Below are 57,671 nucleotides of genomic sequence, written 5' to 3' on the forward strand. Positions count from 1 at the left end.
ATCGATGCCGCCCTTTGAGAGGATCGGTGCGTGAACATCGACATGGGCCTGAGCTGGAAGAAGCTGATAGCGGTCGCTCGTCATTTTGTTCGACAGGCCGAGCAGGTGGTAATAACGGGCGTCGGAGCCGTAAAGCGCCTCAAGCATGAACCCGACCTGGAATTCGTATCTGGTCGGATCGATGGCCTTTGAGAGGGTGAGGCTGATCTGGTTCAGCTGCGCCTGGTTGGCATGGTCGCCGAGAAAATTGCCGAAATTGATGCCGTTATCGGGGCGGGCCGGATTGGCCATGATGCCGCCTTCGATAAGCCCTGACAGGTTGACGCCCTGTAACCAGGGGTTGGAAGCCGTCTTGAACAAGGCGATTTCAGCACGGGCCGGTTCCTGCATCGCGGCCGTGGCGAACAAAGCAGCTACCGCCGTTGCTATCGCTTTGCGGCGTTTTGATATGAGATGGCGCGTCAATGCTTTTACCCCTGTTCTGAAGGGGTGTTTTGGCTCGGAACACCATAGTGGAAAAAGAGGCTGTATTTCCCGGCTTTATAGGAATTTCATAGTGCCGGGATAAGGCCGCGATGTCGGTGGAGGGAGCGAGAGCGAGCCAGTCCCGTTCCCTCTGATGACGCTGCGGTTCAGGCGCTGATGGCATCGCAGGGTCAGTCGTGAAGTTTGAAGTTCACAGTCGTGCTTGAGCCGCCGAGATATTTGAATGTAAGAGGCACGGTGTCGCCAGCCTTTATCGTATCAGGGAAGTTGCGGCAGATCAGGTGGTAACCACCCTCGGGGAAGACCATGGTCATGTCACCGGGGATGGTGAAGTGCGAAAAGAGATTGGCCGTGTGGCTCGTCACTTCCTGCTCGCTGTGAAAAGCCTCGATGTCGCTGCAATCCGGTGAGGTCACGCCCGAGATCAGATGGGCCTCGTGACCCTTGTTGACGATTGTGAAATAAGCCGCTGCAAGAGTGGGATACCGGGGCGCACGCCGTATCCAGCCCTCAATGGAGATATCGCGATTGGCGTTTTTCTGCCCGGGCAGGTTATTATCGTCTGTCTGGGCGTGCGCTTCAGGCAGGGCCAGCGCCGCGCCTGTCATACAAACTGTCACGAGCGATGCCAGAATAGCTTGCACTCTTTTCACCGATACGCTCCTTTCTGCCCCCGGTCCGATCGGCCGTTCGTGCCATCATCTGCCCATCAGGGGAAAACTCTCATGAATTGTCCGTTCTGCGGCCATGAAGATACGCAGGTCAAGGATAGTCGTTCGACTGATGATGGTGCGGCAATACGTCGACGTCGCGTCTGTGCCGGATGCGCCCAGCGTTTCACGACGATAGAACGTGTTCAATTGCGCGAACTCGTGGTGACCAAGATGGATGGCCGCCGAGTGCCTTTCGACCGCGACAAGCTGGCGCGCTCGATCCGTATTGCACTGCGTAAGCGCCCGGTTGAAGAAGAACGGCAGGAGCGCATCGTGAACGGGCTGGTGCGCCAGCTCGAAGCCTCGGGCGAGGCAGAAATTTCTTCGTCTCGCATCGGCGAATTGGCGATGGATGCATTGCACAGCATCGACGGTGTCGCTTATGTGCGCTTTGCAAGTGTGTATCGCGATTTTCGCGAAGTAGAGGCTTTCTCGAAGCTCCTGACGGATATGCGTCCCGGTGAGGAGGGAGGGCTCCTGCCTGCTCCCGGTGAGCGCGAGAAAGACAAGGAAACAGGAAAATGACCGACCAAGCCCAGACCAAGAATCCGCCCAAGCGTTCGCGCACTGTTGCACGCGTTGCGGCTGTTCAGGCGCTGTTCCAGTGCGAGCAGGGCGGCGAAAATGCCGAGACGGTCATCAACCAGTTCCAGCGCCATCGTCTTGGATCGAGCCAGGAAGACGGTTTTGAAGAAGGCTATGTGCCCGATGCCGATTTCCGTCTTTTCGGCCTGATTGTGAAGGGCACGACGCTCGCTCAGGATTGTATCGACGAAGCGCTGGTCGGCGCACTTCCGGCAAACTGGCCGCTTTCCCGTCTCGATCCGGTTCTGCGCGCCCTGCTGCGCGCAGCGCTGTGGGAGTTGGGTGAGGATACGCCTGCACGTGTCGTGATCAACGAATATCTCGATGTCGCTCACGGGTTCTTCTCGGGCGATGAGGCACGCCTTGTGAATGGCGTGCTCGACGCATCAGCAGGAACCGTGGCGCTGCGAAAGAGGCCACCGGGCCGAACGAGCCCGACGCTGGCTGAGATGAGCGGCGGCGAGTTCGATTTCATCGAGCGCTTCTTCAAGCCGCTCGCGGGTGAAGGGGCGCTCGGGCTGAGTGATGACGCAGCCCTGTACGATGTGCCGTCGGACAGGCAGCTGATTCTCTCGACCGATACGCTGGTCGAGGCCGTACATTTTCTGCCTGACGACCCGGCCGAGACGGTCAGCCGCAAATTATTGCGCGTCAGTCTGTCCGATTGTGCGGCCATGGGCGCTGTGCCGAAGGCTTATCTGCTTAATATCAGCCGTCCTGCGTCGTTTGACGACCAGTGGTTCGCAAGTTTCAGCACCGGGCTTGCGCTCGATCAGGCCCAGTACGGTGTGCGTTTACTGGGAGGAGATACGACCGGCACACGCGGTCCGCTTGTGCTCGGTCTGACAATTCTCGGCGAAGTGGCACGAGGAAAGGCTGTTAGCCGGGCAGGGGCCAGGGCAGGCGACGATCTCTGGGTCACCGGCACGATCGGTGACTCGGCGCTGGGTCTGCAGGCTCTCCTTGGAGAGATAACCGACCCGGAGGGCTTCCTGGCCGGGCGCTATCGTCTGCCCCAGCCTCGCGTGGGTTTCCCGCTTCAGGATCTGGCGAGTGCGGGCATGGATGTGTCTGACGGGCTGGTGCAGGATGCCCGGCATCTGGCTCATGAAAGCGGCGTCGGCATCGAGATTGAAGCCGAGGCGGTTCCTCTGTCTGCGCAGGCACGCGCGGCTGGTCCGGCCTGGCTCGAAACCTGCCTGACGGGCGGCGATGACTACGAGCTTCTGTTTACGGCCCCTCAAATGCGCGCTGCACAAATCATCGCAGCCGGGAAAGCGATCGGGTTGCCCGTGACCCGTATCGGTCGTGTTACTGTCGGGCACGGCGTGGTTGTGCTCGACAGTGCGCGGCGTGAGGTCAAACTGTCACGTCAGGGATGGCAGCATTTCTGAGCCAGAGAAGGCCGGGCCTTCAGGGGGGCCTTCTCTCAGTTGCGAGACTGAATGGGCTTTCAGAGCCCTGTCTGATCGATCTCCTTCTCATAGATACGATGGATCTTGTTCGGTTCCGGTACCAGGCGCTTCACCAGATTGAGCATCGGGGTGTTTGTGTCGAGAATCCATCCCAGCTCGACCGATTTATAGGGAAGCGTCGCCCGGCGGCGGATCAGCTCGTCGATTGCCAGAGAGGGCATGAGCGCCCCGAGCAGGGTACCACGTACCTTGTGAGAGACGCCGAGCAGGATTACGCGCGCTGATTCGAAACGATGCGAGAGAAGGCGCGCGCCGAGCTTTGCCCAGCCAAGGGGAGACGGCGCACCATCGATGTCACGCACGATGTCGAAAATATTGGGCACCATGAGCGCCATGGCAGCAGGCTCGCCGGCATGGTCGATTTGCACGTAGTGCTCGGGACGGAGGACGAGCTTCAGCTGTTCGATCAACCCCGTCATCTCATAGGATTGAAGCGGCACGAAATTATAGGTGTCAGCCCAGGCGTCGTTATAGAGCGAACGCAGGACCTCGCCCTGAGCGGTAATCTGCTTTTTCGAAAGATGCGACACGGTCACTTCGCCCAGTTTGCCCTGGCCGGGCTTGAGGGCGCCTGGCACGATATGCCTGTCGTCGAGATCGTCGGTGAGGTCGAGCTTGAAGGTGAGTAGATCGCGACCTGTCTCGAAGCCGAGGGATTCGATCACACCATGCAGTTCAGGAGGATGCCAAGGCGTGCCGATCATCGGGGCTTCTGTCTGGCCTTCAATCATGAGGCCAGACTCCCCATGATAGCCTAGCGTCACGGGGCCGCGCATGCGGGCCATACCCTGATCGCGCAGCCAGAGTTCTGCCGTGTCGAGCAGCGCCTTGACGATAGGCTTCTCGGGCAGGGCATCAAGCGCGCCAAACCAGCCGATTTTCTCATCCCAGGCTTCGAGCGCCTTGCCGTCGACGACGGCAGAAATGCGCCCCACCGCCACGCCATCGCGCCAGGCCATGAAATAACGCACCGAGGCATGACGGAAAATACCGTTGCGCTTGGGATTGAGCAGATCATTCTGCTCCATGTCGAGCGGCGGCATGTAGCCTTCGAATCCCTTGTAAAGGACGCGGGGGAGCTGTGTGAAAAGCTTGAGTTCCTTGCGTGAGATGACCGGCCTGACGGTTATGACAGCCGCTGTCTCTGAGCGGTCGAAAGCAAGAAGGCTGCCTGAATCGTCGTTGTGCTGATCGGTCTGGCGTGGCTCGATGACGGAGCGGGGAGTGACCACTCGGTCAGCGACAAGCGCGTCGGTGACATTCTGGCGGGAATCTGCTGCGTCCGGCAAGGTGAACTCTCTATTGCAATAGGCCGGTCGGTCCTTATGGCTTAACCGGAACATACCTTAATTGACGAAAGCGCGGTGAATGTCACGTCCAGAACGGTTTGCAAAGGCACAGTATGTGCCCAATCATGCCCTTATCACCGGGGCATCCGGGGGGCTGGGCCGGGCACTGGCACTGCATTATGCCCGATCGGCACGCATCTCACGCTCTGGGGGCGCAACGAGCAGAGGCTGGAGGCTGTTGCGGTATCCTGCCGTCAGCAAGGCAGTACGGTGACATGCCATGTTCTTGCCCTGACCGATCTCGATGCCGGGATCGCCCTGTTCAGGGACGATGATTCGCAAAAACCCGTCGATCTGCTCGTGCTGAACGCCGGTGTTTCCGATATCCGTCCCGAGGGCGCGTTAACCGAGACAGTCGAGGCGGTGAAGGAGGCGGCTTTGGTCAATTATGCTGCCCCCGTCACGCTGGCGACCGAGGCAGCTTCTGTCATGGCGCCGAGAAGAAATGGACGCATCGTGCTGATCGGCTCTGTCGCGGCGCATCACGACCTGCCTTTCGCCTCGGCCTATAGCAGCTCCAAGGCCGGTCTCGGCCGCTTTGCCACATGTCTGCATGCGGCCATGGCACCTCACAAGGTGGGTGTGACCCTGATCGAGCCCGGTTACATCGATACCGCGATGAGCCGCAGACTGGACGGCGCGAGGCCCTTTCTCGTCTCTGCCGAGAAGGCGGCGGCGCTGATTGCCGAGGCGGCAGCTCGCAAACGGGCCGTGCTGATCTTCCCCCGGCTTTTCAGCCTGCTCAAGCTGGTCTCGATTTTGGTGCCTCGTCCGATCGCTCATCGCCTGTTGCGTCTGGCTCGGGTCAAGCAGAAGGCGCTCTAAGCGAGAATTATGGCCGTGGGTGTTGACGCAGGCCGGTTTGCCTGCGACTTCTTCCGCGAGAAACGTCTGATTTTCAGCCGAAGCTGAGCCCGGTTCGGGCATCTCCCCCGCGAAATGGAGCGCGTCATGCAGGATATTGTCACCGTCGATATTGGAGGCACGAACGCGCGTTTCGCGATCGCCAAGGTCGATCAGGGGCGTGTTGTCGAGCTGGGTGAAGCGACGACTCTTCGCACGGCAGATCATGCGAGCCTCGCTCTCGCCTGGGAGGCTTTCGGTCGCGCGATAGATCGCGAATTGCCGCGCTATGCCGGTATCGCCATCGCTTGCCCGATACAGGGCGAAACGCTCAAGATGACCAATAACCCCTGGATCATCCAGCCCGCCATGCTGGCGGAGCGTCTGCATCTCGAAGATTTCACCCTAGTCAATGATTTTGGCGCGGTCGGTCATGCCGTGGCCAGATCGACGATCAGTATCTCGAGCATCTCTGCGGTCCTGACCGCCCTCTGCCCACCGAGGGCACGACTACCATCGTGGGGCCAGGTACGGGCCTTGGGGCTGCCTGTCTGCTGCGACGCAAGGGCCAGTATTTCGTGATCGAGACGGAGGGCGGCCATATCGACTTCGCCCCGCTCGATGAATTCGAAGACAAGATCCTGCGTGCGCTGCGCCGCCGCTTTCGCCGCGTATCGGCCGAGCGGATCGTCTCCGGCCCCGGCCTGACCAATCTTTATGAAATTATTGCCGAGATGCAGGGCCTGCCCATCACCATGCGCGACAACAAGGCGCTTTGGGAAATGGCGATGGAAGGCCGTGATTCAATGGCGGCGGCCGCGCTCGAGCGTTTCTTCCTGTCGCTGGGTGCGGTTGCGGGCGATCTGGCGCTGGCTCATCGCGCGCAGGGCGTTGTTATTGCCGGCGGGTTGGGCCTGCGCGTGGCCGACAAGCTGCCGCATTCGGGCTTTGCCGAGCGTTTTGTCGCGAAGGGCCGCTTTGAAAGCATGATGGGCGACATGCCGGTAAAGATCATCACCCATCCGCAGCCCGGCCTGTTCGGTGCAGCCGCCGCTTTCGCCTCGGACCATCCACAGCTCTGAGACCGCAGCAGGGGCGCGAGCCCCTTTGCTGAAAAGACGTCGTCAAGCTGCGAGAGAGTGTTCTTGGGTTTTCAGCCATTATGGTCGAGTAACCTCACAGTCACACAAAAAAATACGAGCGGTTCCCCGTTGTAGAGCCCGGCATTTGGCCGGGCTTTCGTCGTTGTTGGGTCTTTCGAGAGAGCCGCCGTTACTTTTCCTCGAGGCGGCTTGCCTGCCGTCAAGAAAATGTGCTTTTGCGTAACGGCAATCTTTGCTTACACCAATAATAATTACAATAATGTAACCTAAGCGCAGCAATTCGGGCGTGATCGGACATAAAGGCCAGACATGAAAATCGTTCCGACCACAGAGGGGCAAGAGGCGCCGCGCGTAGATGCCAGACGTAAGCCCTTTTATACCCACACCTATTTTCAGGTTCTGTTCGCGATCGTCGTTGGGTCACTGATCGGCCATTTCGCCCCCCAGACGGGGCAGGCTCTACGCCCGTTCGGTGATGGCTTCATCCGACTGGTGAAGATGATCATCCCCCCCGTGATCTTCCTCACCATCGTGACCGGCATTGCAGGCATGCGCGATCTACGTGCGGTAGCACGCGTGGCGGGTAAGACCTTCGGGTATTTTCTGTTCTTCTCGACGCTTGCTCTTATCGTCGGGCTTGTTACCGCCAATGTCATCCGACCGGGTGCGGGCATTCATGCGAAGATTGGTGCACCGGGTGAGTACAGTGCCAGCGTCGCTGGGTATATTGGCAAGGCGCACGAGAGCAGCATTATCGAATTCGTGATGAATATCATTCCCGATACTTTCGTATCGGCGCTGACAACAGGCAATATCCTTCAGGCACTGTTCGTGGCTATTCTGACTGGCGTCGGCCTCGCCTGATGGGCGAACGCGGGACGCGCGTCTACGAGGTGCTCGAAGAAATCTCGGCGGTCGCGTTCCGTATTGTCGCTATTCTGATGAAAGCTGCGCCTATTGGAGCTTTTGGCGCCATGGCCTTCACGGTCGGGAAATATGGCGCGAGCAGCCTCGCCGACCTCGCCACACTGGTGGTGACCTTCTATCTGACCGCGATCGTTTTCGTTGTGGTCATTCTGGGCGTTGTCGGTCGCCTGGCGGGATTCTCCATTCTGCGCCTGATTGCCTATCTGCGCGCCGAGTTGCTGCTGGTCCTCGGTACGTCTTCTTCAGAGAGCGCCTTGCCCAGCCTGATGGCCAAGATGGAGCAGGCAGGCTGCCCCAAGAGCATAGTCGGGTTGGTTGTGCCGATGGGGTATTCGTTCAATCTCGATGGCACCAATATCTACATGACTCTTGCGGCGCTCTTCATCGCCCAGGCCTATGATATCCATCTGAGCTTCGGCCAGCAGATCCTGCTGCTCGGCATGGCAATGCTGTCGTCAAAGGGCGCAGCGGGGTGACTGGAGCCGGCTTCATCACCCTTGCGGCCACCTTGTCCATTTTGCCCACGATACCCGTTGCCGGTATTGCGCTCATTCTGGGCGTCGATCGCTTCATGAGTGAATGCCGCAGCCTGACCAATTTCATCGGCAATGCAGTTGCCACCATTGTCGTGGCACGATGGGAAGGCGTCCTCAATCGTGAACAGCTTGACCACGCTCTGGCTGGTCGCGGCGCAGGCCTCGCCGCTCCCCCTGTCATTCCCGAGTGAAAGACGGGATCTGAAACCATGGCATATCGCACTTTGCCCCACGCGCGTCTCCTGTCTCTTGGGACGGCAACGACCGCTCTTTGTCTGTGGGGCACGACACCGCAGGTGCTTGCCCAGCAGGGGCACAATCCGGCGCCCGACCCGGTTTCGCAAACCCGTGCGCCTGCCGAGCCTTCGGTCAGCACCTATCCGGCACCGGCTGCGGGAGACGGTCTGACGACGTCGGGTTATAACCTCTCACGCTGGGCTGAGGACTGGACGAAAATGCGCGATGCGAAAAATCGCCGTGATTTTCTCGACCGTCTCAAATTCATCCCGCTCAACCGATCGCAGAATGTGTACCTGACTTTCTCTGGTGAGATGCGGCTGCGTCTGAATCAGACAGGCAACCCCAATCTGAAGAAGGGTCCGGCCCAGCGTCAGGATATCATGCGTCTGGTTGGCGGGGCTGATCTGCATATCACGCGCTATTTCCGTGCGTTCGGCGAACTCGCGCATGGTGGTGTCTCCGGGCCGAATATCGGCGTTCCAGCCGCGAGCATGCGCAACAAGTTGCTGTTGCAGCAATATTTTGTTGAAGCCGACGCCCCACTGCCCAATCTCAATGCAGGTGTGCGTTACGGTCGTCAGGAATTCACCGACGGCGCCAATCTTATGACGTCGCAGCGAGACAACAATACGCTGCGTTTTGTGCTGAATGGCACGCGTTTCTGGCTGCGCGGCAAGAGGATCCGTGGCGATTTCTTTGATTTTCACTATACGCAGCTGGGCCGAGGCGGCGCACGTGACGACGTGATCGACCGGGGCATCCGGTTCTCGGGGGGGACGGCTGGCATCGTGATTCCGACCAGCTTTCTGGGTAAGTCGAAGCTGTTTCTTGACCCGTTCGTCTGGCGTTTACGCAACAGGCGTGCCGTCTGGGGCAGCGGTCCTGCGCGCGAGGACCGACTTTATTACGGGGCGCGGCTTTGGGGCGACGTTGATCGACTGACGGTCGATTGGGTCGCCAATTATCAGGGCGGTCACTACGATGATCGGCGTATCGAGGCGTTTCAGGTCTTTCTCGCCCAGACCTATCGGCTCGGCTCGTCACGCACGGCGCCACGCATCGGCTTTCATGGTGATTACGCGAGCGGTGGCGGCGCTTTCGGCAAGGGGACGTTGCGCAATGCATTCGCACCCTTTGGCAACAACATCTACTACAGCTACCAGCTCTTCTTGACGCCCACCAATCTGATTGCGCTGGCACCGAACGTCACTGTTTCGCCTATCGAAAGCCTGCGTCTGACATTCGAGCATCAGTTTGCCTGGCGCGCCAGCCTTACGGACGCTGTTTACCGTGCCAACGGCACAGCGTTTTCAGGCACGCAAAAAACGCATGCGCGGCGTGTGGCCCAATCGACCGTGTGCAGGGCGTCTGGACGTGGACGCCAAGGTTGGGCTTCACCGCGCGATACGAGCATCTGCAAGCAGGCCCTGCTTTGACGCGTGCAGGCTATAGCAGCTCGGATTTCGTGGCCGGCTGGGCGAATTACCGCTTCTGATCGCGTCGAACGCCACAGCGGCGGAGCGTAACGACGGTATCGGGAATTCAGCGCAGGCCGAGACGATTTTGATAGGTGACGGGAAACAGGGAGAGCGCGCGCAGCCACGGAGTGGTATCGGCATCGTCCTCCAGCAGAACGCAATCGACGCCGCATGTGCGCAGGAATTGCGCCTGATCGGGGATCAGATGGCCTTCGGCGCGTATTTCACCAGAAAAACCGTAATATTCGCGCAGGGCGCGGGCCTGGGTCAAGCCGCGCCCATCTCTGAAGATCGGGAAGGTGACGATAATCAGATCGAGATGATCGAGCGCGGTGCCGAGCGTTTCGACGTCGAATTCCGGTGTCAGACGAATGGCACGAGTCGTCTCGGTCATCTCGGCGACCGGCACGATTTCGAGACTCGCCGGGGCCGGATGCCGGGCCGGGGCGAGGTCAAACTGTTTCATAGGCTGCTTCCTTGAAGGGGGCGTCGCCAAGGCGCGTCAGGGTGTCGAGAAACTGCTCGCCTGTTTCGCGTATGCTCAGATAACGATCGACGATGCGGGCGATGGCATCGACCATGTCGTCTTCCGGCAAGGCCGCGCCGAGAATATCGCCGGTGCGGGAGAGCGCATCGTCGCGCCCACCCAGCGTGATCTGAAAGAATTCCTCGCCGCGCTTGTCGACACCCAGCAGGCCGATATGCCCGACATGGTGATGTCCGCAGGCATTGATGCAGCCCGAGATGTTGATGCGCAGCTTGCCGATCTCTTCCTGCAACGCATTATCGCCGAAACGGGCACTCAGCTTCTGCGCGATCGGAATTGAACGAGCATTGGCCAGCGCGCAGTAATCGAGGCCGGGGCATGCGACAATATCGCCAATCAACTCGTGATTGGCATCGCCAAGCCCGATATCGTTCAGGGCCTGCCAGAGCTCCAGCAGTCGGTCCTGAGCCACATGAGCCAGAACCACGTTCTGGAGATGGGTGATCCTCAACTCTCCGAACGAGAACTGGTCGGCCAGATCGGCAAGCCGGTCGAGCTGGTCCGATGTCGCGTCGCCCGGAATACCGCCTGCAGGTTTGATCGATACCGTTACGGCAATACGGCCGGGTGCAAAATGAGGATGGGTGTTGCTACGCACCCAGCGATCAAAGGCGATGTCGCTCTGTCGGTCGTTTTTCAGGCGCGCTTCGGCATCAGGGGCTGCCGTCAGATCGGGGGCGGCAAAACGCGCCTGGATGGCAGCAACCGTTTCGGGCGCAAGGCGGTAATGTGCGGGGTCCATCAGTGACAATTCGTGCTCGACCGCCTTGCGATAGCCGTCGATACCCAGCGCCTGAACCAGAATCTTGATGCGTGCCTTGTAGATATTGTCGCGTCTGCCGTAGGCGTTATAGACGCGCAAAGCGGCTTCGAGCGTCATCAGCAGATCGGCTTCCGGCACGGAATCGAACAGTTCGTGCCCGACCAGAGGCGTCCGCCCCAATCCACCACCGACGAAGATGCGAAAGAGTGGTCCGTTCTCGCCGGGGCGCGCCAGGATCCCAATATCATGGAAACGCGCCGCCACGCGGTCATGCGGACTGCCGGAAATGGCAATCTTGAATTTACGCGGCAGAAAAGTGAATTCCGGGTGCAGCGTGGACCATTGACGCAGGATCTCGGCATGAACGCGCGGATCCATCAGCTCGTCGGCAGCTGCACCGGCGAACTGGTCGCACGTCACGTTGCGAATGCAATTTCCGCTGGTCTGGATGGCATGCATATCGACATCGGCGAGCTGCCGCAGAATTTCCGGGGTCTCTTCCAGCTTGATCCAGTTGAACTGGATATTCTGTCGCGTGGTGAAGTGACCGTAGTCGCGGTCGTAGTGCCGGGCGATATGGGCTAGTTTGCGCATCTGGCGGGAGTCCAGAATGCCATAGGGAATGGCAACGCGCAGCATATAGGCGTGGAGCTGGAGATAGAGCCCGTTCATCAGACGCAAAGGCTTGAATTCATCTTCGGACAGCTCGCCGCTGAGACGGCGCTGAACCTGACCTTCGAATTCGGCAATGCGCGAGGCGAGAAACTCACGATCTGCCGTCTGATACTGGTAAAGTCCGACAGGCGCGTTCATGCATCCAACTCCGTGGCAAATTGCGGGTGCACCGTTGGGCCGAAGGCCCTGATCCGTTCCCTGACGCTCACCGGCGCTGCGACGGGGCCGGGGCGGACCACAACCTCGTAGACGCCGACCACACCATCATTCTGGGCCGATTTTGTGGCAGCTTCGAGCGCCGATTCGTAGTCTTCGGGCGAGAGAATGGCAGCGTGGGCGATGGAACGCTGCCAGATGCCTTTGGCATCGCGCCAGACGATAAGCCCGTCGAGCAATCTGTTGGCTGTCAGCACGAGTGCTTCGCCAGCGCCTATGCGTATCGCCCGTTTCATGGTCGCTCCCGCCTCGTTTGAGCTTTTCGCTACGTGGATTATAAACTATCCACGATGATCGTGTGTTTATATCTCAGGAAACCGTGGCGGGAGCAAGGCGGTAATCCACGCTCCCGTTCAGGAAATTGCGCTCTCGCCTCTTGCGGCGAAGGAGAATTATTGCATACCGGACCTGATAACCCAGCGTGGAGCCGAGAAGATGCCTGAACGCCCCCCCTTGTCGAAGGAAATTTTTCGCGATGCCATGGCGCGTCTGGCGAGTGCGGTGACGATCATCACCACGGACGGCGAGAACGGGCGACACGGCTTTACGGCTTCGGCGGTGTGCAGCGTGTCCGATGATCCGGCGACACTGCTGGTCTGCGTCAACCGCACGGCGTCATCTCACGCTCATCTCGTGCGTCACGGCCTGCTGGCGATCAATATTCTGGCCCATGAGCAGGAGCGCTCTCAACGCTATTCGGTAGCTCACGCTACGATATGGAAGCGCGTTTCGCGGCCGGGCAGTGGCGCACGGGTGAAATCGGTATGCCGTTGCTCGAGGGGGCTCTGGTGTCGCTCGAATGCCGTATCAGCTGACACAGGAGATCGGTACTCACAGCGTTTTCTTCGTCGAACCGCTTTGTGCCGAGTTTACCCGTGAGGAAGCCAAGGGGCTGGTCTGGTTCGACCGAGCCTATCGCCGGGCCTGACCCGGCGACGGACGGGGAAATCCGTCAGATCTGATCGAGCAGCGCGTCGATTGTGTCGATCTGAAAGGCCCTCTGAATAAGGGAGCGACCCGTCATCAAGGCGCGGCGGCGCGCCTCTATCTCGCTATCGCGGTCCTGACCGGCGTCATAGTCTGCGATCTGCGCAAAGCCGATCGTGCGTCTGATCATTTCCAGCCCGGCAAAACCCGCGCAATCATGCAGTATGTGCTGGAAAAACCTTGTGCGCTCGGTAGGGCAACTGGCGGGGTGGGCCAGTGAGCCCATATCCCCGCGCTGGGCGCCGGATTCCCATCGTTCCAGATAGGTGTGCCGGAAGCTTGACCAGAGCAGTGTGATTTCGTCGCGCATCCAGTCTTCATGCTCCGGCTGGGCATAGGCGTTCATGACCAGATTGGCGAGAAACATGCCGAGATCGAAGCCGATAGGACCATAAAGTGCGAATTCGCCGTCGATGACCCGCACATCGTCTCCCGAGATCATGATCGAACCGGTATGCAGATCGCCGTGAAGCAGGGCCTGGCTGCTGGACAGAAAACGCTCCTGCATGCGCTCTACGGCTGAATGAAGCGCGCTGTCGCCCTGAAGTCCGGCCACCAGATCGTCCAGCTCGGGGCTGATCCAGCGATTGCGGGGGCAGTCGCTGCGATAGGGATCTGTCAGAACGAGATCGACCGTGATGCGTGTCAGGGCCAGATTGCGCGAAAACAGGTCGCGCAGCGCGTAGACATCTTCGAAAGCGAGAGCGCGCCATGATGTCGCATGGCTCGCATGGCCGACGAACTCGCCGATACGCGCGGCAAACCCGGCAGGCGCCACGCCAGTGATCAGCGCATTGCGTAGCACATGATGGTTGGCGAGATTTTCCATCACGATCAGGAAAAGCCCTTCATCGAGATGATAAAGCTCCGGGATCTGATGACCCACAGCCGGGCTGAGCGCCTGCATCCAGCGCGCCTCGAAGAGCGTGCGCTCCAGAGGCATAGCCCAGGCCGGGTCGACGCGAACATAGGGCAAGGACTGCTTGCAGCACACGCTGTCGGCGGGGCCAGAGACGATGAAGACGGTATTCAGATTTCCGTCACTGACCTCGCGCGCCGTCCAGTCGGCAGCGTTGCCACCGAGCCGGGCTTTCAGCGGCGCAACGGTCGCGAGATGCTCGATCAGCGTTGACGCGGTAAGGGGGCGATAGCGCTCATGGGGCAAGACGCTCCAGCAGGGCGCGCGTCGTCGGGAGAACGCGCGATGTGAGTGGGGCGATCTCATGCCAGGGATGGCATTCGAGCGCGTCATATTCGTCATTGGCGTGCGCGCGCCAGGCTGCCTCTATGGCGGTAAAATCCTGCCCGGTATGAATGGCGAAGCCAAGATCGACAATATGGGTGGTGTCATGCTCGCAGGCGAGAAAAGGCCCGCTGATCGTCACCCCGTCGCTCAGGCCGATCTCTTCGTCGAGCTCTGCGAGAAGCTGGGCTTTCAGGTCAATCGTCTCGTCACCAACCCGCGCTTCGACGCTTCCCGCAGGGACACCCTGCCAATAGCCCGGAAGATAGAGCGAGTTGGGGTTGCGACGACCCAAAACGACCCCTTCAGGCAGATCAGCAGGGCGGTCACGGCCAGCGAACGCAGACGCAGGCGGGATGCAAGTTCGGGAGACCGCATCTGGGCCAGCACCCAGCGATATTCGCACCAGAAGCCCGAGAGTACGGTCTCCGACAAGCTCGAAAGGCAGAAGACGCGGCCATTATAGAGTTTCGGGTGTTTCTGGCGCGTCTCCTGCCAGATGGCTTCTATGCCCTGCTCGAGTGCCGTGTCGGTTACTTCCGGAGGCTCGTGACAGGTGATGACGACTTCCGGGGAGAGAGCAGTCAGTGTCCAGTTGTGTCTGGTCGTGTTCATGAATGGCCCTCATGCGCCGCTAGCACGGCGTTGAGTTCAGCATGGAGGTCGTCGGTCATGTTAAAGGCGCAGGAGCGCATATTGTCCCGCATCTGTACCTCAGAAGTAGCGCCGGCGATAACGCTCGCCACGGTTTGATGTCGCAGCAGCCAACCGAAAGCCAGATCTGTGAGGCTGCATTCATGCCTCTCTGCAAGCGAGGTGAGCGCGTCGATCAGTGCCCACACCGTCGGGCTTTGATAACGCTCCTGAAGATAGGTCCAGGCCGCGAGACGCGTTCCGGAAGGTGGCGGTGTGTCCCGCCGGTATTTGCCGGTGAGCATCCCGGAGGCAAGCGGGAAATAGGGTAGCAGGCCGAGGCCGAATTGATGGAGTGCGGGTAGAAGCCCGGTTTGCGTCTTGCGCTCGAGAAGGGAGAGTTCGTCCTGACAGGAGATGATCCCGTAAAGTCTGTCGCGCTTCGCGATGTGGCACGCATCGACTACCTGCCATGCGGGAAGATTCGATACGCCCGCATAGCGTATCTTGCCGGTGCGGGTGAGGTCATCGAGCGCATGGAGCGTCTCGTCCAGTGGCGTGCGTGGGTCCGGGCAATGCAGTTGATAGAGGTCGATCCAGTCGGTTTGAAGCCGCTTCAGACTCGCATCGACCGCCTGCATGATATAGCGCCGCGAGGCGCCTGAGGCACGGCCTTGCTCATCCGCCCCCGGGATCATGCTCATGCCGAATTTCGTGGCAATGACGGCGTCGTTGCGCTTGCCGACGAGCGCGGCACCGAGCGCTTTTTCAGAAGCTCCCGCGCGAGAGTCGCGGCGGCCGTAGACATCGGCCACATCGAATAGCGTCACGCCCAGATCCAGCGCGGAAGCGACCAGGCGACAGGACTGGGCGGTGTCGATGCGGCCACCCAGATTATTGCAGCCAAGGCCCAGTTCCGACACGATCAGGCCCGACAGCCCGAGAGAGCGATAGCGCAAATCAGCCTCCTCAATTTCAGGGGCAATTCTAGATCAGCCGCGGCTGCACGCAAAATTCTGCCGGGAAGGGGCTTTCGGAAATCCGGATCAGGCAACTCCAGCCTGACCGAGACGGGGCAGTGATCGGATAAGGTGAGGCCGGAATCTTCCGGTCGGTAGGTCATAACGCGCAGGCTGTCTTTAACGAGCCATTTTCCCGCCGCGCCGCCGAGCAGGATATGATCGATGAAGTAATTGCCGCCTTCGCATGGGCTGGCAAAGCCGCTTGTGACCAGAATCGGAGCAATGCCCTCGGTCATTTGCGTGAAATAGGAATCATGCAGGGTGAAGCGCCGGTTGAAATCACCCAGCACGGCATAAGTTTCGCCCTCATCGTCGCGCTCGGTCATCCAGTTGGCAACGAGCGCGACCTGCTCACGCAAGATCGGACAGGAATGCCCGCTTTCCTTCCACGCTCTGTCCCAGCAGCCTGATTTGAGATGCACGATAAGCAGGCGCAATGTCACTTTTCCGTCACTGACGGTCACATCGAGGCCGGGGCGCAGCGCATGGCCGCCGTGTACGGAAGAGCGATCGAGTGATGCCAGCTCCTCATGCGCGATAATGTGCCAGGGCCGACGCAACACGAGCCCGATATTCTGGGCTATCGGAGCCATGGTGAGGAGCCGGGTATCGTCGGGTGAGGGGAAAAGCCGCCTGAGTGCTGCGTCATCGCTGACTTCCTGAACAGCCAGAATATCGGCATTCAGGCGTCTGGCAATGTCTGCCAGTGCAGACCAGTCGCGCGCGTCACGATGTGGAATATTGGCTGGCAGGCTGGGGGCGGACGCAGGAAGGAGCGTCAGCCAGTCAAGATTCCATGTGGCAATCTTGACTGACGCGGCTTCTGCCGTTCGGGACAATGCCCAGACGACAAGAAGCAGGCAGAAGAGACGATCAGACCGTAATGCCGAGATCGCCGAGAACATCACGTACCGTGCGCTCCTTGCGCGACTGCTCGTCGATGACGACAACCTGCCCGGTGCCGATATCGTAGAACCATCCTGAAGCGCAATTTCGCCTGCGGCGAGTGCGCCGACGACGGCGGGATGGGTGCGCAGATGGGCGAGCTGAAGCAGCACATTCTGCTGCGCGAGTTCGCGCACCGTTTCGGGACCGGCATCCTCGGCCTTGAACGGGCCGAGAGCAGCACGGGCGGCTTCTGCGTTGCGCAGCCAGCGCTGAACAGTCGGCATGGTGTCGAATTTCGGATTGTTCAGGTCGCACAGAGCGCCCATCGCACCGCAATTCGAATGGCCGCACACAACGATGTGCTTCACCTTGAGCACAAGCACCGCGTATTCGATGGCCGATGAAACGGCCCCGAGCATCTCACCATGCGGGGGGACGATATTGCCGACATTGCGAACAATGAACAGGTCACCCGGTGCGGTCTGGGTGATCATGCTCGGGTTGATACGGCTGTCGGAGCAAGTGATGAACAGTGTGGAAGGCGACTGGCCTTCGGCAAGGCTCTCGAAGAGCTCACGATGCTCTTCATAAACCGTGTCGTCGAAATGCTGCACGCCCTTGAGAAGGGTGATCAAGCTGTTTTCGATTTCGCTTTTCATCGAGACCTCATCTGAAAAAAGGATATGGCTTGCTGTGAGTTTTCTGCCACATCTGGAACTCAGATGACTTCGATGCCGTGGATTTGATGGGGTGTCCATGCCGGATCGGCATGGTTCACCCTTTGTCATGAAGGCTCAGGCAGAAAGCGTCTTTCTGAGTGAATCGAATACGGCCTCGCTATTGGGGTTAGGGCCACCGGCCTGCGCCATGTCAGGGCGGCCACCTCCGCCCTTGCCACCCATTTCGGCCGAGGCGATACGCACGAGGTCGACCGCACTGAATCGATCATTCAGGTCCTTGGTAACGGCAACCACCACACTGCCTTTGCCCTCCGCCGTCGAGATAAGGGCGACAATGCCGCTGCCGATCTGTTTGGTGATGGCCTCGGCAACGTTCTTCAGTTCGCGCGGGCGACGTCACCCAGATCACGCGGCACGAAGGTGATGCCATTGACGGTTTCGCTGGCCGAGTCGGCCTGTCCGGTCGCCAGGCGTTTCTGCAGCTCGGATACCTGACGCTCAAGGCTGCGACGCTCTTCGACGAGGGCTGCCAGTCGGTCTGGCGCTTCGGCAACCGTGGCTTTCAGCAGATCGGCCATGCGGCGCAGACGGTCATCGGCCTCGATGGCAAGGCGGTCGGCCGCAACACCGCAAACCGCCTCGATACGACGCACACCCGCTGAAACACCGCTTTCCGACACGATGCGGAACGGGCCGATTTCGCCGGTACGGCCCACATGGGTGCCACCGCAAAGCTCTATCGAGTAGGCGCCGCGCGACTCGTCTCCCAAACCCATAGAGACGACACGCACCTCATCGCCGTATTTCTCACCGAACAGCGCCATGGCGCCTTCGGCAACGGCGGTTTCGGGCGTCATGATACGGGTCTCGACGGCGCTGTTCTCGCGAATGCGGGCATTTACCTCGCGTTCGACAAGAGCCAGTTCCTCGGCCGTGATCGGGCGGGGCTGCGACACATCGAAACGCAGGCGTTCCGGGGCATTCAGGCTGCCCTTCTGGGCAACATGGTCGCCAAGCTGACGGCGCAGGGCTTCGTGCAGCAAATGGGTGGCCGAGTGATGACCGCGCACCGACTGGCGGCGCGTATGATCGATTTCCGCCGTCACCGACAGGCCGGGGCGTAGCGTGCCTTCGACCACGCGGCCATAATGGACGAGCAGATCGCCATTGCGTTTCTGGGTGTCAGTAATCTCGACGCGCAGGTTCTCGCCTGCGAGCACCCCATGATCGCCAACCTGACCGCCGCTCTCTCCGTAAAACGGTGTCTGGTTCAGCAGGATGGCGACGTCGTCGCCGACGGTCGCGCTGTCGCTCTCCGCTCCGGCCTTGGCCACCAGGACGATTTCAGCATCGGCTTTTTCAGAATTATAGCCGAGGAATTCCGAGGCGCCGAAACGCTCACGGGCGTCGAACCAGATCGTCTCGGCGGCCGCATCGCCCGAACCGACCCAGGCGGCGCGGGCACGGGCACGCTGCTCTGCCATAGCGGCTTCGAACCCGGTTACATCGACGGTCCGACCCTGTTCGCGCAGTGCATCCTGCGTCAGATCGAGCGGGAAGCCGAACGTGTCATAGAGCTTGAAGGCCACGTCGCCCGGCAGGGCGCCGCCTTCAGCCACGCGGGCTGTCTCGTCTTCGAGCAGGGACATGCCGCGCTCCAGCAGGGCAGTGAAGCGCTCTTCCTCACCCTTCATGGTTTCGGCAATGAGCGATTGATGCTGCACCAGCTCGGGGTAAGCCGAGCCCATCTGACGGATCAGGGCGGGGAGCAGGCGATAGAAAACCGGCTCGGTCGCGCCCAGACGCTGAAGATGACGCATGGCGCGACGCATGATGCGACGCAGCACATAGCCGCGACCATCCTTGGAGGGCATGACCCCATCGGCAATCAGGAAGGCCGTCGAGCGCAGATGGTCGGCGACGACGCGATGGCTGGCCCGCAGCGACCCGTCGGGATCGGTGCTCAGCGCATTGGCGGTCGCCTCGACCAGGCTGCGCAGCACGTCGGTATCGTAGACGTCGCGCTTGCCCTGCATGACAGCAGCAAAACGCTCCAGGCCCATGCCTGTATCGATCGAAGGGCGCGGCAGTGGCGCACGCGTGCCGGGAGGCCCTTCGAGATACTGCATGAAAACGAGATTCCAGATCTCGACGAAGCGATCGCCATCTTCTTCGGGCGAACCCGGAGGACCACCCCAGACATCGTCCGTGATCGAAAAAGATTTCGGAGCAAGGTCCGCAGGGGCCGGTATCGCCCATGCGCCAGAAATTATCCGAGGTCGGAATGCGGATGATCTTTTCTTCGGGCAGACCCGCAATTTTGCGCCACAGGTCGGCGGCTTCTTCATCCTCGGCATAGACCGTCGCAAGCAGCTTTTCTTTGGGCAGGCCGTAGCCCTTGGTCAGAAGGTTCCAGGCAAATTCGATCGCATCGGCCTTGAAATAATCGCCGAAGGAGAAATTGCCGAGCATTTCGAAAAAGGTCAGATGGCGGGCGGTGTAGCCCACATTGTCCAGATCGTTATGCTTGCCGCCCGCGCGAACAACCTTCTGGGCTGTCGTGGCGCGGGTATAGGGACGGGTTTCCTGCCCGGTGAACACGTTCTTGAACGGTACCATGCCAGCATTGGTGAAGAGCAGGGTCGGATCGTTCTGCGGCACGAGCGGGGCCGAGGGAACGATCTTGTGGCCATGGTCTCCGAAATACTTCAGAAACGCGCTGCGCAGCTCATTTGTGGTGGTGTTATGGATCGAAGTGGTCATGGCGCGAGCAGAAAATCCCGATTGCGGCGTGAAGATGGCATCTCCACTAGAGCAAAGAGACCGCAAAGGAAATGTTTTGCGCGAGCGCCTTCAGGATTCCAGATCGTGATCGGGCGGATTGACGTTCAGATCGACGGTCATCTGAGCCAGTTCCATGGGTGTCTCCGGCACTTTTGCGCGGAAAACAAGCTTGCGTGACAGATTGAAATTGGCCAGCAGCCCCATGAGCGCGCCGGCGGCCAGCGGCACGGCAACATGCTGCAGACAGAACGGAATACTGAAGCAAAGTGCATAGACCGTGCCGCGATTGAGCAGGAACCCGAAGCTGTTGGCGGCAAGAAAGCGCAGCCATTGAAGGATGGGGTGGTCGCGATGGGCGACATTTCTGAACGTCCAGAGCTGGTTGAGCAGCCAGTTGAGGCTGGCGACTGCAAAATAAGAGATGAGCGTCGCTGCCGTCAGGCCGAGAGAGGGGCGCAGAAGGGTGACGAGCAGAATATCCCAGACCAGCCCCATGGCCCCGATAATACCGAAGCGCATGAACTGGCCGACGAGCTGTTTTGGCGCTCGCGGATAGAAGATCCGTTTCTTCTGCACTGTGAGCCCTGCCTTTCACGAGGTTCGGGAAAACTGGCGACAAGCTGGTAGGGCCATGATGGATGCGATGCAAGCCGTGTTTGTTTTCGGGAGGTGTTTCTCGTTCAGAGGGCTCGATGATGCGTGGCGTGGCTTTTCAATGAGGTCTTCCAGCTTGTCCAACCATACCACGCGATTGCAACGAGCCCGGCGTAAAGCCCTGCGCTCAGCCAGAGATCGCGTGCGATGAAAAGCCCGACATACGCAGTATCGATCAAAATCCAGAGCGGCCAGCAGGCGAGAAACCGCCGTGCCGTCCAGATTTGCCCGATAATGCTCAGGACGCTGAGCGTGGCGTCTGTCATCGGGGCAGCATCGATCGTCCAGAGCCGAAGGATCGTGCCCAGAGCAACACTGCATCCAGCCCCGATCAGCAGATCACGCGTCAACACGAGAGACTGTGCGGGCTGCACCGCTATTTCTGCGGTTTCCTGTCTTAAGCGATGCCAGTCGTACCATCCCCTCACAAGAAAGAGGCAGAAGACGATCTGCAGGGCGGAATCGGCGTAGAGCCGCGCTCTCGCGAAGACGAACAGGTATAGCAAGGAGGCAAGCAGCGAGCACGGCCAGCCGAGCACACGCCTGCGCGCCGTGAGCCAGATGCCCGTCATGGTGATGAAAACGGCCAGAGCTTCGAGAGGCGACATCATCCAGTGCTCTGCGTCTCTCTGGCAATCAACTCAAGCACGTCCTGCCCTTGAGCGGCTGAAAACCAAGCGGCATGGCCGAGAAGATAGGTGTCATACGTCGTTTTTGCGAGGTCGGGCGCGTCGAGCAAGCATTGGTAATACCAGATTTCCGAGCAGGCGAAGGTGACATGGGCGAGAGGAAGAAACGCGGCAATCTCGCCCCGATCGAGCTGGGAGAGAGGGCGCACACTCTCATATCCCGCAAGGAACGCGACGATCTGGTCGGGCTCGCTGGCAAATTCGGGAGGGCTGCCGTCTGAAGCGTGCTGCGGCTTCATCCAGTCGATCATGCTCCGTTCCAGAGCCACGGCGATATCGAAGCCGCGTGTCGTCCTGTCGGCCATGCTGAAATCGAAAACGGCATCGATTGTCTCGCTTCCCGGCGCGCCACGCCAGGTCAGGTTGGAACCGTGCCAGTCACCATGCCCCCATTGCAGGACGGGACGTTTCAGAAAAGGAGCGACGCGCAGGAAATGCGGTTGTAGCGTGTCGCATATGGTTTCGATCCCGCCCTGCGCTTCGATCGCACCCCGTAGAGCTGCATCGCGAGAGATCCATCCACGCAGACCGATTTCAGGGCCTTGCTCATCGAGCAATGGCGTCAGAGCTGACACAAGTGGCCGGTCCGATCTGGCCTGTCCCTCATGGCTTTGGGCAGCGTCATGAAAAACCGCGAGGGCGTGCCCCGCTTCAAATGCCTGGTGGCGCGACAGATATGGCTCCCAGGACAGGCGGTCACGATAGAGATCTCTTCCATGCAGGGCAGGAAAACACTCGTAACTCCAGCATTCGAGCGTGAGAACTGTCTCGCCGCTTTCTGTCACAAGAGGACGGGAGACGGTCAGTCCGTGCTCTGCGAGATGAGCGATCAGCCTGTGCTCCTCAACCAGAGCCGTGCTGTCACGCAGGGCGTGGTGATGGCGTTTGAGAAACCAGCTTCTGCCCCTATTGTCGCTTAGTCGAGAGACCGCCGAAAAGGGACGGGCGCTGTGCCACTCGATCGGTGTCACATCGCGAAGGGCGAACGCTCCCAGAACGTGAGCGGCTTCCTCCTGCGTTATCAGGGGCCAGTCGCGTTTGGCCTCCTTGCCCCAAAGACCGAACTGACCGGGTGAGGCACCTGCCGACATCAGAAACCGGCGGTGGCGGTAGCCAGAGCCGAAAAACCGCCGCCGATATAGTAATCGGGCGACGACCCGGCAATGGTGGTTCCATAACGGCCCGTCGCATCTCGCGCGTTCAGGGTGGGGTCTGCGATACCCGACAGATAGTGCTCGTTGGTGATGTTGATGAGATTGAGCCGCAAGGATGGCGCCTTGAAGCGGCTCATATCGCTGAAACGATAGCCGATGGCGATATCGCCCGTGGTGTGGTCGCTGATACGCTCATCATTGAGAAAAGTCGCATATTGCCTGCCGGTATAATGCGCCGAGGCGAAACCGAAGACACGCCCGTCATCATATGTCAGCCCCGCGGAGGCTTGGAGGCTTGGACTGCGAACGGCGGTCTTGCCCCTTGTCGGAAGCAGATCGCCATTGCTAGCGATGTCATTATCGATGGTGGCACGAAGATATTCGCCAGAGAGATACGGTGCGAAATGATGCCAGGGCTTCAGGCCAAGTTCGATATCGATACCACGAGAGGTCTGGCCACCGGCATTGATGGTGGAGGAGATCGGCGTGTTGTTGATCTGGATCTGGGTCTCGATCTGTCTGTTAGTGAAGTTGTAGTTGAAGAAGGTCAGACTGCCCGTCACGAGCGGGCCGGTATAGCGATAGCCCAGCTCTTCCGAAATCGAGTATTCGTTGCGCAGATTGCTTGCACCATTGGTGCTCGTTTCTCCGCTTGTCGGGTCGTAGAGTTGTAAAGCGCGGTGAAGGACGGCGCGCGGAAATTGGTCGTCGCGTTGAGAAAGATCTGGTGCTGTGGCGTGATCTGAAAGCGCATGCCGAGGCGTGGCAGCGGTACGGCGCTGTTGCTACCCACATGATATTGCGGCCCCGGCACGGCATTGGTGCCATTGCGGCTGACCATGACTTCCTTGAAACCGAGCTCGACCAGCAAGCGATCGGCAAGAAAACTCATCCGGTCGCCGACAAACAAGGCATTGGCCATGCTGATCGTGTGATTATCGCCTGCGAGATACATCCTGCCACTGGCGAGCCGGACGAAATTACCTGTGCCATTGCCCCAGATATTTGCCGATACCCCGTTTTCGCTGACCGATGAGAACGACTGCACCTCATGATCATCGCCGTAATCGAACCAGTAGCCGAAGACCAGTTCGTTCCAGCCCTGTTTCCACGCAAGCTCGGAGGTAAAGCCTGAGCGCGTGCTGCGTTGGGTGTAATTGGCGCGCACGAGGGCCTGACCGTCCTGTGAACTTGGCAGGACGAGCGTGTCATTCAGGGCTTGCGTGCCTGTATAGATGCCGCTCAAGGGCAGGGTGGAACCGCTTGGCACGTTGCCATAGGCTCCCTGGGCATAGGGTGTGGCGCGCAAGGTGAGGTGGTCGGTCAGAGCGAGGCTGACAGGGGCGCCCATGTAAAGCGTGCGTTCGGGTGCGCGCCACAGGCGCTGATAGAGCTGCGCCTCTTCCGGGTTCCGCGGGTCATAATGGCTCGAAAGGGCATTGCCGGCAGACACGCCAAATTGCCTGAAAAGGTCTTTCGAAACCTGCGGATAATAGCTTGTGACTGTGCTGTTGAAGCTGCCGACCAAAGAGGCGTGAGACTGTTCGCCGATATCGCGCACCAGCTTGTAATCGATATGGTGGCGCATGTCATGGCCTGGGCCACGCCAGTTTTCGGCGCTGGTATGCGAGTAGGACACAAAGCCGCGCAAGCCTGTCTGGCCGATCAGCCTGTATCGAGACGAATGAATTCACGGTTGCTGTTATACGAGCCGTAGGAAACTTCAGCCATCCCACCTGCTTTGCGAGCTGGGTCTCGAAAGCTCAAGCTCATGAGGCCGCCAGCCGCATTCAGAACCGGGCTGTCGAGATCGGCAGCGCCCTGGCTGAGGGCCACCTGACGATAGTTTTCGCCATCGGCGAACTGGCTGGGATAGCCCGAATAAAATGCCAGATCGTTGAGCGGCATCCCTTCAAGCACATAACCGATGGAATCCGTGTTCAGCCCTCGCACCGAGATCGTGGTCTGGGGTGAAAGCCCCATCGCGTCTGAGGCAGCAACATTTGCGCCGGGAAGCAGGGAGATGAGCTGATAGGCGGTTGAAATCGGCGCCTGTCGCGCGATGAAACTGCTATCGACACTGCTCACTGACCGGATCTCGTGCTGGGGCCTGATCAGCCGCCGCCGCGCTCGGCCTCGCGTTTTTCGGGTTCGGTTGCGCGTACGGTAATGTGCTCGCTTTTCTGCGGCTTGGCAGGAGCTTCTTCCGCACGCGCGGAAAGGCTCGGCGCGGCATACAGGGCCAAAACAGTGGAGAGGAGCCAGATCCGTTTGACCGACAGGCGCGGGTGAGTCAGAGCGTGTGCCAATGTCATGATCCAGCTGTAATGAGGCAGAAGGGCGTGACCCATCGTGAGAGCAGTTCTCATATTCAAGGTGGCAGAACAATAAGTTTCATGCGCGATTTTGTGATGTTTTCCCACCAGAACATCATGCGATAGCGCGATCTGCGTTTCACGACAGGCTGTATCGTCGCTGAAAAAGGCGAAGCTCGTGGCGGCAATCCGAGTGTATTGCGCCATTGTTCCTCAGCAATAGAGCTTTCCGCAAAGCGTTTTTCGGCTTTCGTCTACTTGTTGCAGTGCCCCGCACTCGGGCATAGAGGGAGCCGATGCTTTTGACGGTAGTCGCAAAGGCGGGAGAGTAATCACCCCGATCTGAAGGAGTATGCTGTGTCGTCTGATCTGACCGTCGCCAGCCATGTTGAGGGATGGGTGATCAAAACCCCGAGCGACCCGGCGCCCCGTCGGATCGCTGAGACCGACTGGCTGGAGATCGACAGGGTTTTGCGTAGTCTTTCAGGTAGAGACGCGGAGTCTGCGCTTACGGAACTCAGCGACGTGTTGGGCTGCTGGCTGGTACAGCGTGCCAAAGGGCAACGTCCTTCTCTCCTGGAAAAAGCGGATTACCTGTCTCTTCTGGCGCTCCTTCCGCCCTCCGACACGGCAGATTCTCCACTCTGCATCGTCGAGATGCCGGAGCTTGCCACGGTGTCTGATGAGCCATCCCCCGAGATTTCCGAAACGCCAAGACCTGCCGCAGCAATTGCGCAGGTTGCTCCTCGACCGGTGCCCCGGCCGGATTCTGCATCAGCAAACCTTGCCATGGCGCTTTTCCACCTGGATCATGGGGTCTGACAAAGAACGGTCTTTCGCAGACGCGCCTGGAGGCAGAAGAAACCGTTTCAGCCTGAGCCATCTGTTCTGAAGAATTGCGGTCGCGACGGCGCATGACGATCACAAGGCAGAGGCCTATCAGGCGCAGGCCATGCCCATCAGGAAAATCGATTCGTAGCCCAAATGGTCCGAGAGTGTGCCCGCGACCGGCCCGCTCACGGCATAGGAGAGGTCCTGAAAGGCAGCGAACCCGCCAAGCGCGGTCGCGCGGATCGATGCGGGAACGCGCTTGACGACCTCCACTCCCATTGAAGGGTAGATGAGCGAGCAACCTGCTCCGGTGAGTACAGCTCCCACCAGTGCTAGGATGGGTGAGGGAGCGAACGCAATGAAGCCTTGCCCCACCGCTTCGATGCTCAGCGATAGCATGGCGACTTTGACGCCGCCCAGACGCTCTGGAAGGTGCCCCCCAAACAGGCGTCCTGCGACGAAAGCCAGGCCGAAACAGGTCAGGCCTAGACTGCCGAAGCGCCAGTGTTCGGCCAGAAAATAGACTGAGAGAAACGCGCCCAGCACCGCAAACCCGACGCCTTGTAGTGCAACGACCATTCCATAGGGGCGAATGATGCCCAGAACGGGCCAGAATGAGTCGCGCTCGCCCGCAAGGATCGGCGCGGCAGGGACGCCTTGAACGATCGCGAGGCCGATAAGCGGTAAAACGATGCACACGCCCATGAGCGTTGAGAACCCGGCAAGATGATATAATTCGAGCCCGAGCGGCCCTCCGAAAGCAAAGGCTCCATACATTGCGGCGCCTGTCCAGGTGAGTACCTTGCCAGCGCCCTTTGGACCGGTCAGGCCGATGCCCCAGCCATGCATTCCCACCAGCGTGTAGCTTTCACCGACGCCCAGAAGCAGACGCCCGACGATCAGCAACCCTAGCGAGGCGCCTCTGGCGAACAGGTCGAGAGCAGAGAGAAGGCAGATCGCACTGGCAGCCATATAGAGCACGAGGCCCAGCCGCATCGCGCTGCGACCACCTCTGCGATCGGCAAAGCCGCCAGCAAGGGTGCGTGTCAGAATGGTCGAGACGAAGGCACAACCCACGGCAATGCCTGCGATGCCGTTGCCATAGCCGGGCCAGGAGGTGACAAAGGGGGGTATGACGGCAAGCGGCATGGCGACCGCCATATAGGACAGAACCAGAGCGAGGGTCAGGAAGGGCAGGTGGCCAGAGGAACGGTTCGCGTCAGTCATCAAAAAACACCCGGTCTGTCTCTTGGCCGCCAGAACCCACTCCTTTTTCCCCTTTTGATAAGAGGGCAGGTCGGGGCTGGGCTTTGCCAGGGAGGAGAAGGCGCACGCTAGCGGCCTAAGACAACACGCTCAAATAACGCTCTGGTGACGATCTGCTTGAACCGTAAGCTTCGGCGCGTCTGAATGGATAAGCGTGGAATATTGCCGGGTCAGCCTTTGAGGCGCTGCTCGCAGCGTCGGGCGATACGCGCGAGTGCGGCATCTCGACCGTGACAGGCGGTCAACATTAGCCCTGCAGCCAAGCCTTTCCAGTAAAAAGGCAAGCTGAACGAGCAGCCGTCGAGCAAATTTGCCAGAGAGGGATTGCGCAAAATGAGCCTGTTGAGCCTGCCATAACGTTCTGGATTGATGCAGTTCTTGATAAGAGGCGGTAAAACCGGCGACGTCGGGCAGATGAGGGCATCGAAACCGTTCATGTCTGCATTGAATCTGGCGCAGAGCTTCTGGCGCTCGATGTAAAGCTGTCGGAGCGCAGGAACGCTGGTCTGCTCCCCGGATGCAATGCGCTCACTCACACGAGGGTCAAAGCCACCGGGGTGATGAATCAGATCGTCGTGAAAATAATGATAGGCTTCTGCGGCCACGATCTGACCCTGCAGATTGAGATCGATGATATCCTGGAGGATCGGCAGAGGCTGCCGCACGATCTCTATACCGCCTGCTTCGAGATGTTTTACGACCGTCTCGAACACGGCCAGTACCTGAGAATCACCGTCATTTCGCACGATGGAGGTTGGTAGGAGAAGACGTATTGGCCCGTCCTCCGCATCGACCGGTGCCCAGCTTGCAGTTCTGTTGGCCATGATATGATCGAGCAGGACGCAATCATCGACCGTCTGGGTTATGCTGCCTACGCTGTCGAAGCTCGGCGAGAGCGGTATCATGCCTTTTCGGCTGATATGCCCGGCAGTGGGTTTGAATCCGGTCAGGGCATTCATGGCCGCAGGGATGCGGCATGAACCGCCGGTATCGGAGCCGATTGCTGCAAGGGCGGCGCCGGTTGCGACGGATACCGCGCCGCCAGAGCTTGAACCACCCGGTATGGCAGGCCCTTCCTCAACCAACGTGTTCCAAGGTTGGGGATAATGCGGATTGAGGCCAAGGCCCGAATAGGCGAATTCGGTCATCTGGTACGACCGAGCAGAATGAACCGGCCGCACGGAGCGGGGCGATGGCGTCAGCGTCATTCAGTGCGGCTGGGCGGTCGGAGAGAATGGTCGAGCCGGCACGGGTGACCTGGCCCTTGATATCGAACAGATCCTTGATTGAGATGGGCAGCCCGGTCCAGGGTGAGGCTTCGTAACCCTTCGCACGTATTCTGTCGGCGGCGTCGGCATATTGTCTGGCTCGGTCCGCCGAGAATTCGCCCGTATAGGCGGCGCGGGCGTTTTCGCAGGTGTCGATCTTTTCGAGACAATGCTCGACGAGGGCCCGACTGGTAATTTCCCCTTTGGCGAGGCGCTCGGCCGCACTTACCAAGGAGTCTCGATAGGGAGTATTGGTCGGGCGTATCGTCGGACTGCTCATTGGCTGCGCCTTCTTGTTGTTTGATCGCGTTATTCTGCGAATTGCTCTGCAATTATCCGTTCTGAAAGCCCATGATCGGGGTCGAAGAGGATGGTCGCCGTGATCGAGCGATCTTCGCTCACGATGACCTCGGCGATGTCGCGCACTTCCAGAAAGTCAGCCACTGCCGCACAGGGACGTTTTTCCTGCTCCAGCAGGGTAAAACGGACGGTTGCCGTCGAGGGCAGAAGCGCACCACGCCATCTTCTTGGTCTGAACGCGGATATCGGCGTCAGAGGCAGGAGATTGGCCGTCAATGGCACGATCGGCCCATGAGCAGAGAGATTATAGGCGGTCGATCCAGCGGGGGTGGCTACGATTACCCCATCGCATATCAGCTCCGGGAGGCGCACGCGCTGATCCACCTCGATGCGGATCTTAACAGCCTGACGGGTCTGACGGAAAAGGAACACGTCGTTGAACGCAATGCCTTCGTGGCGGGTGCCGTCGCGACCGACGGCCTTCATGCGCAATGGATGCAGTTCCGACGCCTGGGCGCGTGTCAGCCTAGCGACCAGATCTTCATCCGAAACGGTGTTGAGCAGGAAGCCCACCGAGCCGCAATTGAGCCCGTAGGCGGGTATGCCGTGCTCAACGACCTTGTGCAGCACTTCAAGCAGAAAACCGTCACCGCCAAGGCAGACAACGACTTCAGCGTCGCAAAGCGCACAATCGCCGTAGGTCTCGATAAGTTTCTGACGAGCCTTTTGCGCGATTTCCGTCGGCGAGGCCAAAAAGGCAATTCGCTCGGGAGGCTTCGAAAAGCGCGCTGATGGCGCGGGAGCCATGCTCATGCCCTGAGGCCGATCTGAAGGGGCGCTACCCGGTCAGGAAAAGCAGGAATAACCAGACAATCCACCTGTTCGTACACCTGAACTCGAATTAATATGAATACCCTAACGGCGTGTCACGATCCCCGCAACCGTGCATCTTGAGCGCATTGCCGGATGTGCGCCGCCAGTGTGCATCGCAGCGTAATCGAGAGATAATCTATACTTCTTGTTTTGAGGAAAAACTTCGCGCATGACCGAAATCGATAAAGACGTGCCTTTCAGACCCTGTAATTTTGCTGTTCTGACCATTTCCGATACGCGTACGCCGGAAACGGATCGTTCGGGCTCGCTTCTCGCTGAACGTATCGAAAAAGCCGGACATCACCTCGTGGCGCGCGACCTCGTGCCGGATACGCTTGGTGAAATCGTCGAGCGTCTGCGTCTGTGGATTGACCGGGAGGATATTGATGCGGTCATCACGACGGGGGGGGACCGGAATTACGGCCAGGGACGTCACTCCCGAGGCGTTTTTAAGGGTTATCGAGAAAGATATTCCCGGATTTGGCGAGCTTTTCCGTATGCTCTCCTATGCCAAGATCGGTACCTCTACCATCCAGTCGCGCGCGCTTGGCGGCATTGCAAAGGGCACGTTCCTTTTCGCTCTGCCGGGTTCGACAGGGGCTGTCGCAGATGGGTGGGATTCCATCCTTTGTCAGCAATTCGACAGTCGCCATCGACCCTGCAACTTCGTCGATCTGATGCCGCGCCTGTCAAGGGGCTGACGATCATCCGTTATCAAGGGAGCCAGTAGGGGGCGGCCCGCGTCGCGCCATGATCGGTAGGCGTCTATCAGGAGAAGCGCGATTGCTTCTTCCTAGGCTTCTGCTTGAACCCGAATTGGTCTTTCAATGCATCCCGATAGGCGCGTTGCCCTTTGAGCAGATCGACAGGGTGACCCAGGCGCTGGCTGATCAGCTCATGCATCGAGCAATTTCAGCCAGATGGGCTCTTTGATCGAATGATCCGGTCACTGATCGTCCGTGGCGGCGATGGATGTTCAGGGGGCGTGCCAGATAGGCCAGCTGGCTTCCCGGTTGCATTAGCAGCTCGACGTAAACACGCCAGTCACCTGCCAGACGGAACCGGGCGAGGTCGGGACGGCAGGTCTCGAGAGCGGCGACCAGATCGCGGCGCCGGAACAGGACCGAGCTGACATTGAGGACCAGATTGCACCTGCCAAGATAGTCACGCACGAAAGTCTCCCCGTCGATCAGCATATCACGACCGAGCCCGTGGCCGACATGGCTGCGATAATACTCCTGATAATCGGGTGAGATCTCAGCTCCGTTTTCATCGATGGCGCGGCTGTCGCAAAACGCCATGGCTGCGTCCGGAGATTGGGTGATCATGGTGCAAAGGGACGAGAGAAACTCGGGTTCTGACAGATCATCCGCTTCTGCGATCCAAAGCCAGTCGCCTGTCGCCAAATTGGCCGCTTTCTGCCACTGAGCGAAAACCGATCCGCTGCGTCTGATCCCTTTTACAAGTCTGATCGCACGATCAAAGGATGTGGCGATGCGCTCGGAAAGCGCGGCGCTCCCGTCGTCGGACGCGTCGTCGAGTACGATGATTTCCGTAACCGGGCAATTCTGGGCGAAAATCGTCGCCAGACGCGCCGCGAGGTAATGCGCGTAGTTATAGGAGAGCACCACGACGGAAATCGACGGCAGATCCGGCAAGGCGAGCCTGGTAAGGTGCGCGGCGTAGCGATCAAAGGGAAAACGCTCGGCCAGTTCCCGGCCGCGTCGGGCTCGCGCGTTAAGATCTGCTGGGCAACATTGTGCGTCTTGCAGGATCGCCGCGCCTATAGCGGGAAGGTCTCCTGGTTCGATAATACGGTTTCGTTTGTCGCCTTCCTCTGCCAATTCCGTGAGAAGATCGGGGATCATGCCGTTTCTGGCAAAAGCCACGCACGGTATGCCCGAGGCGAGCGCTTCGAGTGCAGCCGAAGGGTAGGGGTCTTCTCGTGAACTCAAAACGAAAAGATCCGATGCTGAGAGGAACGGAGTGACGTCGTCGACCCGGCCCGGAAGATGAAAGCGGCGCGACGTTAAAGCCGTTTCGAGATCGGTTTGCAGGCTGCGTCTCATAGTTGCATCGATCGCACCAACCCAGAGAAAATGGATGGTCCGCCGTGCGGTCTCAGGCTCGGATAAGGAGCGTGAGGGCGCGAAGCTCGAGCTTTGCAGCATAAGCCAGAGTTGCAGGAACAGGTCGAAGCCCTTTCTGCTATCGCCATAGCCTATTCCGATCACCACGAACGCCTCCGCCTCGATCCCGTAGGCGAGCCGCACGCGTCTACGATCTGGTTCCGAGAAGGCGATGTCGTGATAGAGCCCTTGTGGTGCGATCGTTGCCTCAGGACACAGGCGCGTCAGCTGGGCCCCCGGCACCACCACGGCGCGGGCCAGTTTGCGGGCAAGGTCGAGAGGTTCTTCCAGACGCAACTGACTTATCATTCCCGGCAATTCATGAATGAGCAGGATGAACGGAAGGGCTGCCTTGCTCAGGTCGTCGGCCAGTCTGGTCGATGCCGCGCTGTTCATGATGGCGGAGGTGAATCCTTCGGCGTTGAGAGACTGCAGGCGCTCGATACAGGAGGACGTGCCGGGATTCAGAATCTCGACGGTGGCGACCTGACGATAGCGGGAGATCAGGTCGCCACCGCCAAGAAGGACGAACGCGATGTCCAGACCGTGATTGCGCTTGAGGGCCGCGCCCAAGGCAAGGAGGAGCATCTGGGCGCCAGCAGGAAAAGCGTCATGACCGATCAAAAGCAGGCGCCGCGGGACAAGACGACTTTGAAACCCTGTGATGGCTCGTGCCGTGGCGTTGAGATAGGCCGACCCATAGTGGATATCAGGCTCCAGATAGGCGCCTTCTGCCATTCGTTCCAGGCATTGATGCAGACCAGCTTCTCTCCCATGAAGGGATGGGCATGGGCTTTGGCGATGGTCTCGTTCAGCCAGCGTTCATAGAGACGCGGTGTCGAACCATGCAGTACGAGCCCGGCTCCCTGACGACGCGGATCATTATCCCATGACGGCGTTATGGTGCGTATGAGCGGAAATTCTGGCGTGGGATCTGACAGCGCCTTGTCGACGAGATCGGCATAATCATAGACCCGAGCGTCATGTCTTCGTCGAGGATATGCAGCCTGTCTTCGATCGGGGTGCAGTTCACCGTGAGCTTGTGCGGTGGAAACTCGATGGCGCCGTCCAGACCGAAGGCCGCTGGATCATTGTCATCAAAAGCCTGAGCCATGATGAAAAGAGGGTCGAGTCCGTCAATCTGCCGGAAAAGGCGTCGCCATTTCGCGATGCGGCGGGTCGCATCGGGAATGCGCCGGGTCTGTAAAGCATGAAAAGGGGCCGCGAACCGATGCGGATATAGCGCGGGTCCCGCATGTGCCGGGCCAGATCGACGATCAGCGCTTCATCATCACCCTCGTGGTAATCCTGTGAGATCAATACGTCCTGATCGCCTCCGTCCCATCTACGGCTCCAGTTTTCATTGGCCCACATCAGGCAGAAAGGCAGGTCGACCTCAGGCGCTTCGAGCAGCATTTCCATTGGGCGATCGAGCAGGCGCGTCCCATTGAACCAGTAATGATAGAAAATGAAGCCCTCGATACCGCCTTCGCGCGCCATACGAGCCTGGGCCGAGAGTGTGGCCAGATCGTCGAGCCTGTAATGGCCCAGGTCGCGCGGGGTGCGCGGCTGGTAGTGATCGGCGAAGCGCGGCACGCCGCGAGCGAGGTTGGTCCACTCGGTAAATCCGGTTCCCCACCAGCGATCATTGGCGTCGTTGGGATGAAATTGCGGCAGGTAATAGGCCAGCACGCGCGCGCGCCTTAACGCGGCTTCGGGCAAGGGCTGACGCTCCTCATAAAGAGGCCCTGGCTGGGTGCGTCGCCTTATCTCCCTGGCAACGGTCGTTTCGTGCTCAGGCAGGCTGGGGAAAACGCCTGGCTCGTGTCGATGCGCCAGCCAGTGCAGAAACGGATTGGCATCAGGTTGGTGACGCAAATAGCGCGTGCGGTAGAAGCCTGGATCGAATGTCTCAAAGGGGCGACGTATCTCGCGATAGCCCTGCACCATGTAATGCTCGACCGGTCCATGCCCGACGAGGCCACGTCGGGATAGCTGCGCAGATAGAATTCGGGGTCGAATTCGGGCATGGGCCGAATGCCAGGTGCTTTTCTGTTGGCCAGATAATGGGCCAGGGCGTTCATGTTGGCCGGCACCTGATTCGCCTGACGATACCAGATCGGGTCGAACCACGGCACCGGATGGCGGCCCTCGTACTCTCCCCGCAGGATATAATGATGCAGAGGGTCTTCGGTGACGTCGCGATAACTCGCGAGATACCAGAGCGGGTCGAAAAACGGGTTCGGCTTGCGTCCCTCGCGCCAGCCTGCCGTATGGTAATGCAGGAGGGCGCCACTGCCGAGTTCCTGTAAATCCGTGTTGCGCGAGAGATAAAATGCCGTGTCAAAAAGCCCGGAGTGGCCAATAGTCTTGAGGATTGTAGGCATGAATGGCTTCTCCGGCGATTCGTTAATAAAACATTAAATACTTTCGCGGGAAACGACCAGATCTTGTGTTCGACAAGAGATGATTTCGTCTTCTTTCTCTCCTAGTATGGATGTTCCGGGGCTTTCGGAGCGATTGCGGCCACGCTCAGCAAATGCCATATCTGCTTCCCCGCATTGCCTCGGGTCGCTTCAAAGCTCCGGGGAACGGCATTGCGGGAGTCATGACGAGGCGTTCGAGTGATCCGGCCGTTCCCTATTGGGGTGTCGGTGCTCATGCGAGTTGAGAGGCCATGCATTATCATTCTGACGCATCTGCGGCTGGGGCAGAGGGTGCCGGCGTGACCGAGGCCCCTTGTGGTCAGGGCACCGGCGGCGCGACCACTGCTTTTCATGTTACACTTGAAGAGGGGCTGACGCTCGAATGCGGTGTCCATATCGCGCCGCTCGATATAGCTTACTGTGCCTATGGCACGCTTTCCCCGAAGCGCGACAATGTCATACTGGTCTGTCACGCCCTGACAGGTGATCAATATGTGGCCGAGACTCATCCGGTGACGGGCAAGCCGGGCTGGTGGAGCCGTGCGGTCGGGCCGGGCAACGCCATCGATACGGATCGCTTCTATGTCATCTGTGTCAATGTACTTGGTGGATGCCTGGGGTCCTCAGGTCCCAAGACGCTGCGCGGGAACGGTGAGCCCTGGGGCACAGATTTTCCGCCCATCACGATACGGGACATGGTGTTTGCCCAGGCCAAGCTGCTCGATCATCTGGGCATTGGGCGCCTGTTTGCGGCGATAGGTGGCTCCATGGGTGGTATGCAGGTGCTGCAATGGGTGGCGAGCTTCCCCGAGCGCGTTGGCGCTGCCATGCCCATAGCGACTGCCCCGTTTCATTCGGCGCAGAACATCGCTTTCAATGAGGTCAGTCGCCAGGCGATATGCGGCGATCCTGACTGGTGTGGCGGGCGTTACTGGGCGCAGGGTACCATTCCAGCAAAAGGGCTAGCCGTAGCCCGCATGATGGCGCATATCACCTATCTTTCCGAAGAGGCCCTGACGCAAAAATTCGGCCGTCGCACAAGGCGCGATGCCGTGCCATCGCCTGAAGTCGCCTCAAACGGGACGTCTCTATTCGGCGAAATTTTCGAAGTCGAGAGCTATCTGCGTCACCAGGGATCGAGCTTCGTGCGGCGCTTTGACGCCAATTCCTATCTCACGATTACGCGTGCGCTCGATTATTTCGATCTGAGTGCCGATTATGACGGTGATCTCTCGGCGCCGTTTCGTAATTGTGCGACGCGGTTCTGTATCATTTCCTTTACGTCAGACTGGCTTTTCCCGACGTCGCAATCGCGTCTTTTGGCGCGTGCGCTCAACAAGGCCGGGGTGAACGTCTCGTTCGTCGAGATCGAAAGCGACAGAGGGCATGATGCCTTTCTGCTCGACGAGCCCGATCTGGAGCGTACCATGCGCGGCTTCATCAACGGTGCGGCCGAGCAGGCCGGTCTTGGGGGGCGTCATGCGTCTTGATCAGCATCTTATTGCCGAGATGATCGCACCCGGCACCCGCGTGCTGGATGTCGGCAGCGGCGATGGGGCGCTGATCGACTATCTGTTTCGCACGCGCCAATGCGATGCACGCGGCATCGAGATCGATATGGGTGAGGTGACGCGCTCGGTCGCCCACGGCTTGCCGGTGATGCATGGCGATGCCGATCATGATCTGGCGCATTATTCCGATGACGCCTTCGACTATGTCGTGTTGCAGCGTACGTTGCAGGCCGTCGAAAAACCGCGTGAAGTGTTGCGGCAGATGCTGCGTATCGGGCGCCACGCGATCGTCTCCTTCCCGAATTTTGGCCATTGGCGCCTGAGATTGCAGATCTTGCTGAGCGGCCGGATGCCGATGAATTCGGTCTGGCACACGCCGTGGTACGAAACGCCCAATATCCATCCCTGTACTATTCAGGATTTTCTCGAGCTATGCGAAGCCGAGGGGTATGTGGTCGACCGCTGGCTGGCGATCGATGAAGGTGGCGAGCGTGCGCCGTGGAGACGCTCGATCAGACTGGCCAATCTCTTTGGTGAGCAGGCGCTCTTCCTGTTGCGTCGCAAATAGCGAGGTATACCTCGCTCCTATTTCGATAAGGATCGAAATTAGGGTTTACTTGCGCTATGGGCCATGGTTGCATGAGGCCTTGTCTCAGATGTCCCCACGCCCTGCTTCAACAGGAGAGCGGAGTTTTCATGACTGATATCCTGACTGCAATAGCCGAACGTCGCTCAGCCAAACGTTTCGACCCCGATGTGACCATCTCCGAGGAGGAGCTGCGCTCTATTCTTGATGCCGGGCGCAAGGCGCCTACGGCATTCAACATCCAGCATTGGCGCTTCGTCGTGGTTTCTGACCCGGCGTTGAGAAAGCAGATACGCGAAGTCTCCTGGAACCAGCCTCAGGTCGAAGAGGCGAGTGTACTCATCATTCTCTGCGCCGATTTCAAAGCCTGGGAAAAGAACCCGGCGCGTTACTGGGCTGCGGCTCCTGATAAGATGCAGGCGACCTATGAGGGCATGATCAATCAGTTTTATAGTGGTAATGAGCAGTTGCAGCGCGATGAGGGCATCCGCTCCTGTGGTATGGCTGCCTACGCCTGATGCTGGCGGCAGCTGCGCATGGCTATCAGAGTTGCCCGATGGACGGGTTCGACTTCAAGGCTGTGGGCTCGCTCATCAACCTGCCCGAGGACCATGAGGTCGTCATGTTCGTTGCGATCGGCAGGAAGGCGGCAGAATACCCGCCCCATGGTGGCCACCTGCCGTTAAGCGAAACCATCATTCATAACCGTTTTTCCTGACACAAGAGCGTTACCCCGCAGATCTCCGCAAGGCACGGCTTTTGAGAGCGTTTCGGCTGTTTTGTCGGTGAACCTGCTTGCGTCCGGGATAGGCTCTCCCTATATGGGGGCCTTCCCGGTCCAGATTTGACTCTGTCGGCACGGGCGTTCGGTAACGGGCGCCTCTTGCGAAGCCTGACTCGTCATTCCCGGATCTCTTCTTTCCCTTGTGACGTCCGGGCCGAGAGGCGTCATCCCGTGAGCTGCGTACAATACGCGTGGTTCGTGCCCGAGGAGGCGCCTTTTATATGACCAGTTTTGCCGATCTTCAGCTTGCAATGCCCATCCAGCGTGCGCTGACCGAGGAGGGGTATACCACTCCGACCCCAATTCAGGCTGGGTCGATCCCGTTTCTGCTTGAGGGCCGCGACCTTCTGGGTCTCGCCCAGACCGGTACGGGCAAGACGGCAGCATTCGCACTTCCCGCTCTACATCGTCTGCTCACCCATCCGCGTCCGAACACGCCCAAAGGCGCTCGCGTTCTGGTGCTGGCTCCCACGCGTGAGCTCGCGGCTCAGATCGATGACAGCTTCAAGAATTACGCACGTCACATGAAGCTGCGCCATGCCGTTATCTTCGGCGGCGTGGGGCAGGGCCGTCAGGTCGAAGCCATGCGTCGCGGCGTGGATGTGCTGACGGCAGCGCCGGGTCGACTGCTCGATCTGATTGGCCAGGGTCATATCGATCTGCACGATCTCGAGGTTCTGGTGCTCGATGAAGCCGACCGTATGCTCGATATGGGCTTCGTGCGCGATATCAAGCGCATTGTGGCGCTTCTGCCCAAGAGCCGCCAGACGGTTCTGTTCTCGGCTACCATGCCCAAGGCGATTGAGGATCTGGCGCATTCGCTTCTTCATGATCCCGCCAAGGTTGAGGTCACGCCGCCTTCCTCGACGGTCGATCGCATCCGTCAGGGCGTGATGTTCGTGAAATCGGAAGACAAGCGCGCGGCCACGCTGCTTCTGGTCAAGAACCCCAAGGTGCAGCGTGCTGTCGTGTTCACCCTGATGAAGCATGAAGCGAACAAGGTTGCCGATTTCCTCAACGCCGAGGGCATCCGCTCGGAGGCAATCCACGGCAACAAGTCGCAGGGTGCGCGTGAGCGCGCCATGGCGGGCTTCCGTGACGGTTCGGTCAAGGTGCTGGTTGCCACCGACATCGCCGCACGCGGCATCGATGTTGACGATGTCAGCCATGTCTTCAATTACGACCTTCCCAATGTTGCCGAGAGCTATGTGCACCGTATCGGCCGTACCGCACGTGCGGGCCGCGATGGCTGGGCTGTGTCGTTGTGCGATGCCGAGCAGCGCGCCTGGCTGCGTGATATCGAAAAGCTCATTGGCAAGGCCATTCCGGTCGTGACTGATCATGCCTTTCATTCCGAAGAGGCGCAGAACTCCACCATGCGTCCGCCTGTCCTGGGTGGCGGTGGCCGCGGTCGCAATCAGCCGCGTGGCGGTGGTGGACAGCGCTCAGGCGGTGGGGGCCGTTCAGGCTCGGGTCCGCGCGGCGGCAATGAGGGTGGTCGCCCGTCAGGCGGGCGTCCGGGCGGTAACAGCCGCCCGCAGGGTGGTCGTCCGTCGCGTCCCCGCTCGAAATAGAATAACGACATTCAGCTTTCGGCATTTTTGCCGTCGTGACCGAATGTCAGCAAAACACCCATAAAATGGACGTGTTGACAGCCTCAGGCCTGACTGGCCTGAGGCTTTTTATTTTCAGGGTCTTGATTGAGCTTCGACTTAATATTTCAAGAAATGACGAAGCTCATATTTCGCCAATGACCATATAGTGGGAAAATATGCTCCGTTTTTTGAATGAGTTAAACAAGCTATTTTCACAAAGTCGTGTAAAAAATACAGACTTCCTTCGTTAACCAGCGGAAATACATGAAGAAATTTTCAAATGGGGCAAACTCAGTACCCTATTACCGACACGTTATGTTTGAACCGGGGGGATATCACGCGGTTTAACGTCGTGGATGTCGGCAATGGCGCCGGGCATTTCGAGGACAGTCCGTGTCTCACAGCAGAACCATTCTCACGCTCAATTCAGGCTCATCGAGCATCAAGTTTGCCTTGTTCGACGAGGCGGGCACGTCGGAGCGATTGCTTTCAGGTCTGGTAGAGTACCAGGCCGGGGGTGCCATCCTGACGTCACGCACCCCGGATGGTGTCAGCAAGCGTATGGTCATAGAATCTGGCGATAACCAGGGCGATGCTCATGGCCAGATGATTCGACATGTGCTCAATTTCGTCGAGAGCTTCGATAGTGGTTCCCGCATTGCCGCTGTGGGCCATCGGGTCGTGCATGGCGGGCCGAGCTTCGAAGGCCCTACCCGTGTCGATCAGGATGTGATCGGACAGCTCGAGGCGCTCATTCCGCTTGCGCCGCTGCACCAGCCGCCCAGCATCGCGCCGATGCGGCTTCTCATAGAGCAGAAACCCGAGCTGTTGCAGGTGGCGTGCTTCGACACGTCGTTTCATCACACCATACCGACGGTGCGGACGCGTCTCCCACTTCCGTCAGAACTGCTGGAAGGAGGGGCGCGGGTCTACGGATTTCATGGGCTCTCCTATGATTTCATCGCAAGCGAGCTTGAGGCGCGCTTTCCGAGTATCGCCCATAAGCGTGTCCTGGTTGCCCATATTGGCAATGGCGCCAGCCTATGTGCGCTCGTGCATGGTCGCAGCGTCGCGACGACGATGGGCCTGACGGTTCTCGATGGTCTGATGATGGGGACGCGCTGTGGAAGCATTGATCCGGGTGCCGTTCTCTATCTCCTTCAGCAGAAAAATCTGACCCCGAAAGAGGTTCAGGACACTCTCTACTACAAGTCTGGTTTACGCGGTGTTTCCGGGCTTTCGAGTGATATGCGCGTTCTGCGAGAGAACGACGCTGATGAAAATGTGCAACTCGCCCTCGATATGTTTGTCGAACGGTTTGTGCAGCAGGCAGGAGGCCTCATCGCGCAGATGGGTGGGGTCGATGCCATCGTCTTCACGGGGGGTATCGGTCAGCATGATGCCACTTTCCGCCGCGCTGTGTGTCAGAGGCTCAAATGGCTCGACGTGCAGCTCTGCGAAGACGCGAACCTTGCCGGCCGTCCTACGATCAGCCAACGATCGGGACGGGTCATGGTGCTGGTTGTTCCTGCGGATGAGGAAACAACAATCTTTCGCCAAACAAAAAGAATAATGGAAGGAAGTCACAACTCATGACCGAAAAAGGTCCGCTTTCCGCGTCGCAACTCGCCCTTTTCGATAAATGGTGGCACGCTGCAAATTATCTTTCGGTTGCCCAGATCTATCTTCTGGATAATCCGCTTCTGCGCGATCCGCTGAAGCTCGAGCATGTCAAGCCGCGCCTGCTCGGCCATTTCGGCACGACGCCGGGGCTGACGCTGCTCTATCTGCACCTCAACCGTATCATCAAGGAGCGTCAGAAGAGCGTGCTCTTCATCGCGGGGCCAGGCCATGGAGCGCCCGGCGTTGTCGCGGCGACCTATCTCGAAGGTACCTATAGCGAATATTTCCCGGAAATTTCGCAGGACGTCGAGGGCCTTGGCCGTCTGGTCAAGCAGTTCTCCTTCCCCGGCGGTATTCCGAGCCACGTGGCAGCGACCACTCCCGGTTCGATCCATGAGGGCGGAGAGCTTGGCTACTCTGTCTCCCATGCCTATGGCGCGGTGCTCGACAATCCTGATCTCATCGTTGCCTGTGTTGTGGGTGATGGTGAGGCCGAGACGGGGCCGCTTGCGACCTCGTGGCACAGCAACAAGTTCCTCGACCCGCGCAATGATGGCGCCGTTCTGCCGATCTTGCATCTGAACGGCTACAAGATCGCCAATCCGACGGTTCTGGCCCGTATTCCCGAGACCGAGCTGCTGGATCTGTTCCGTGGCTATGGCTACGAGCCGATCATCGTCAAGGGCAGCGACCCGGATGTCGTGCATCAGGCGATGGCGAAGGCCATGGACGAGTGCTTCGACAAGATCGCGGAAATCCAGAAGCGTGCGCGCTCCGAGAATACGGCCGAGCGTCCTACCTGGCCGATGATCATCATGCGCACCCCCAAGGGGTGGACCGGACCGAAGGAAGTGGACGGCCAGCGTTGCGAAGGCTACTGGCGCTCGCATCAGGTGCCGCTGACCGATCTCGAGAAGCCGGGCCATCTGAAGATCCTTGAAGACTGGATGCGTAGCTACAAGCCGGAGACGCTTTTCGACGAGAACGGTCGTCTCCACGCCGAAATCGCAGCGCTCGCCCCTGAAGGCACGTTGCGCATGAGCGACAATCCTCATGCCAATGGCGGTCAACTGCGCCGTCCGCTACGTATGCCGGATATCGAAGGTCATGCCCTGACCGTGCCGTCCCCCGGGGCCGTGCAGGGGGAGAGCACCCGCATTCTCGGCTCGTGGCTGCGCGATGTCATGCACATGAATCTTGAGAGCCGCAATTTTCGCGTGCTGTCGCCGGATGAGAACAACTCGAACCGTTTGAATGACGTGCTCGAAGTGACCAACCGCGCCTGGACTGCTGAGACGCGCTCTTACGACGATCATCTCGCACCCGATGGTATGGTGATGGAAATCCTCAGCGAGCATACCATTCAGGCTGGCTGGAAGGCTATCTGCTGACGGGTCGTCACGGGTTCTTCTCGTGCTACGAGGCCTTCGTCCATCTGGTGGACTCCATGGTCAACCAGCATGCGAAATGGATCAAATCGGCAAAAGAAGTTCAGTGGCGCCGCCCTATTGCCTCTCTCAACTATCTGCTGACCTCGCATGTCTGGCGTCAGGATCACAACGGTTTCAGCCATCAGGATCCGGGCTTCATGGATCATGTGGTGAACAAGAAGGCCGATATCGCCCGCGTGTATCTGCCGCCCGATGCCAACACGCTGCTGTATGTGGCCAAGCACTGCCTGGAGAGCTGGGATCGCATCAACGTCATTGTGGCGGGTAAGCAGCCCGAACATCAATGGCTAGATATCGATGCGGCCATCGCGCATTGCAGCCAGGGTATCGGCATCTGGCAATGGGCGAGCAACGACAAGGGCTTCGATCCCGACCTCGTGATTGCCTCTGCAGGTGACGTGCCAACCGTCGAGGCACTGGCGGCTGTTCAGCTTCTGCGTGAACACTCACCTGACCTCAAGGTGCGCTTTGTGAACGTGATCGATCTGATGACGTTGCAATCGCCGAGCGAGCATCCTCACGGACTGGACGATGTCATGTTCGACAATCTGTTCACCAAGGACAAGCCGGTTCTGTTTGCCTTCCATGGCTACCCGCAATTGGTGCATCGTCTGATCTATCGTCGCAGCAACCGTGCAAACTTCCATGTTCACGGGTTCCGAGAAGAAGGGACCACCACCACGCCGTTCGACATGACTGTGCGTAACAATCTCGACCGTTACCACATCATTCTGAACGCCGTGCGTCGTGTGCCGTCACTCTCGGGTCATGCGGCCTATGTCACGCAGATGATCAACGACAAGCTCGTCGAACATAAGCGCTACATCGCCCAGCATGGTCAGGACATGCCCGAGATCCTGAACTGGAAATGGCAGGGGAACAGGGGCTGATGTCGGAACCGGTTCAACTCGTCCTCGCCGATGTGGACGGTACGCTGGTGACGCGGGACAAGATCCTGACACCGCGAGCCATCCGCGCCGTTCATGCCCTGAAAGAAAAGGGTATACGGTTTGCCATCACGAGCGGGCGCCCCCCTCGCGGCATGGCGATGCTGATTGAACCTTTGGCGATCGATCTGCCGATCGCCGGTTTCAATGGTGGCGTTCTGGTTCACCCGGACTGGAGCGTCATCGACACCAAGCGGCTCACCCATGCCCAGGTGAACACGGTTCTCGGGATCATTCGTGATCATGGGGCCGACCCCTGGATCTACACCAGCCATGACTGGTTTGTGGGTGACTGGGATGCTCCCCATGTTTCCCGCGAGGAATGGACTGTGAAATTCGCTCCACGCGTCGATGATGTCTCACGGCATCTCGACGATGTGGTCAAGATCACCGGGGTCAGCGACGATCTCGATCTCATGAAGAAGCTCGAACGCGATTTGCAGGCAGCTCTGGGTAAAACGGCCTCTGCGGCCTGCTCTCAGCCTTATTATGTAGACGTCACCAATCGTGACGCCAATAAAGGCGGGGTCGTCACAACGCTTGAGACCCTGCTCGATATTCCTGCATCGGCGATGGTGACAATGGGCGATCAGCCCAACGACATGCTGATGTTTGCAAAAAGCGGCATGTCGATCGCCATGGGGCAGGCCAATGATACAGTGAAGGCCGCAGCAACCCATGTCACCACCTCCTGTGAGGAAGAGGGATTTGCTATCGGCCTTGAACGCTACGTGCTCGGAGGCGTTACCGCCTGATCTGTCTAACGGATCAGGATAACGCCCAATGATCGATCTCTATTATTGGCCGACGCCCAATGGCCATAAGATTACCCTGTTTCTCGAAGAAGCAGGGCTCGAGTACCGGATCATTCCGGTTGATATCAGCAAGGGCGACCAGTTCAAGCCCGAATTCCTAAGAATATCCCCCAATAACAAGATGCCAGCCATCGTCGATCACACTCCGGCGGACGATGGCGCGCCTTTGAGCGTTTTTGAGTCGGGCGAAATCCTGCTTTACCTTGCAGAAAAGACGGGGCTGTTCCTCTCTAATGACCCTCGCAAGAAGATTGCGACGCTTGAATGGCTGTTCTGGCAGATGGGCGGTTTCGGTCCAATGCTCGGACAGAACCATCATTTCTCGCTCTATGCCCCAGAGAAAATTCCATACGCAATCAAGCGTTATCAGGATGAGACCAGACGCCTCTACGAGGTGCTGGAGACCCGTCTGCAAGCGCATCCTTTCGTCAGCGGTGATGAGTATGGAATTGCGGATATGGCGACCTACCCCTGGACCCGCACGTGGAAAGAGCAGGGGATCGATATCGACTCATTCCCCGCTATCAAGGCATGGCGAGAGGCCATAGAGGCCCGCCCTGCAACACAGCGTGCCCACGCCAAGGCGCAGGAAGCGAGACGCTGAAACATCGCGGCCTGATATGAAGAAAACTGACCCGGCATCTCTGATCAGGCGATGCCTCTCGCATTCGCGCGTCCTCACCATGTTAGATGCGAGCAGCGCGTGGCTTTGGTGGGCGGCGCGTGTGGAGCAGCCACGATCTTCCAGATCGGAATCTGAAAATTGAGCTGGATCGTCTGTCCTCAAACGGTGCCTAATCTGATGAGCGTCGCCCACCATGTGCATCTACGCCGGGGTGTGTCAGCGAGGGGCTGAAGTTTCCCCCCCCCTTATTGGGGAGGGGAAAAGGTGCGACTTGCCGTCTTACCAGACGGTGAAGCCACCATCGACGCTGACGATCGAGCCGGTCATGAGGCTGGCGGCGTCTGAGGCCAGGAACTGCACGACAGAAGCCACTTCTTCCGGCTGGCCCACGCGGCCCATCGGCGTGCCGTCGATCCAGCGATCGTAGAGCGCGGGCTTCTGCATACCGAAGCGCGTCAGTGTGGTCTCGATATAGGTCGGTGCCACGGCGTTGGCGCGAATACCATGTTGTGCCCACTCAGCCGCGATCGACCGGATATACTGATGCACACCAGCCTTGGAGGCGTTGTAGGCTGCCTGTTCCTGCGGACGGTTCACGATCAGACCCGACATAGAGCCAATGGCGACGATCGAGCCACTTTTCTGCTTGATCATGACCTTGCCAACGGCCTGACAGCAGCGGAACACACCATTCAGGTTGACATTGATCTGCTTGAGCCATTGGTCTTCGGTCATGTCCTCGGCCTTGACCTCCGAGATGCACATGCCAGCGTTGGCCACCATGATGTCGAGCTTGCCGTGCTTTGCGACGATGGTGTCGACCGCCTGCGTAACACTGGCTTCCGACGTGACATCCATCGCCACACTGCAGGCCTTCAGGCCTGATCTGTCAGGCTCTTGGCCGATTCAGCGGCCTTGGCGCCGTCGAGATCGGCAATGACCACATGGGCGCCGGCTTCCGCCAGAGCAGTCGCGCAGCACAGACCGATATTCTGGGCGCCACCGGTGATGACAGCGGTACGTCCGTCGAGGCGCAGTTTTTCCATATACATAGGAAGAGACTTTCTTGTTAACCGGCGAGACGGTGGCGCATGAGCTTTGTCAGCGCCATCCCTCTTGCGTCGAAGAGATGACAATTTTCGGAGAGCAGGCGCAGGCGCACGGAGCTGTCTACTTCGCCACCATGATCGCCGTCGGTCTGCACGATAATCAGCGCTCCATCGGGCATTGCGACATGCAAGAGCGTCAGGGCGCCGAGGCGTTCGACCATGCGGATGGTGCCTTCGATCTGTCCGTTCGGATCGAGAACGATATGCTCGGGCCGCACTCCGAGCGTCATCGCCTCTGCCGAGGCACTCTCGCCCGGCAGGACCGGAACGACGACAGGGTCGCCATGGTCGAGGGCCACAGCAATGCCTTCTCCGCTGACGGCGCGTACGGTCACGGGCAGGAAATTCATCGGGGGCGACCCGATGAAGCGGGCAACGAAAAGGTTACGCGGATGGTGGTAGAGCTCAAGTGGCGAACCGACCTGTTCGACCACACCTTTTTGCAGGACCACGATCTTGTCAGCCATGGTCATGGCCTCAACCTGATCATGCGTGACATAGATGGTCGTCGCCTTCAGGCGGCGGTGCAGCGTGGCGAGTTCGACGCGCATCTGGCCGCGTAGGGCTGCATCGAGATTCGATAGCGGCTCGTCAAACAGAAACACCTTGGGGTTGCGTACAATGGCGCGCCCGATCGCCACGCGCTGTCTCTGGCCGCCAGAGAGCTGCCCGGGTTTGTGCTTGAGATAGGAATCGAGCTGAAGCGTTTTAGCGACATCGGTAATCTTTTGGCGTCGCTCGGCCTCGGGCATTCCAGCCAGTTTCAGGCCGAATTCCATGTTCTGATAGACATTCATATGCGGGTAAAGCGCATAGGACTGGAAGACCATGGCGAGGCCACGCTTGGCGGGCTCGACGTCATTGACGCGTTTGCCGTCGATAATCAGATCGCCGCCCGAGATTTCCTCCAGACCAGCAATCATACGCAGTAGGGTCGACTTGCCGCAGCCTGAGGGGCCGACGAAAACGACGAATTCCTCATCATTGATGTCGAGCGAAACGCCCTTGATGATTTCTTCCGCGTGATAGGTCTTGCGGATATCGCGCAGTTCAACTTTGGCCATGGGTCACTCCAGGAGAGCGTGAGAGGCAGACAATAGGGGTCATTTCACGGCGCCGAAGGTCAGGCCACGCACGAGCTGCTTCTGACTGAACCAGCCGAAAACGAGGATCGGTGCGACAGCAAGGGTCGACGCAGCAGAGAGCTTGGCGAAGAACAGCCCCTCAGGCGACGAGAAGGAGGCGATGAAACTCGCCAGCGGCGCCGCGTTGGATGAGGTCAGGTTGAGTGACCAGAAAGCCTCGTTCCAGGATAGGATGAGCGAGAGCAAGGCGGTGGACGCTATGCCGGGCAGGGCAAGGGGCAAGAGCACCACGCTGATTTCCTGCCAGCGATTGGCGCCGTCCATCCGGCCGGCCTCAAGGATCGGCACCGGTACTTCCTTGAAGAAAGTATAGAGCATCCAGACGATAATCGGCAGATTGGTCAGGAGGTTGATGATGGCCAGACCGATAACCGTATCGAGCAGACCCGTCGATTTGGCGATCAGATAGACCGGTACCAGAACGCCAACCGGCGGCAGCATGCGGGTAGAGAGCATCCAGAGCAGCGTGCCGCGCGTGCGCTTGCCCGGGTAAAACGCCATGGAGTAGGCGGCCGGAACGCCAAGGAGCAACGCGCCACCCGTGGCGAGCACCGACATGAACACGGTGTTGAACGTGAAGTGCCAGTAATTTTCCTGGGCAAAAACGTCGTGATAGCTCTGCAATGTCGGGTGAAAAATAAGGTGCGGGGGTGTCGAGATCGCATCCATCTCGCTCTTGAAGCCCGTCAGCAACATCCAGAAGATTGGAAAGAAGATCCACACCGCCACTGCCCAGCCGATGAGGCCGAGGGCGATTTTGGGCAGGCGTTTCGTTTTGCTTGCCATGATCTCATGCCTCCAGATTGCGGGCGACCGCACGAACGAGGAAGGCCGCGATGATGTTGGCGATGATGATCGCAATCACGCCGCCAGCCGATGCACCGCCGATATCGAACTGCTGCAATGCGCGTGAGAAGATCAGGAAGGCGAGATTGGTCGAGGCAACGCCAGGACCACCGGAGGTCGTGACCGAGATTTCGGCAAACACAGTCAGGAGATAGATCGTCTCGATCATGATCACGACTGTAATCGCGCGGCTTAGATGCGGCAGGATGATATAGCGAAACCGGGCAATCGATCCGGCACCATCCATGCGCGCTGCCTCTTTCTGCTCATGATCGAGTGACTGCACGGCAGTCAGAAGAATGAGCACGGCAAAGGGAAGCCATTCCCATGCGACAATCATCATGACCGTCTGCATCGGGTAATGGGCGAGCCAGTCTATGGGTTGAAGCCCGACAGCCCGCATCATGGCGCTATACACCCCGTATATCGGGTGCAGCATCAGGTTCTTCCAGAGAAGGGCCGAGACGGTTGGCATGACAAAGAACGGCGATATGACCAGTACGCGAGCGATGCCGCGCCCCCAGAAATCCTGATCGTAAAGGATCGCGAGCAGAATACCGCCCCCGACGCTGACGACCAGCACGCCCAGGACGAGCAGGACCGTATTGAGCAGAGCATAAAGAAAATCGGGGTCGGTCAGCAGATAGACATAATTGCTGAACCCCGCGAAACCCTTCAGCGTCGGGTCGACAAGGTTGTAGTTCTGGAACGAATACCAGAGTGTCAGGACGAGGGGCAGCAGAGACCAGATCAGTAGAATAATCACAGCGGGGGAGAGAAACGCTCCCGCACCTGATTTACGTTTCACCCGTTCCGGTGAGGCAATGACGGCTTCCATAGGCGAGCTCCGCAGGCGGCTTGCCGCCTGTACTGGCTGTGAAGGAAAACACTGGTGCAAGAGAGGAACGCCTTTGACTGCAGGACGTCCCCGGCTTTTGGAGAGAGACGCTCAGGCAGAAAGCGCTTCACGCATCAGGGTACGATGACGCAGTTGCTCTTCATGCATCGACTGGAACACGGCAAATTTTGCTTCGTGATAGCGTTTCGTGCGCTCGTCCGGCGCGATCTCGGACCCGACACGCGCCATCTGCGACATTGCACTGCGCATGTCGTCATAGGCGCCGCCTGCAACAGCACCGAGAATGGCCGAGCCCAGTAGCACGGCGTCGGTCTCCTGCGGCAGCATGATGCGACAACCCGTGGCATTGGCATGTTCGCGCAGGAAGACGGGGTTCTTGGTGCCGCCCCCCGTCGCGAAAATAGTATCGATCGCGTAACCCTTTTCATTGAGGGCGCGGATGATATCGCGTGTGCCATAGGCCAGGGCCTGTATGGTGCCGAGATAGAGTTTGGCCAGATCGTCGATCGTCGCCGAGAGACTGAGTCCGCTTACCATGCCTTTGAGTGTCGGATCGGCATGAGGTGAACGGTTGCCATGAAAATCGGGCAACACATGAAACTCGGCCGTCAGCGTGCCCGGTAGGGTGTCTTTTTCAAGTTGGGCAAGACGCTCATTGAGCAATTCATAAACCGTCCGGCCCTCGGCTTTTGCCGTTTCCGCCAGGGCCGGACCCTGTGCATGGGTCGTGATCACGAAATCCACCAGCGAGCCGACCGCAGACTGGCCTGCTTCATTCAGCCACATGCCCGGCAGCATTGCCTCCGAATAGGGCCCCAGATGCCGTCGACATAACGGGCATCACGCGACACGGCCATGTGGCAGCTTGACGTGCCGCCAATCAAGGCGAGGCTGCGATCTAGCGCAGCGTCATCGAGCCTTTCGCCCGATGCGGCGCCGAGAACGCCGATCCCACCCGCATGGGCATCGATTGCGGAGACGCCGACGGGAATGCCGGCGTCGAGGCCGAGTTCCTGCGCTGCGAGCTCGCTCAGCCCATTACCGACGCTTCGCCCAGAGAGCGCACGGTGTCACCGATACGGCGATATTTTTCATCGACGAGCTCTTCGAGACCGATTGCCTTGAAATAGCTGTCGTCCCAACCCTTGTCATGGGCGAGATAGGTCCATTTGCACACGGTCGAGCAGCAACTGCGGGAGTCGGCGCCGGTAGCGCGCCAGGTCAGGTAATCTGGCAGATCGAAAAAATATCTGGCCCCGGAAAAGGTCTCTGGCATGTTGCGCTTGAGCCAGAGCAGCTTGGGTGTTTCCATTTCGGGCGAGATGGTCCCACCGACATAGCGCAGCACATCATACTGGCCCGCATTGATTTCGTCCGCCTCTTTCATGGCCCTATGATCGGCCCACAGGATTACGTCCTGCTCTGTCGCGCCTTTCGGATCGACGGAAAGGGGCTTGCCCTCGCGGTCGAGCACGACGAGCGAACAGGTCGCATCGAAACCGATGCCTCTAACGACGGAGGCCTTTCCGGCAAGCTCGCCCATGGCGGTGCGTACGCATTTGCAGATAGCGGCCCATATATCCGTGGAGGATTGCTGAATGAAATCAGCCTGAGGCCGCCAGGTCTGGGTTGCGATCACACAGGAAGCAAGCTTCTGCCCGGTCAGGGAAAACACACCGGCGCGCGCGCTGCCTGTCCCGACATCCACGCCAATCACAACTTCCATGGGAACTCATCCAAACTCTTACGAAGTTGTCATATTCCCACTCAGCTTCTGGGATGCAATTCACCAATGCGTGTGATCTGTCTCAATCTGTATGAGATATCGCACAAAAAAACCCGGCATCTTGGGATGCCGGGTTTCGAGGTCATCTTTCAGGAGCGGTGGATCAGAAATCCACACCTGCCTGCACGAAGACATTACGACCGATGAAAAGGTTGCCGTATTGGTAGACGTTCGTGTTGGTGGCGCCATCCACGACATAAGGGGGCTTCTTGTCGAACAGATTACGTACACCTGCCTGAAAGCTCCACCGGTTCAGCTGGTAGCCGAGGGTAATGTCATGCGAGAAGATGCCCGGCGTCTTGTAACGTCCTCCCGTAGCTTTTGTCAGGTCAACGGTCTGGTCGTTCCATACCATGCCGCCTGTATAGCTCATCATGTAGGTGAAGCTGAAAGCATCATGACGCCATGTCGCTGTCGTATAGTTACGGACGCGCGGCTGACCGGAGCCGTTGTTATAAAGCAGGCGACCGTCATAATTGTACCACTGACCGCCCGGTACATATTGTTGCTGATAGCTGATGAGCTGCTGAAAATTATTGCTCAGGCTCAGGCGATCATGGCGGGTGATGCGGAACGCATAATCCAGATCGAGATCGAGGCCACCTGTGCGCAGACCACCAAGGTTTTCATACAGTGCTGAGGCTGTCTGGATCTGGTTGTTCGGAGCACGAACAATGCTGTTGCAGTAATTCGTATTCCCGCCCGTGTAGCACTGATCGAGAAGATACTGCGTGCCGATCGCGCTGATCATATTCTTAACAGTATAATGCCAATATTCAGCAGAGAGCGAGAGACCTGGAATCCAATGCGGTGTGATGACCGTCCCAAAGGTATAGGTACGACCTGTTTCCGGTTTGAGAGCTGCATTGCCGCCCTGAAGGGTTGGCACCTGACCCTGGCTGACCATGGTGAAGTTCGCAGGAATACCTTGACGTGCACAGGTGGCGGCAACAGTTGCCGATGAGGCGCCGTAGCTTGCGACCTGCGAGCAAGGATCGTTTGCCGATTCATAGCTCAACTGCTGGCCACCGAACATCTGGTAGACGTTGGGCTGACGATATGACGTACCCAGTGTGCCGCGGAAGCGGATATCGCGATTGGGCGCCCAGTTGATTGCGACCTTCCAGTTCTTCGCGCCGCCGAACGTGTTGTAAGACGAGTAACGACCCTGTGCGTCGATCGTCAGATCCTTCGCAAGAAAGGCGTTTTTCAACAGGTTGAGCTTACCTTCCAGATAGCCTTCAGAGACGTTGAAGCCGCCACCCGAATAGGCCTGGGTGTTGGTGAGCGCGATACCCTGCTGAACCAGCGGGTCAGGGCTGTCGCTCACCTGCTCGCTGCGATGTTCCATGCCGAGGGCGATGCCGAGATCGCCGCCGTTTTTCCACGGCATGGAGACTACATGGTTGTTGTGGACACGGAAATTGGTATCGCGGAACTGGTACTGGATATTCTCGACGGTCGTGTAATTGGCGTAGTTTGCGCCCTGTTGTGACAGTCGGCCGAAGGGCGAGGACAATTCACAGCCAGCTGAGGCCTGACAGACCGAGGGGTCGTAGCTTAGTTTGCTGTCAGGGTTGCCGGGTTCGTCAACACTGAGGCCCCAGGCATTCAGCAGATTGGCATAATTACCGACATTGAGTGTACGGACCTGCTCGCGGTTTACACCATAGGTGTAGGATGCATCGTACATCCACCCCTTGTAGATCTCACCCTTGGCCCCAAACATGCCTGTCACCGTGTCGGAAGCCCGCTCGGTGCGGCGCGAGCCGAACTCACTCATACGACGATAGACCTGGGTTTCTTCGCCAAATGGATTGCCAGGATAATCACCAGGCACGTAGATTGAATTCGGCAGAGCACTGGGCGGAATGGAACCCGTAACAGGTACTGGCGCCAGGAAACTGTTCGTCGTGCGATGGCTGTATAATACGTTCGCGTACAAGGTGAGGTGCTTGTTGACGTCGTAGTGCGTGTCACCCGAGAGCGACGAATCCTGATAGTTGTTCGTCAGACTTTGATCGCGGTTGAACGCATAGCGATCACTCGCTGTGAATGGCACGACAGTCTTGCCATTATCATGGCTCGTGAACGACGACGCGCTGCTATCGGGGTAGAACCTACCTGAGGTCGGATAACCCGAGCCGAAGACTGGCTCTCCATTGGTGGGATTTGTCTGCGCCACGGGGTTTGCCCAAGAGCGATTGCGCTGCATCACGCCTGTTGAGGTCAGGTATTGGCCGAACAGGGTGATATTGCCCTTACCGTGGTCGAAGTTCCAGCCCTTGAAGGCCGAAAGCATACCCTCGGGCGCGTCGCCATATTGCGAGATGCTGCCACGCATGGTGACGTTGCCGGTGTTGATGTCGTGACGCATCTTGATGTTGATCACGCCCGAGACAGCATCGGCACCGTAAAGCTCGGAGCCACCGTCCTTCAGGATTTCGACGCTGGCGACCTGCTGGATCGGGATCGCGTTGAGGTCGACGCAGTTGGCGGCGCCATTGACCGTGGTGCGCTTGCCATCAACCAGCACAAGTACGCGGGACAGGCCGAGATTACGCAAATCGACGCAGGAAACACCACCGCCGCCATTGGTCACGGAATTGGTCGTGCCGCTCGACCCTACCGAGGGCAGGCGCATGAAGTAGTCACCCAGGTTATTGACGCCTGTCTGGGCGATCTGCTTGGCAGTGATGATCTGGACCGGGTTGGCGTTAGTGTTGTTCGACGTGCTGAGCGCCGAGCCAACGACCGTGATGCTCTCATTTCCCGCAGGGACCGGGCCCGAGAGGCTTTGCAAAGCACTGCGTCGCATGCGCACCGGCGTTGCAGCCGAAACCGCAGCGGGTGTTGAGCTCGCTACCGCGGCTTTCGTCGCTGCATGGGCGCTGCGCTTGGTGGCGGTCTTGTGTGCCGCCTTCTGCGTGGTGGTCGTGTTTGTGGTTGCCTGAGCCGTGACGCTCACGCCGGCAAGAATTGTCGCACCGAGCAGCAGCGAGGCATGGCGGAGGCGAATGCGGGAAATGGCCATTGGTCACTTTCGCGAAAAGAAATGATGGCGGAAGGAACGCCGAATTACCCCCGAGATGGCACAACGTGATCAAGGGTTTCAATAACGTAACGTGACGTCATTCATCGTAATTGTGACATTTTCATTGCGATGTGTTCCGCATGCAACAGGAAGTTGCATTGCCAATGTTATAAAAATTTAAAAACTTGCCTTTCGGGGGAATTTTATTGCGCGACCACTCTTGACCCCAAGATCACAGAAACTTTACAACGGCTCACTTCGCGAAATCGCGAGCAGAAACACAGCCCCTGGTGAGCCGCCATGTCTCTTCATCCCGTCGTTGCTTCCGTCACCGAGCGCATCATCGAGCGCTCCGCCGTGTCGCGGCGTCGTTACCTCGCCCTGATGGAGCGCAATCGTCAGAAGGGCATCTCACGCCCGCGTCTGGCCTGCGGCAATCTGGCCCATGCCCTTGCGGCTTCAGGAGAGGACAAAGCGCGTCTCATGCGCGGGGGAGGCGTCAATCTTGGCGTGATCACCAGCTATAACGACATGCTTTCCGCGCATCAGCCTTATGCGCGCTACCCCGATCAGATGAAGCTCTATGCCCGCGAACTCGGTGCGACGGTGCAGGTTGCGGGTGGTGTGCCCGCGATGTGCGATGGCGTCACGCAGGGGCAGGAGGGCATGGAGCTTTCGCTGCTGTCTCGCGACAATATCGCCATGGGCACAGCCATAGGTCTGAGTCACGGTATGTTCGAGGGCGTGGCGCTTCTGGGTATCTGCGACAAGATCGTGCCCGGTCTGCTCATGGGGGCTCTGCGCTTCGGGCATCTGCCTGCACTGCTTGTGCCTGCCGGACCGATGACCTCGGGCCTGCCCAATAAAGAGAAGCAGCGTGTTCGCCAGCTCTATGCCGAAGGCAAGGTGGATTCCAGTGCGCTGATGGAGGCGGAAGCTGCCTCCTATCACAGCGCGGGTACCTGCACTTTCTATGGCACGGCCAATACCAACCAGATGATGGTTGAATTGATGGGCTGATGCTGCCTGATTCCGCCTTCTGGAATCCGAACAGCCGTATCCGTCAGGCGCTCAATCGCAAGGCCGTTCACCGCCTTGTCGAGATTGCGCGACCCGGTGAGGATCATCGTCCTCTGGCCCAGCTTGTCGATGAGAAGGCGATCGTCAACGCCGCTGTCGGTCTACTCGCGACGGGTGGCTCGACCAACCACGCTATTCATCTTCCGGCGATTGCGCGCGCTGCGGGCATCTGCATCGACTGGAGCGATCTCGACACGCTCTCTGGTGCAGTGCCGCTGCTGACCCGAGCCTATCCCAATGGTTCGGCTGACGTGAATGCCATGCAGGAGGCCGGCGGGCTGCCGACCCTCATCGCTGCGCTCTGCGATGGTGGCATGCTGCATCAGGATATCATGACCGTGTCCAAGGGCGCTTCGCCGATTACGCGTGCCGCGTCCGTCTTGAAGGTGAGGCCCTGCTTTACAGCGCTGCGCGAGCTTCTGCCGATCGTGGCGTGCTGCGCGACACGAAAGATCCGTTCCGCAAGGATGGCGGCATGCGTCTCGTTCAGGGGTCGCTGGGGAGAGGTATCTACAAGACCAGCGCCGTTGATGACGATCGTCAGACGATCGAAGCACCCGCTGCCGTGTTCCACACGCAGGAAGACGTCATCACCGCCTTCAAGGCCGGAAAGCTCAACCGCGATGTGATTGTGGTCGTTCGTTTTCAGGGGCCAGACGCCAATGGCATGCCCGAGCTGCATCGTCTGACGCCCACGCTCGCCGTATTGCAGGACAAGGGCTACCGTGTGGCGCTGCTGACCGATGGTCGCATGTCTGGGGCAAGCGGCAAGGTGCCTGCGGCCATTCATATCTGCCCCGAAGCGCAGTCAGGCGGGCCAATTGCCTGCATTGAGGATGGCGACATCCTGCGCATCTGTGCCCGCCGTGGCGAGATTGAGGCGCTGGTCGATCCTGCGATATGGGAGGCGCGCAAGCCCGCACAGCCGCCTCTGGGCGGGGCAGGCACGGGGCGCGAGCTGTTCACCCTCATGCGCAGCCGTTCCGACAGCGCGGAAAAGGGCGGCTCGGCGATGCTCGCCGCCATGGAAGACGTGATGGATAGTCACGGTGCAGAACTCGATAAGGAAGATATGCATGCTCGACACGACAATGCTGGACGCGTGATGACCAAATGTCCGGTCATTCCGGTTCTGGTCATTCCGGATCTGTCACTGGCGCGCCCGATCGCACAGGCGCTGGTCGCGGGCGGGTTGACCACGCTTGAAGTGACCTTGCGCACAGAATGTGCGCTCGAGGCCATTCGCGAGATGTCGAAAGTAGAAGGCGCTCATGTCGGCGCCGGAACCGTGCTGAATGGTGACGATCTGTCTCGTGCCGTCGATGCCGGTGCGCAGTTCATTGTCAGCCCCGGCCTGACGTCCGAGGTTGCCGCCGCAGCACAGCGCCATGATGTGCCCCTTCTGCCGGGTGTCGCCAATGCGGGTGACATCATGCGTGGCCTCGATCTGGGGCTGAGTCGCTTCAAGTTCTTCCCTGCCATGGCTAATGGCGGATTGCCTGCCTGAAGGCGCTGGCCTCTGTTTTTGGCAAGGCGCGCTTCTGTCCGACAGGCGGTATCAGCGAGGATAATGCCGCCGAATGGCTAGCTGAGCCTGCTGTGAGCTGTGTCGGCGGCTCATGGCTGACGAGCGGACCGTTCGACGCGGGGGCAATCGAGTCGCGTGCTCATCGCGCTTCCTCGCTCGGGCGCTAGAACACAACTTGGTGTGTGTCATGCGCGAGATCTCTGTCTTCCGCGTGACATCATCCACAGCCTGACTCATCGGGCAGAATTCGGGCTTCGCGTATCGGCAGGCCGAAGACACGCTGAGGCTCGCCTGACATTCATGGCAGGATTTTCGCGGCGCTAATTTAAGTTTTAGTGTCCACCCGATTGCAAGTTCGCTTTGAATCGCGGAATAGACCGCTATGTGTCCAAGAAGTGCCCTCGCGAAAAACCATGGTGGTGCTGCGCGCCCATGACCAAACAGGGGCGCTCCTATTTCGGTCTGGCTGGCGTTATCGTTCTGGCGATGACGACCGAGCTGAACGAGCAGGTTTCGTCACAGTCGTTACCCGATATTCTTGGCGGCCTCGGCCTGAGCACGATGCCGGTACGTGGTTCAACAGTCTGTATCTTTCAGCAGAGATTTTCGGCATGTCGCTTGCGCCCTGGCTGGCGCTGACTTTTGTTGTGCGGCGATTTGCGATCTGCGTTGCCTTGACTGCGAGCCTCTCTGCCTCGCTCATTCCTTTCACCGATAATCTGACGCTGCTCTACGGGCTGCGTATCGTTGAGGGTCTCGCCGGGGGCTTTGCCATTCCTCTTGTGCTGATGATTGCACTGCGCGTTCTGGCGCCGCCGATCCGGCTATACGGGCTTGCGGCTTATTCGCTGACGGCTACGTTTTTTCCGAATCTGAGTACGGCTCTCGCTGGCCTCTGGACAGATCTGGTCGATTGGCGCTTCGTGTTCTGGCAGGCTGTGCCGTTCGGAAGTCTGGCCATTTCGTTGCTCTGGTATGGGCTTCCAGCTGAAAGACCGAACTACAAGCGCTTCAGTTATTTCGACTGGAAAGGCGCGCTCCTTATCCTGTTCGGCTTCGGATCGTTTTCGACCATGCTGCAGCAGGGCGACCGTTTCGACTGGTTCAATTCACCCGCGATCTGCGTGTTGGCGCTCGTCGCTCTGATCTGCCTGCCATTGCTGGTTTACAATGAATGGAACCAGCATACGCCGCTTTTCCGCTTCCAGCTTCTGAGCAGACGGAATTTTGCCTATGGCGCTTCAACATTGCTGATTTTTCTGGTGGTCTCGCTCGCTTCATCGACGCTGCCAGCGAGCTTCCTGCAGGAGGTGGCCGGTTATCGGCCGGAGCAGATCTATCTCGTGACGCTCGAGATAGCCTGTATCCAATTGATCATGCTGCCTCTGATGGCCTTGGTGCTCAACAGTAAAGCTGTCGATAGCCGTATCGTCAGTCTGCTCGGTATGATGCTGATCCTCATGGCCTGTGCGGGGGACAGCTTCATGACGGTCGGGTGGAACCGCAACGAGTTCTATCTCTGGCAGATCTTCATGGGGGCAGGTGAGGCCATGATTGTCATGCCCCTGCTGATGATGTCGACAAATTCGCTCGTCCCTGCGGAAGGTCCGTTTGCTGCGGCGATGGTGAACACGCCGCGTGCTGTTGCACAGGCTATCGGCATCTGGCTTCTGCAGCTTATTCATCGCTGGCGGGGTGGGTTGCATTCCAGTCGCCTGACCGACCGTATCGGTGTCGATCGCTATCGCACCTATCAGGCGAATGCGCTCCCGCTCCAGAAACCTGCACCTCTTTTGCCCGATGGGACGCCGCGCGCGGCAGACTCTCTTGTGACGTTCAAGTCGCAACTGGCGCATCAGACGACGGTTCTGGAATTATCCGACGCCTACATGATCATCGCGGCCATCACGGTTTGTCTGATGGTGTCGGTTCTCCTGTTGCCGCAACGTACTTTTCCTCCCCGTCTCATGTTCATAAAGAAACAGTCCTGACCCATGGCTTCTGACGATCAAGAAAGCGCCCCGGCAAAATGGCCGTTCGTCGTTACGGCTCTTGTCATCGTGGTGTTCTGCGGTGTCGTTCTGGCGATCATCTTCCTGCCGACCCGACACGTCTGGACGAATGACGCCTATGTCACGGCTCATTACGCCACTATCGCACCGCGTGTGCCGGGGCAGGTGGTCGAGGTGCTGGTGGATGACAACCAGAGCGTGAAGGCCGGGCAGGTTCTGGCACGGCTCGACCCGAGCGATTATGAGACGGCCCTTAT

At 59.0% G+C, this 57,671-nt stretch carries 44 protein-coding genes and 13 pseudogenes; 25 read left to right on the top strand and 32 right to left on the bottom strand.

Going from position 1 to position 57,671, the window contains the following annotated elements:
• Both JCM25414_RS18315 and JCM25414_RS07820 read right to left on the bottom strand, forming a co-directional pair.
• Positions 1-390 (bottom strand): outer membrane beta-barrel protein (locus JCM25414_RS18315; RefSeq protein ID WP_148300996.1); only part of this gene is annotated, 390 nt, incomplete at its 3' end.
• A 266-nt stretch (positions 391-656) separates the two neighbouring features.
• Positions 657-1,139, bottom strand: coding sequence for a copper chaperone PCu(A)C (locus JCM25414_RS07820; RefSeq protein WP_148300997.1), 483 nt, complete (start codon positions 1,137-1,139; stop codon positions 657-659).
• A 72-nt stretch (positions 1,140-1,211) separates the two neighbouring features.
• On the opposite strand from JCM25414_RS07820, the gene nrdR reads away from it, so the two are divergent.
• The 3 genes and pseudogenes from nrdR (at position 1,212) to thiL (ending at position 3,178) form a co-directional block, all read left to right on the top strand.
• On the top strand, positions 1,212-1,724 hold the full coding sequence (gene nrdR / locus JCM25414_RS07825; protein WP_025841270.1) for a transcriptional regulator NrdR: 513 nt from the start codon (positions 1,212-1,214) through the stop codon (positions 1,722-1,724).
• Positions 1,721-2,167, top strand: a pseudogene (nusB, locus tag JCM25414_RS23680) (transcription antitermination factor NusB); the annotation flags it as partial. The gene nrdR and the pseudogene nusB, both read left to right, overlap by 4 nt.
• A gap of 66 nt (positions 2,168-2,233) precedes the next feature.
• Positions 2,234-3,178, top strand: coding sequence for a thiamine-phosphate kinase (gene thiL, locus JCM25414_RS23685; RefSeq protein WP_035442940.1), 945 nt, complete (start codon positions 2,234-2,236; stop codon positions 3,176-3,178).
• A 59-nt stretch (positions 3,179-3,237) separates the two neighbouring features.
• On the opposite strand, the gene JCM25414_RS07835 is transcribed toward thiL, so the two are convergent.
• Positions 3,238-4,548 carry a hypothetical protein gene (locus JCM25414_RS07835; RefSeq protein ID WP_025841272.1) on the bottom strand — a complete coding sequence of 437 codons (1,311 nt, stop codon included), beginning with the start codon at positions 4,546-4,548 and terminating at the stop codon, positions 3,238-3,240.
• Between the two features lie 79 nt (positions 4,549-4,627).
• On the opposite strand from JCM25414_RS07835, the gene JCM25414_RS26560 reads away from it, so the two are divergent.
• From JCM25414_RS26560 to JCM25414_RS18335, 5 genes and pseudogenes are all read left to right on the top strand, one after another.
• Positions 4,628-4,822: a hypothetical protein gene (locus JCM25414_RS26560; protein ID WP_369346032.1), complete on the top strand. Its 195-nt coding sequence runs from the start codon at positions 4,628-4,630 to the stop codon at positions 4,820-4,822.
• On the top strand, positions 4,735-5,433 hold the full coding sequence (locus JCM25414_RS18320) for an SDR family NAD(P)-dependent oxidoreductase (protein ID WP_369346029.1): 699 nt from the start codon (positions 4,735-4,737) through the stop codon (positions 5,431-5,433). Before JCM25414_RS26560 ends, JCM25414_RS18320 begins: the two co-directional genes overlap by 88 nt.
• 126 nt (positions 5,434-5,559) lie before the next feature.
• Positions 5,560-6,533, top strand: a pseudogene (gene glk, locus JCM25414_RS18325) (glucokinase).
• 330 nt (positions 6,534-6,863) lie between these two features.
• Positions 6,864-8,208, top strand: a pseudogene (gene dctA, locus JCM25414_RS26565) (C4-dicarboxylate transporter DctA).
• Between the two features lie 18 nt (positions 8,209-8,226).
• Positions 8,227-9,693 (top strand): alginate export family protein, encoded by a 1,467-nt coding sequence (locus JCM25414_RS18335; protein ID WP_051535760.1) that lies wholly within the window; start codon positions 8,227-8,229, stop codon positions 9,691-9,693.
• 106 nt (positions 9,694-9,799) lie between these two features.
• On the opposite strand, the gene JCM25414_RS07860 is transcribed toward JCM25414_RS18335, so the two are convergent.
• The 3 genes from JCM25414_RS07860 to JCM25414_RS07870 are packed head-to-tail and all read right to left on the bottom strand — an operon-like array spanning position 9,800 to position 12,172.
• On the bottom strand, positions 9,800-10,201 hold the full coding sequence (locus tag JCM25414_RS07860; RefSeq protein ID WP_025841273.1) for a DUF934 domain-containing protein: 402 nt from the start codon (positions 10,199-10,201) through the stop codon (positions 9,800-9,802).
• Positions 10,188-11,858, bottom strand: a complete 1,671-nt coding sequence (locus JCM25414_RS07865; protein WP_025841274.1) for a nitrite/sulfite reductase — start codon at positions 11,856-11,858, stop codon at positions 10,188-10,190. The genes JCM25414_RS07860 and JCM25414_RS07865 overlap by 14 nt, the downstream gene beginning before the upstream one ends.
• Positions 11,855-12,172 (bottom strand): DUF2849 domain-containing protein, encoded by a 318-nt coding sequence (locus JCM25414_RS07870; RefSeq protein WP_025841275.1) that lies wholly within the window; start codon positions 12,170-12,172, stop codon positions 11,855-11,857. Before JCM25414_RS07870 ends, JCM25414_RS07865 begins: the two co-directional genes overlap by 4 nt.
• 199 nt (positions 12,173-12,371) lie before the next feature.
• Between JCM25414_RS07870 and JCM25414_RS26210 the strand changes: the two genes are divergently transcribed.
• Positions 12,372-12,815 (top strand): flavin reductase family protein, encoded by a 444-nt coding sequence (locus tag JCM25414_RS26210; RefSeq protein WP_369346025.1) that lies wholly within the window; start codon positions 12,372-12,374, stop codon positions 12,813-12,815.
• A 73-nt stretch (positions 12,816-12,888) separates the two neighbouring features.
• Here the strand turns inward: JCM25414_RS26210 and mtnK are convergent, their stop codons facing one another.
• The 11 genes and pseudogenes from mtnK to JCM25414_RS18360 form a co-directional block, all read right to left on the bottom strand.
• Positions 12,889-14,088, bottom strand: a complete 1,200-nt coding sequence (mtnK, locus tag JCM25414_RS07890; protein WP_025841277.1) for an S-methyl-5-thioribose kinase — start codon at positions 14,086-14,088, stop codon at positions 12,889-12,891.
• Entirely contained in the window at positions 14,078-14,461 is a 384-nt protein-coding gene (locus tag JCM25414_RS21620; protein ID WP_051535761.1) for a hypothetical protein, read from the bottom strand. The genes mtnK and JCM25414_RS21620 overlap by 11 nt, the downstream gene beginning before the upstream one ends.
• Positions 14,359-14,781, bottom strand: a complete 423-nt coding sequence (locus JCM25414_RS22955) for a hypothetical protein (protein WP_148300998.1) — start codon at positions 14,779-14,781, stop codon at positions 14,359-14,361. The genes JCM25414_RS21620 and JCM25414_RS22955 overlap by 103 nt, the downstream gene beginning before the upstream one ends.
• Positions 14,778-15,758 (bottom strand): aldo/keto reductase, encoded by a 981-nt coding sequence (locus tag JCM25414_RS07900; RefSeq protein ID WP_025841278.1) that lies wholly within the window; start codon positions 15,756-15,758, stop codon positions 14,778-14,780. The genes JCM25414_RS22955 and JCM25414_RS07900 overlap by 4 nt, the downstream gene beginning before the upstream one ends.
• Positions 15,725-16,726 carry an endonuclease/exonuclease/phosphatase family protein gene (locus JCM25414_RS07905; RefSeq protein ID WP_148301001.1) on the bottom strand — a complete coding sequence of 334 codons (1,002 nt, stop codon included), beginning with the start codon at positions 16,724-16,726 and terminating at the stop codon, positions 15,725-15,727. Before JCM25414_RS07905 ends, JCM25414_RS07900 begins: the two co-directional genes overlap by 34 nt.
• A pseudogene (locus JCM25414_RS18350) lies at positions 16,695-17,368 on the bottom strand (carbonic anhydrase). The gene JCM25414_RS07905 and the pseudogene JCM25414_RS18350 overlap by 32 nt, the downstream one beginning before the upstream one ends.
• A 135-nt stretch (positions 17,369-17,503) precedes the next feature.
• A pseudogene (gene alaS, locus JCM25414_RS18355) lies at positions 17,504-20,152 on the bottom strand (alanine--tRNA ligase).
• A 90-nt stretch (positions 20,153-20,242) separates the two neighbouring features.
• A complete protein-coding gene (locus tag JCM25414_RS07920) occupies positions 20,243-20,749 on the bottom strand; it encodes a GtrA family protein (RefSeq protein WP_025841280.1) in 507 nt (168 codons plus the stop codon).
• Between the two features lie 104 nt (positions 20,750-20,853).
• Complete coding sequence (gene pnuC, locus JCM25414_RS07925; RefSeq protein ID WP_051535762.1) at positions 20,854-21,438, bottom strand: nicotinamide riboside transporter PnuC; 585 nt, start codon at positions 21,436-21,438, stop codon at positions 20,854-20,856.
• Positions 21,435-22,607 (bottom strand): phosphotransferase enzyme family protein, encoded by a 1,173-nt coding sequence (locus tag JCM25414_RS07930; protein ID WP_025841282.1) that lies wholly within the window; start codon positions 22,605-22,607, stop codon positions 21,435-21,437. The genes pnuC and JCM25414_RS07930 overlap by 4 nt, the downstream gene beginning before the upstream one ends.
• Positions 22,607-24,985: pseudogene (locus tag JCM25414_RS18360) on the bottom strand (TonB-dependent receptor). The gene JCM25414_RS07930 and the pseudogene JCM25414_RS18360 overlap by 1 nt, the downstream one beginning before the upstream one ends.
• Positions 24,986-25,342: 357 nt before the next feature.
• Between JCM25414_RS18360 and JCM25414_RS07940 the strand changes: the two are divergent.
• Positions 25,343-25,807 carry a hypothetical protein gene (locus JCM25414_RS07940; protein WP_025841283.1) on the top strand — a complete coding sequence of 155 codons (465 nt, stop codon included), beginning with the start codon at positions 25,343-25,345 and terminating at the stop codon, positions 25,805-25,807.
• 117 nt (positions 25,808-25,924) lie between these two features.
• On the opposite strand, the gene JCM25414_RS07945 is transcribed toward JCM25414_RS07940, so the two are convergent.
• From JCM25414_RS07945 to JCM25414_RS07955, 4 genes are all read right to left on the bottom strand, one after another.
• Positions 25,925-27,043 (bottom strand): arabinose transporter, encoded by a 1,119-nt coding sequence (locus tag JCM25414_RS07945; protein ID WP_025841284.1) that lies wholly within the window; start codon positions 27,041-27,043, stop codon positions 25,925-25,927.
• 209 nt (positions 27,044-27,252) lie between these two features.
• Positions 27,253-28,230 (bottom strand): amidase family protein, encoded by a 978-nt coding sequence (locus JCM25414_RS18365; protein WP_159101727.1) that lies wholly within the window; start codon positions 28,228-28,230, stop codon positions 27,253-27,255.
• Positions 28,160-28,630, bottom strand: coding sequence for an amidase family protein (locus JCM25414_RS25925; RefSeq protein ID WP_051535764.1), 471 nt, complete (start codon positions 28,628-28,630; stop codon positions 28,160-28,162). The genes JCM25414_RS18365 and JCM25414_RS25925 overlap by 71 nt, the downstream gene beginning before the upstream one ends.
• A gap of 29 nt (positions 28,631-28,659) precedes the next feature.
• A complete protein-coding gene (locus tag JCM25414_RS07955) occupies positions 28,660-29,463 on the bottom strand; it encodes an NAD kinase (RefSeq protein ID WP_051535765.1) in 804 nt (267 codons plus the stop codon).
• Positions 29,464-29,692: 229 nt separating this feature from the next.
• Here JCM25414_RS07955 and moaB point away from each other — a divergent pair.
• A pseudogene (moaB, locus tag JCM25414_RS18370) lies at positions 29,693-30,224 on the top strand (molybdenum cofactor biosynthesis protein B).
• Between the two features lie 67 nt (positions 30,225-30,291).
• Here the strand turns inward: moaB and JCM25414_RS25930 are convergent.
• Genes JCM25414_RS25930 through JCM25414_RS21640 form a run of 5 tightly spaced genes read right to left on the bottom strand, consistent with a single transcriptional unit; the run spans position 30,292 to position 34,039 of the window.
• Positions 30,292-30,426: a hypothetical protein gene (locus tag JCM25414_RS25930; RefSeq protein WP_277911158.1), complete on the bottom strand. Its 135-nt coding sequence runs from the start codon at positions 30,424-30,426 to the stop codon at positions 30,292-30,294.
• Positions 30,414-32,390: a glycosyltransferase gene (locus JCM25414_RS21630; RefSeq protein ID WP_051535766.1), complete on the bottom strand. Its 1,977-nt coding sequence runs from the start codon at positions 32,388-32,390 to the stop codon at positions 30,414-30,416. The genes JCM25414_RS25930 and JCM25414_RS21630 overlap by 13 nt, the downstream gene beginning before the upstream one ends.
• Complete coding sequence (locus JCM25414_RS24825; RefSeq protein ID WP_369346030.1) at positions 32,273-32,680, bottom strand: glycoside hydrolase family 99-like domain-containing protein; 408 nt, start codon at positions 32,678-32,680, stop codon at positions 32,273-32,275. Before JCM25414_RS24825 ends, JCM25414_RS21630 begins: the two co-directional genes overlap by 118 nt.
• 1 nt (position 32,681) lies before the next feature.
• Positions 32,682-33,530: a glycoside hydrolase family 99-like domain-containing protein gene (locus JCM25414_RS24830; protein ID WP_242403437.1), complete on the bottom strand. Its 849-nt coding sequence runs from the start codon at positions 33,528-33,530 to the stop codon at positions 32,682-32,684.
• Positions 33,419-34,039 (bottom strand): hypothetical protein, encoded by a 621-nt coding sequence (locus JCM25414_RS21640; protein WP_051535768.1) that lies wholly within the window; start codon positions 34,037-34,039, stop codon positions 33,419-33,421. Before JCM25414_RS21640 ends, JCM25414_RS24830 begins: the two co-directional genes overlap by 112 nt.
• Before the next feature lie 338 nt (positions 34,040-34,377).
• Between JCM25414_RS21640 and metX the strand changes: the two genes are divergently transcribed.
• From metX to JCM25414_RS08005, 9 genes and pseudogenes are all read left to right on the top strand, one after another.
• The gene (metX, locus tag JCM25414_RS07970) at positions 34,378-35,568 is read left to right on the top strand and encodes a homoserine O-acetyltransferase MetX (protein WP_051535780.1); all 1,191 of its coding nucleotides are present in this window, start codon (positions 34,378-34,380) and stop codon (positions 35,566-35,568) included.
• Positions 35,558-36,157, top strand: coding sequence for a methionine biosynthesis protein MetW (metW, locus tag JCM25414_RS07975; RefSeq protein ID WP_025841287.1), 600 nt, complete (start codon positions 35,558-35,560; stop codon positions 36,155-36,157). The genes metX and metW overlap by 11 nt, the downstream gene beginning before the upstream one ends.
• A gap of 128 nt (positions 36,158-36,285) precedes the next feature.
• Complete coding sequence (locus tag JCM25414_RS18380) at positions 36,286-36,693, top strand: nitroreductase family protein (protein WP_369346026.1); 408 nt, start codon at positions 36,286-36,288, stop codon at positions 36,691-36,693.
• Positions 36,693-36,893, top strand: a complete 201-nt coding sequence (locus tag JCM25414_RS26570) for a nitroreductase family protein (RefSeq protein ID WP_369346027.1) — start codon at positions 36,693-36,695, stop codon at positions 36,891-36,893. The genes JCM25414_RS18380 and JCM25414_RS26570 overlap by 1 nt, the downstream gene beginning before the upstream one ends.
• A 287-nt stretch (positions 36,894-37,180) precedes the next feature.
• Entirely contained in the window at positions 37,181-38,533 is a 1,353-nt protein-coding gene (locus JCM25414_RS07985) for a DEAD/DEAH box helicase (RefSeq protein ID WP_025841288.1), read from the top strand.
• Positions 38,534-38,947: 414 nt separating this feature from the next.
• Positions 38,948-40,150 (top strand): acetate/propionate family kinase, encoded by a 1,203-nt coding sequence (locus JCM25414_RS07990; RefSeq protein ID WP_025841289.1) that lies wholly within the window; start codon positions 38,948-38,950, stop codon positions 40,148-40,150.
• Positions 40,147-42,518: pseudogene (locus tag JCM25414_RS18385) on the top strand (phosphoketolase family protein). The gene JCM25414_RS07990 and the pseudogene JCM25414_RS18385 overlap by 4 nt, the downstream one beginning before the upstream one ends.
• The gene (locus JCM25414_RS08000; protein WP_025841290.1) at positions 42,518-43,330 is read left to right on the top strand and encodes a Cof-type HAD-IIB family hydrolase; all 813 of its coding nucleotides are present in this window, start codon (positions 42,518-42,520) and stop codon (positions 43,328-43,330) included. The pseudogene JCM25414_RS18385 and the gene JCM25414_RS08000 overlap by 1 nt, the downstream one beginning before the upstream one ends.
• Before the next feature lie 28 nt (positions 43,331-43,358).
• Positions 43,359-43,994, top strand: coding sequence for a glutathione binding-like protein (locus JCM25414_RS08005; RefSeq protein WP_025841291.1), 636 nt, complete (start codon positions 43,359-43,361; stop codon positions 43,992-43,994).
• A 300-nt stretch (positions 43,995-44,294) separates the two neighbouring features.
• On the opposite strand, the pseudogene JCM25414_RS18390 reads toward JCM25414_RS08005, so the two are convergent.
• The 6 genes and pseudogenes from JCM25414_RS18390 to JCM25414_RS08035 form a co-directional block, all read right to left on the bottom strand.
• Positions 44,295-45,067: pseudogene (locus JCM25414_RS18390) on the bottom strand (SDR family NAD(P)-dependent oxidoreductase).
• Between the two features lie 17 nt (positions 45,068-45,084).
• On the bottom strand, positions 45,085-46,188 hold the full coding sequence (locus JCM25414_RS08015) for an ABC transporter ATP-binding protein (RefSeq protein ID WP_025841292.1): 1,104 nt from the start codon (positions 46,186-46,188) through the stop codon (positions 45,085-45,087).
• A 39-nt stretch (positions 46,189-46,227) separates the two neighbouring features.
• Entirely contained in the window at positions 46,228-47,055 is an 828-nt protein-coding gene (locus JCM25414_RS08020; protein ID WP_025841293.1) for a carbohydrate ABC transporter permease, read from the bottom strand.
• A 4-nt stretch (positions 47,056-47,059) separates the two neighbouring features.
• On the bottom strand, positions 47,060-47,953 hold the full coding sequence (locus JCM25414_RS08025) for a carbohydrate ABC transporter permease (protein WP_025841294.1): 894 nt from the start codon (positions 47,951-47,953) through the stop codon (positions 47,060-47,062).
• Between the two features lie 111 nt (positions 47,954-48,064).
• Positions 48,065-49,700, bottom strand: a pseudogene (locus JCM25414_RS18395) (FGGY-family carbohydrate kinase).
• Positions 49,701-49,863: 163 nt separating this feature from the next.
• Positions 49,864-52,794 (bottom strand): TonB-dependent receptor domain-containing protein, encoded by a 2,931-nt coding sequence (locus JCM25414_RS08035; RefSeq protein ID WP_051535769.1) that lies wholly within the window; start codon positions 52,792-52,794, stop codon positions 49,864-49,866.
• A 300-nt stretch (positions 52,795-53,094) separates the two neighbouring features.
• On the opposite strand from JCM25414_RS08035, the pseudogene edd reads away from it, so the two are divergent.
• The 5 genes and pseudogenes from edd to JCM25414_RS27010 form a co-directional block, all read left to right on the top strand.
• A pseudogene (gene edd, locus JCM25414_RS18400) lies at positions 53,095-54,925 on the top strand (phosphogluconate dehydratase); the annotation flags it as partial.
• Between the two features lie 25 nt (positions 54,926-54,950).
• A pseudogene (locus tag JCM25414_RS18405) lies at positions 54,951-55,569 on the top strand (bifunctional 4-hydroxy-2-oxoglutarate aldolase/2-dehydro-3-deoxy-phosphogluconate aldolase).
• 265 nt (positions 55,570-55,834) lie between these two features.
• Complete coding sequence (locus tag JCM25414_RS24840; RefSeq protein WP_051535770.1) at positions 55,835-56,041, top strand: hypothetical protein; 207 nt, start codon at positions 55,835-55,837, stop codon at positions 56,039-56,041.
• Positions 56,014-57,393 (top strand): MFS transporter, encoded by a 1,380-nt coding sequence (locus JCM25414_RS18410; RefSeq protein WP_051535771.1) that lies wholly within the window; start codon positions 56,014-56,016, stop codon positions 57,391-57,393. Before JCM25414_RS24840 ends, JCM25414_RS18410 begins: the two co-directional genes overlap by 28 nt.
• A gap of 3 nt (positions 57,394-57,396) precedes the next feature.
• Positions 57,397-57,603, top strand: a pseudogene (locus tag JCM25414_RS27010) (HlyD family secretion protein); the annotation flags it as partial.
• Positions 57,604-57,671 lie beyond the last annotated feature (68 nt).

This window comes from Asaia platycodi JCM 25414 (assembly GCF_000614545.1).
GTDB lineage: Bacteria > Pseudomonadota > Alphaproteobacteria > Acetobacterales > Acetobacteraceae > Asaia > Asaia platycodi.

Bases quoted from the DNA above. Each gene is read 5' to 3' on its own strand.
- nrdR (WP_025841270.1), top strand. From the start codon at position 1,212: ATGAATTGTCCGTTCTGCGGCCATGAAGATACGCAGGTCAAGGATAGT.
- thiL (WP_035442940.1), top strand. From the start codon at position 2,234: ATGAGCGGCGGCGAGTTCGATTTCATCGAGCGCTTCTTCAAGCCGCTC.
- JCM25414_RS26560 (WP_369346032.1), top strand. From the start codon at position 4,628: ATGTCACGTCCAGAACGGTTTGCAAAGGCACAGTATGTGCCCAATCAT.
- JCM25414_RS18335 (WP_051535760.1), top strand. From the start codon at position 8,227: ATGGCATATCGCACTTTGCCCCACGCGCGTCTCCTGTCTCTTGGGACG.
- JCM25414_RS07860 (WP_025841273.1), bottom strand. From the start codon at position 10,201: ATGAAACAGTTTGACCTCGCCCCGGCCCGGCATCCGGCCCCGGCGAGT.
- JCM25414_RS07865 (WP_025841274.1), bottom strand. From the start codon at position 11,858: ATGAACGCGCCTGTCGGACTTTACCAGTATCAGACGGCAGATCGTGAG.
- JCM25414_RS07870 (WP_025841275.1), bottom strand. From the start codon at position 12,172: ATGAAACGGGCGATACGCATAGGCGCTGGCGAAGCACTCGTGCTGACA.
- JCM25414_RS26210 (WP_369346025.1), top strand. From the start codon at position 12,372: ATGCCTGAACGCCCCCCCTTGTCGAAGGAAATTTTTCGCGATGCCATG.
- JCM25414_RS22955 (WP_148300998.1), bottom strand. From the start codon at position 14,781: ATGAACACGACCAGACACAACTGGACACTGACTGCTCTCTCCCCGGAA.
- JCM25414_RS07905 (WP_148301001.1), bottom strand. From the start codon at position 16,726: ATGTTCTCGGCGATCTCGGCATTACGGTCTGATCGTCTCTTCTGCCTG.
- pnuC (WP_051535762.1), bottom strand. From the start codon at position 21,438: ATGATGTCGCCTCTCGAAGCTCTGGCCGTTTTCATCACCATGACGGGC.
- JCM25414_RS07930 (WP_025841282.1), bottom strand. From the start codon at position 22,607: ATGTCGGCAGGTGCCTCACCCGGTCAGTTCGGTCTTTGGGGCAAGGAG.
- JCM25414_RS07945 (WP_025841284.1), bottom strand. From the start codon at position 27,043: ATGACTGACGCGAACCGTTCCTCTGGCCACCTGCCCTTCCTGACCCTC.
- JCM25414_RS18365 (WP_159101727.1), bottom strand. From the start codon at position 28,230: ATGACCGAATTCGCCTATTCGGGCCTTGGCCTCAATCCGCATTATCCC.
- JCM25414_RS25925 (WP_051535764.1), bottom strand. From the start codon at position 28,630: ATGAGCAGTCCGACGATACGCCCGACCAATACTCCCTATCGAGACTCC.
- JCM25414_RS07955 (WP_051535765.1), bottom strand. From the start codon at position 29,463: ATGAGCATGGCTCCCGCGCCATCAGCGCGCTTTTCGAAGCCTCCCGAG.
- JCM25414_RS25930 (WP_277911158.1), bottom strand. From the start codon at position 30,426: ATGCATGAGCTGATCAGCCAGCGCCTGGGTCACCCTGTCGATCTGCTC.
- JCM25414_RS21630 (WP_051535766.1), bottom strand. From the start codon at position 32,390: ATGGCAGAAGGCGCCTATCTGGAGCCTGATATCCACTATGGGTCGGCC.
- JCM25414_RS21640 (WP_051535768.1), bottom strand. From the start codon at position 34,039: ATGCCTACAATCCTCAAGACTATTGGCCACTCCGGGCTTTTTGACACG.
- metW (WP_025841287.1), top strand. From the start codon at position 35,558: ATGCGTCTTGATCAGCATCTTATTGCCGAGATGATCGCACCCGGCACC.
- JCM25414_RS18380 (WP_369346026.1), top strand. From the start codon at position 36,286: ATGACTGATATCCTGACTGCAATAGCCGAACGTCGCTCAGCCAAACGT.
- JCM25414_RS26570 (WP_369346027.1), top strand. From the start codon at position 36,693: ATGCTGGCGGCAGCTGCGCATGGCTATCAGAGTTGCCCGATGGACGGG.
- JCM25414_RS07985 (WP_025841288.1), top strand. From the start codon at position 37,181: ATGACCAGTTTTGCCGATCTTCAGCTTGCAATGCCCATCCAGCGTGCG.
- JCM25414_RS08000 (WP_025841290.1), top strand. From the start codon at position 42,518: ATGTCGGAACCGGTTCAACTCGTCCTCGCCGATGTGGACGGTACGCTG.
- JCM25414_RS08005 (WP_025841291.1), top strand. From the start codon at position 43,359: ATGATCGATCTCTATTATTGGCCGACGCCCAATGGCCATAAGATTACC.
- JCM25414_RS08015 (WP_025841292.1), bottom strand. From the start codon at position 46,188: ATGGCCAAAGTTGAACTGCGCGATATCCGCAAGACCTATCACGCGGAA.
- JCM25414_RS08020 (WP_025841293.1), bottom strand. From the start codon at position 47,055: ATGGCAAGCAAAACGAAACGCCTGCCCAAAATCGCCCTCGGCCTCATC.
- JCM25414_RS08025 (WP_025841294.1), bottom strand. From the start codon at position 47,953: ATGGAAGCCGTCATTGCCTCACCGGAACGGGTGAAACGTAAATCAGGT.
- JCM25414_RS08035 (WP_051535769.1), bottom strand. From the start codon at position 52,794: ATGGCCATTTCCCGCATTCGCCTCCGCCATGCCTCGCTGCTGCTCGGT.
- JCM25414_RS24840 (WP_051535770.1), top strand. From the start codon at position 55,835: ATGACCAAACAGGGGCGCTCCTATTTCGGTCTGGCTGGCGTTATCGTT.
- JCM25414_RS18410 (WP_051535771.1), top strand. From the start codon at position 56,014: ATGTCGCTTGCGCCCTGGCTGGCGCTGACTTTTGTTGTGCGGCGATTT.